The following is a 48,099-nucleotide window of genomic DNA, read 5'->3' as shown; positions in this document are numbered from 1 at the left end:
TCGATCCAGGTGATGCCCCGTCCGCGGCTGTCACACGCGTCGCGACCGCGCAGGTGGCGGCCGCCGCCCAGCATTGCGACGCCCTGTTCGCCAGCATCACGGCGGCCGTCCGGACCCGCTGGACCGCAGCCGAGAGCGCTCTCGCCCGCACCGAGGCGCGCCTTGCCGAAACCGATCTCGCGGCCGTGCTCGGGCGTGGCTTCGCCCTCGTGCTCGATGCCGACGGGCACCTCATCCGCTCACAGGCCGCCGCGCTCAACGCCGGCCGCGTGACCCTCCTGCTCGCGGACGGTCTGGTGACCGCCGTCCTCGAGACCTCTCCGGCCACCATTCTCAGAAAGCACGAGCGATGACCCAGACCACATGCATACCCGCCTCGACCCAGACCTATGCGGCCGCCTATCAGCGTCTCAACGAGATCGCCACACGGCTGCGCGCGCCGGGTTCGGCCGCCACCATCGACACCCTGGCGGCCGACGTTCGCGCCGCCCGGGACGCCTACCAGGCCTGCAAGGATCGGCTCGACGCTATCCGGCGCGAGATCGACCAGGAGATCGGGCCGGCCGACGCGGGCGCGGACGCCTGACTCCGACGCCACGCCGGGCGGCTGCGACGGACCCCACGTCCAGCCGCCTTGCGCCGGCACCTGCGAGCTGGGCCGCCACCCAGCCATTCCGATCCCGAGAGCCGAGACACTCCGGACCGAACTCTCCTCATTGCCCCCACTCATCCTCACCAGCGAGCCTAACCATGACATCAGACACCGACCCACACTTCACCTTCGACGAGGACGACTTCGACCCCGTCGATGGGCCTGACGGCAGAGCCATCCCGCATGTTCTCGACGATATGGAACTCGGCGTCGACGTCATCGACCGCAGGGCGCTGCGCGAGGCCATCCGGGGTCTCAGCACACAGGGCGAGGGCTCCGACGACGAGACCTCCCGCGAGGAGGCGAGCCGTGTGAAGCTGCTGCGGAGCTTGCTTCAGGGCAACGCTCTCTACAAGCAGTTCGTCGTCGGAACGCCCGAACTCATCGAGCGGCTCGCGACGCTTCGCAACGCCACGCCGAACTTCCGGGACGCCGCCGATGTGGTGCGCCGCGCCGCGCGCCTGTCGCTCGCCACCGCAACCCCGATGCGCATTCCACCCCTGCTGCTGCTCGGGCCGCCGGGCATCGGCAAGACGCACTTTGCGCAAGGCCTGTCGGTCGCGCTGGAGACCTCGGTCACGGTGATCGCAGGGTCGACGCTGGCCGATCGCGGCGTTCTGACCGGCACCAACACCAGCTGGCGTGGGGCACGCCCCGGCGCGCTTGCCAAGGCGTTGCTGGCCGCTCCCACGATCAGCCCGGTCATCGTGATCGACGAAGTCGACAAGATGACGGGCCTCAGCACCCACGACACGCCGCTCGACGCACTTCTGACCATGCTGGAACCGGAGACCTCCCGAGCCTATCGCGACGAGTATTACGACGTGCCGATGCGGGCCGACGCTGTCACCTGGATCATGACAGCGAACGATCTGGCGTCGATGTCGGAGCCGCTGCGCGACCGGCTGCTGGTGCTCGACATTCCGGATCTCACCGCGGGCCAGAGGGCAGAGGTTTACAGCCGCATCTTTGCGACCCTCAATGCCGCTCTCGGAGGCACTTTCGATCTCGCCCCCGAGGCCCTGGCGTCTCTCGCCAGTCTCAACACGCGACGCGCCAAGGCGGTGATCACCCAGGCTCTGGGCATCGCGGCCGACTATGAACGCCGGACCGTCACAGGTGCGGACATGATCCGAGCCGCGGCGCTGGTTCTCCCATCCGGGGGCTCACACGGGCGAGGGATCGGATTTGGCCTGATGGGCTCCGTTCCGCAGCGGGGTTGATGATGGGCAGGGGAGCCGCGTCCGGATTGAGAACCCTGGCCCCACCAAAACTCAGGCTCGGACGGCGTGCTGGGGATGCTGCAGGCGTGGGAGGCACAGCTTCCCTTGCAACAACCCCCCAAACCTTGCCAAGTGCGAGATGGCGCTGCCCCTATGCCTCTGCGACAGAGAGCGGGCGCATTGCCGAGGTCGCTCGAGACGTGGACCGCGTGAAGTGATCACGGATGCGAAAGGATCACAAACTTCCTGGACGACACCGGCCTGCAGCCGTCGGCGATCTTCCACGGCCTCCATGTCTGGCCTCACAGGCCGCGCCAGGGTCCAACGTTATATGGCTTCAGACAGTCGGATCCGACGACAATCCGGCTCCAAAAACCTCCGGAAACACTGTCTTCTAACTAAAGACAGTGTTTCCGGGTGAACTTTCTGCTTTTCTGGTTAAATCAGTCACTCAGACGACGGTCGAATCTTCATTCTCAACCGGTGCCAGCAACCAGATCCAGTCATCGTGCCTCTCGATCATCTTGATCTCCTCAAGGTCCCGCAAATGGCGGTTAAGGGTCGCATCTAAACTCTTCTTGCTGCTCGTGCCGAGGCCGATCGGTTCGAGGAACGGCCACAGCTTGGATTTGCTGATGACCGTCATGCCAACGGGGATCACCCTATTGCGAGAGGGTCTCCCCTCGATCGCGATGGCACGGCGCAGTGCGCTGAGGACGGCCTCCCGCTGGCCCGAAACGGTGGCAGCTGCGGGCACGCCACCGGAGGGCGGCGCATCGTCAGTCTCGAGATCCACGACACAGGTCGTGATCGGCTCCCCGTCGTCATCGACACCCAGCTCCCTCCGGACAAGTCCGAAGGGCAGGACCTCGCCATCCTGATCGTCTTTCGACTTCTCGATCGTGATGGTTTTGCGCGGCCCGTCGCGTTCGACGCGCCAGACCCCGTCCGCCGCACCATTCAAGGCTGACGACCCCCGCATGCCGGCCGCCGGATCCTTGCCGGCATGGTGGACGGGGACGATCACCGCGTCGAGCTGGCGTCCGATCTCCTCGACGGTCGCAATGAAGTGCCCCATGCCGGCGGCGTTCGACTCGTCCGACCCCGTCATGCTGCGCGCCAGCGTGTCGAGAACGACAAGGCCCGGTTTGACGCTGAAGCGGGCCGTCTGCTTCCGGATGGCTGCGACAAGGGCGTCAGCGTCCCCGGATGCAGTCCCGAGTTTGGGGGCAGCGGTGACCAGCGCGAAGGGCACGGTCCGATCGATCCCGTGATGCGCAATGGCGGCGACAATCCGCTTGCGCAGGCCAAAGCCGCCTTCCGCTGCCACATAGACGACCCAGGCCTGACGGACCAGGCGGTCGGCCCATCGTCGTCCAGCCGCGATATGCAGAGCCAGATCGAGACTGACGAAGTTTTTGCCGGTGCCTGGCGCCCGGTAGATCACCACCATGCCTTGGGGCGGCCCAAATCTTGTCCGACACGGCGTTGAGGCTGAGACCCGGCGGCAGCATCAGGCCCTTCTGCGAGCCGCCGACCGTGACGTCGACGCCCCACTCGTCGTGCCGGTAATCGATCGAGCCCATCGACGAGATCGTGTCGACGAGCAGAAGGGCCGGGTGCTGAGCGTCATCGATGGTCCGCCGCACCGCCGCGACATCGGACGCGACGCCCGTCGAGGTCTCGTTGTGAACCACGGCGACCGCCTTGATGCGATGGGCGCGGTCCTCGACGAGACGCACGCCGATCGCCCGCGCATCGACCGGATGGCGCCAGTCGCCCGAGATCACGATCGTCTCGATCCCAAGCCGCGCCGCCATCTTCTGCCACAGCGTCGACAACCACCCGGTCTCCGCCATCAGCACGGCGTCCCCCGGCGACAGCGTATTGACGAGCGCCGCCTCCCACGCGCCGGTGCCGGACGCGGGATAGATGATCACCGGCGCGGCCGTCTTGAAGATCGTCTTGATGCCGTGGAGCACGGTTCGCCCGAGCGCCTGGAACTCCGGCCCGCGGTGGTCGATGGTCGGGCGCGCGATCGCCTCGAGCACCGGCAGCGGCACGTTGGTCGGCCCCGGGATCTGAAGGAAGTGTCGTCCAGGCTGGCGTGACATGGAAGCAACCGGAGCTTGTCGAGACTTCTGATTTTTGTATTATAAATGCTGATGTCGCAAGGTGCACCTCGCCATCGCATGACCCGCATCGTCGCCGATCTCGCCCTTTACCGTCGCTATCTGCACGACCACGTGGCGGACCAGCTGCGGGCCTTGGTCATGTCGGGCGACCTACCGCCGCTGTCACGCGTCAACGAACTGGAGCTCTCCGAACGCTTCGGCATTTCGCGCACCCCCTTGCGCGAGGCGATCAAGATCCTCGCGACTCAGGGCCTTCTCCACTTGCTGCCGAACAGCGGCGCCCGTGTGACCCATCTTTCGGCTACCGAGATCGAGGACGTTCTGGCCGTAATCGCCGGCCTCGAAGCCACGGCGGTGGAACTGGCTTGCGCTCGCATCACAGACGATGAAATCGACGCGATCGCTGCGGACAATGCGGCTATGATGGCGGCGTGGCGCTGCGGTGATGAGGCCGTCTATTTCGTCCACAATCGGGCGATCCACGACGGCCTCATGCGTGCGGCACGTATCAGCACGCTGTCCGATGTCTACGCCAACCTGATGGGCCGCGTGGCGCGTGCGCGCTACATCGCGCACAAGACGCCCGCGTAGTGGCGCAAGGCTGTCGAAGAATATGAGCGCATGATTGTTCTGCTGCGGCGCCGGCGCAGCGCCCAACTGGCGCGGCTCATGCGCGCCCGTATTGACGGCAAGAAACCCGTGATTGAAGCAGCGTTCGGAACCGCCGGCGCGCAAGCCGCCATGCTGTCCGACGGCGCGCAGTAACGCGGCAATAACAGAGGAGCGAACATGGAAATCGGCGCCCACAAGGTGGCGATGAATGCGCCGAGCGGCGTGTCCGAGCTCGAGCGCTTGATCGAAGCCGGCACGTTCGATCCCGCGGCGATCGTGGCATCGATCGGTAAGACCGAGGGCAACGGCGGCGCCAACGATTTCACCCGCGGCTTCGCGACCCTGTCCTACCAGCTGCTGCTCGCCCGCTTCCTCGAGTGCTCGCCGGAAGAGGTCGGCCGGCGCATCGCATTCGTGTGGTCGGGCGGCTGCGAGGGCGTGCTGTCGCCGCACGCGACAATCTTTACCCGTAAGCCGAGCAGCGCCGGCGGCCTGCCGGGCGGCCGCCTCGCGCTCGCAATCGAGGTGACACGCGACATTCGCCCGGAGGAGGCGGGGACGATGGCGCAGGTGGAGGAGGTGGCGGCGGCCGTGAAACGCTGTCTCGCCGCGACGGGCATCACCGACCCGGCCGATGTCCACTACGTCCAGGTCAAGGGACCGCTACTCACGCCCGCCAGTATCGCCGATGCCGACAAGCGGGGCAAAACCCTGGTGACACGCGACCCCAATGGCTCGAAACCCTATGCCCGCGGCGCCACCGCGCTTGGCGTCGCTCTCGGGCTCGGAGAGGTGGAGGTGGCCGATCTATCCGACGCCATCATTGCGAAACGTTTCGATCTTTTCTCGCCGGTCGCCTCGACCTCGGCGGGCGGGGAGCTGAAGAACTGCGAAGTGCTGCTGTTCGGCAATTCTGCCTCTGCATCGGGTGCGTTCCGCATCGGCCACGCCGTGCTGGCGGATGCCATCGACGCCGACGGGGTCAGGGCTGCGCTGCGTGACGCGGACCTACCGTTCGACTGCAATCCGACGCGCGACGACGCGGACCGCATCGCGGCCATCTTCGCCAAGGCGGAAGCGAGCCCGACTGGAGCCATCCGCGGCCGTCGCAACACCATGCTGTCGGATGCGGACATCAACTACGAGCGGCACGCCCGCGCCGCACTCGGCGCCGTGATCGCCAGTGTCACCGGCGATCCCGCCATCTTCGTGTCGGGCGGCACCGAACACCAATGCGCGCCAAGCGAGGCGCCGATCGCCGCCGTGGTGCGGGTGTGACTTCCTTTGAAACACGGGTGTTCCGCCTGAGCATGGCGGGCCCAAGCGACGTTTCGCCCTTGAGCCAGCTGTTCGATGCGGGTCAGCTCGAGCCTGCTCATGTCGTGGCCGTGATTGGCAAAACGGAAGGCAACGGCGGCGTCAACGATTTTACGCGGGGCTACTTCACGCAGTCGCTCATGCTGCTGCTCGCCAGGCAGCTTGGCATCACGCCGGATGAAGCGATGCTCCGGGTGCCGTGCGTGCTTTCGGGCGGCACCGAGGGGGTGCTCAGTCCGCACATGACGATCTTCGCCCGTGTTCCCGCCGCGCAGCGTGCGAGTGCGCCGGCCCTCGCGATCGGCATCGCCTTTGCGGATCCGGTGCCGGCCGAAGCGGTGGGCCGCATGGCGCAGCTGGAAGTGACCGCGCGGGCCGTGGAGGTTGCGATCGGCGAGGCCGGCCTGGGTGTGGACGAAGTCGAGTTTGTCCAGGTCAAGGCACCCGGCCTCACCTCTGCGCGCATTCAAGAGGCGCGCGAGCGAGGCGCGGATGTCGTGACCGCCGATACCAACCGCGCCATGGCACTGTCCCGTTCCGCAGCCGCGCTTGGAGCGGCCTTGACGCTCGGTGACGTGTCGCGCGCGCGGCTGACGGACTCCGCGATCGGCGATGACATGACGCTCTTTTCGTCCCGCGTGAGCGTGTCCTCGGGCATCGAGATCACCCGCACGGAGATTATCGCATTCGGCAATTCGCTCCGCTGGAGCGGGCCGTTGCGGATCGCCCATCGCCCGATGGCTGACGCGCTCGACATCGGCGCCATACATGCCACGCTCGACGAGCTTGGCATTCCCTCATTCCCGGCCGTTGCGGAGGCCGATCGCGGGCGCATCAAAGCCGTCCTTGTCAAGGGCATGCCGGACCCGAAGGGCACGATCCGCGGCTTTCGCCACACCATGCTCGACGACACCGACATCAACGCGCAGCGCCACATCCGTGCGGCTCTGGGCGGGGTGGCGAGCGCCATCATGGGCGACGGCCGCATCTTCGTGTCCGGTGGTGCCGAACACCAGGGTCCCGATGGCGGTGGCTTGTTGGCAGTCATCGCGGAGGCACGATGACTCCGATCTGGTAAAAGGGTGTGGTTGAACTCCACGCCGACTATCGGGCAGGTCGCCTCGATCCGGTAGACGTGGTAAATGTCTGCTTCGACCGCATCGCGGAGCTCGACCCGGCGCTGAACAGTGTCGTCACGCTCGATGCGCAGAGTGCCAGGGCAGTAGCGACCGCGAGCGCCGCGCGTTGGAAGGCCGGCGCGCCGCGTTCCGCGCTGGATGGTATACCCATGACGATCAAGGACAACCTCCTGGTCGGCGGTCTCCGGGCGATCTGGGGTAGCGTTGCCTACGCGGATCACGTGCCCGAACAAGACGAGATCCCTGTCGACCGGCTGCGGCGTGCGGGTGTCGTCATCGTCGGCAAAACCAATTTTCCCGAACTGACCCTCGAAGGTTACACGTCGAACTGCCTGTTCGGCACGACGGGCAACCCCTGGAATCCAGCGCTCACCCCCGGGGGTTCGAGCGGCGGCGCCGTCGCTAGCGTCGCGGCCGGCTTTGTGCCGGCGGCGATCGGCACCGATGGCGGCGGCTCCATCCGCAGGGCCCGCGTCGCATACGGGGCTCGTGGGGTTTAAGCCGTCGATCGGCCACATAGCCCGAGGTGACGGGTTCCCGGAGACCGGGGCCGATTGCGAGGTCGTCGGGATCCTGACCCGGTCCGTCGCCGACACAATCGTGCTCGATTCGGTGCTCGGCGGCTCGGATCACCGCGATCCGCGCTCAGCGCTGATCGCGGTTCCGCTGACGCTTGAGCCGACACGACTGCGCATTCTCTACGTGCCGCGTTTCGACGACGCGCCGCTTGATCCCGAGATCGTTGCGCGGAGCCGGCGGCCCGTCGATTTAGGCCGTGGCCCAGGAAGGCGAGGGTTTGTCGGCGGCGGATTATGTCGAGGCGCTCGCAACCGTCGCAAGCTTCCGTCGCCGCGTCGCCGCCCTGTTCCAAGACTATGATCTGATCTTCACGCCGAGCGCCACCGCACTGCCCTGGCCGGCCGCCGAAGCCTTTCCGCCTGAAATTGACGGGCGTCCGGTCGGCCCGCGCGGCCATGCGGTCTACACAGGCTGGGTGAATGTCGTTGGCAACCCCGGCCTGGCTTTGCCGCTTGGGTTCTCCAAGGCAGGGCTCCCGCTCGGTGGACAGTTCATTGGCCGGTTCGGCAGCGATTCGAGCTTACTGGCATTTGGACGGTCGTTCGAGCACACCCACGGACCGGCCTGGAGATTTTCACAGATGACCTTGGCAGGCTGAGCAGCGCGGACTGACCCCTCAAGCCGGCGCGAGCACGTACATCGTGTGGACAAGGCCGGTCGCCAGGGCGGCGTACCACGCGACGACGGCCGCGATCGTTACGGTTCGAACAACCACGCCCGAGGCCGTCATGCGCGGCGGCTCGACGAAAGTACGCTTTGGAAACGCACCAAAGGCGCGCGCTTCCATGGACATCACCATCATTGAAGCTTTCCGGAGGCTGCCGACAAGCAACGGCATCGAATAGCGCTTCATCTCGCGGATACGGCCCGCGATGCCGCCCTGGCGGGCCACGCCGCGCACGGCTTGAGCGGCCCCGATGGTCTTGATCTCATCCTCGATGGTCGGAATGATCCGCAGCGCGATGAAGAACGCATAAGCGATGCGGTAGGGCACCTTCATCTGCGTGACGAGCGCGATGGCGAGCTCTCGCGGGTCTGTGGTTCGCACGAACACCAGCGACGACAGGATGATCGTGTAGATGCGCAGGGCGGAGGCGAGCGCGTAGTCGAAGCTTTCGGCGTAGATCGGATGGCCGGCGATGCGGAACGCCACATGCGTGCCGGGCAGCGTCAAGGTCTGAATGACGAGAAAGCTCGTGCAGGCGATGACGAAGAGCCAGGTGCCACGCCAGATCTCGACCGGAGAGAGGCGCGCCAGAACCAGCGCCGTGAACAGCACGATGCCGGTGATGACGATCTGCACCCACGCGATGTAGGCGCCGAAGGCCAGCAGCGATATGCCGACCAGCCAGGCGAATTTGCTGAGTGGATCGAGGCGGTGGAAGAACGAGGCTCCAGACCGGAACTGGAAGACCGCCGAACGCCTCATGCCGCCACCTTTCGGGATTTCACGATCGCATCGACCAGAGCCGGCACCGACAGGGTGGGCCTGACCGGCCCAGCGGGGAGGGCGGCCGCGATGCGACGGCTGATGTCGAAGACGGGCGGCGTCAGCAGACCGCCTGCCGCGAGAAGAGCCTCATCAGCGAACATGTTCTCTGGCGTGCCGTCGAACAACAAGCGCCCACGGCTCAGCACCAGGACCCGATCAGCCCATTCCGCCACGAGCCGGACGTCATGGGTGATCATTAGGACGGTAGTATTGTACCGCTCACGCAAGCGCACCATCAGACCCATGAGAAGTTGGGCTCTTTCGTGATCCTGGCCGATCGTCGGCTCATCAAGGATCAGGAGACGGGGCTCGAGCACCAGCATTGTGGCGACGCTCAAGCGCCGGCGCTCGCCGAGGCTGAGGCTGAACGGCGAGCGTTCCGCATAGCGGGCGAGGTCGACGATGCCGAGCACCTCATCGACCCGCATCCGGATAGCGTCGTCCGCATAGCCCCGCACGGTCAAACCGTAGGCGACTTCGTCCCAAACCCGGTCGGTGACGAACTGATGGTCCGGATTCTGGAACACATACCCGACCTCGGCCGAAATCTCCTTCGGCCCGAGAGCGCTCAGGTCTTTTCCGTTCAAGAAGATCGTTTTCCGTGGTGCGTCGTTGATCCCCATGACGAGACGCGCAAGCGTGGTCTTGCCCGAGCCGTTGCGTCCGCAGATTGCGACGAGGCGTCCGCGACCAAGGTCGAAGTTCACATCGTCGAGAATCGGCTCGACCCGGTCGTAGCCGAACGACAGATGCTGGACGCGCAGCAGCGGCGTCGTTTCGGGGCTCGACATTGAAGCGGCGGGTACGGATGGCATGACCGCGGCAACACCGATGAAACGCTCACCCAAGGTTACCGCCTCGGCCACGTTGAGTGGCATATCCTTTGCCTGTATCGGCACGCCGCACGCGGTGCCGAGCGCCAGGGCGAATTCGGCCGCCTGCGGAAACCAGGCGCTCACGGGCACCACATCACCCTCTTCCGATCGCGCCGCGCGCGGCTGGGAAAAGGCCTCGCGGGGAGGGCCGTCGAAAGTCATGCGGCCGCGATCCATCATGATCACCCGCGACACCCGGTCGGCCAGTTCGTCGACCCGATGTTCCACCATCACGATTGTGGTGCCGGCCTTGTGCAGGGCGTGCAACAGAACGAACACGTCCGCCATGCCAGCCGGATCGAGGTTGGCCGTCGGCTCGTCAAGAACAAGGAGGCGGGGGCGGACGGCGAGAACGGCCGCGATGCTGACGCGCTGCTTCTGGCCGCCCGACAGGTCAAACACGGACCGGTCGCCGAAGCCATCGAGGCCAACGAGCCGCAGCGCCTCGACCTGCTGCTCCATGATCTCGGCGGCTGGACGGCAAAGATTTTCGAGCCCGAAGCACACCTCGTCCCGAACCCGGGTGCAGATGATCTGGGCATCGGGATCCTGGAACACCATGCCGACGTCGGTCGCGAAGGTCGCGACCTTCGTTGTCGTCAGCGCGTGGCCGCAGATGGAGGCCTCCCCGGCAAGAGCGCCCTTAAGGGTATGCGGGATCGTGCCATTAAAGAGTTGCAGCAGGGTGCTCTTGCCGCACCCGCTCGGGCCGAGGATCAAGACGAACTCGCCGTCATCCACCTGGAACGAAATGTCGTTCAGAACGGGTTGGCCCTCTCCCTCGTAAGTATAAGATATCGATTGGAGATCGACGACGACCCGCGACACAGATTGTGAGACGGTCGCGGGTGTCGCCACATCAACCATCGTCATCCTCAGGCAAGCTTCTGCGTCGTTGTAGCGAGCGGGCGCTCGTCGGCCGCAAGCTGGGTGCCGCGCAGCACGCCGGCGCGCAGCAAGGCAAGGGCGATCGGCTTCACCAGGATGATGGCGTAAAGGGCGCCACTTCCCATCCGGATGATCAAGGCGAGCAGGTTGTAGCTGATGCCCATATCGCCGACGCCGAAGAAGTACACCTCCGGAATTTGCTGAAGGATGGGGGCGAGTGCGCCGGAGAGCGCCAGCACCGACAGCGTCCACTTGCGGTAGCCGTAGAACGCGAAGGCGACGTCCGACATGAACCCCTGCAGGAAGCCTGCCGCGAGCACCATGATTCCGTTCGGGTTGCCAGACAGCACCTGCGCGACGCCGTTCATGGTTTCGGCGAGGGTTGCGGCGCCCGGCTTGCGGATGATGTAGCCGCACAACGGACCGGCGACATAGAAGCCGCCGCAGATGGCGGCAAACGCCAGAAAGCCATAGCTGCCGGAAAATGTCATGAACAGCCGACCCAGCATGGCGTTAGGTGTGCCGAGGACGCCATTGATCACGCCGATCACGGCCATGATCACGATTTCCATGAGCGTGAAGCCCACCATGACGCGGCCGTTCCCGCGATTGATGAAAAACGCCACCACGGCGAGCGCGACAGCAATGATCGCGACAATCAAGTATAGGGTACCGATGCTCATGGGAATGCTCCGCGTTGCGACGCATGCTCGTCAGAAGAGGGAAGTAGGCTGCGCGATTTTGCGAATTCAGCCATTGCGTTCGTCGAAAAGATTCAGTCAGAGAGTTGCTGACGGTCGCCACGACCGACATCGATCGCTCATCTAGAATTGATCCAACAAAGAATGCGCAATCATCCTGGGTTTTCAAAGCCTGAAATTTGATCAGGATCGCGCATCGTATCCGCAAACTGCTCGGATTCGTCATGGTCGGCGTAATAATTAGACACCGCGCACGCGATCGTTTCTACGGAGCGCCGATCGAATGCTGCGTTCATCCAATCGCGGGCGATCAAAATTTGGGCAATGACTGCGAAGCTCTACGACGTTCATGCACGGCCATCTTGCGCGATGGACCATTTCATGTTCGTCTGTCGTCAGACGTCTTACAGCATCAGTTCTGCAGCAAGGACATGATTTGTCGACATCGGATCGCAAACCAAGGATTGTCATTGCAGGTGCCGGCATCGCTGGAAGCCTCATTGCGTCGGGCCTGCGGGACCGTACGGATTGCGAGCTGATATGCCTCGAACGTGTCGCACCGCAGGAGCAGGAAGAAGCCGGTACCGGGCTCAACATCGGCCCGAATGCGATCAAGGCGATGCGATGGTATCTGCCGAACGAGGCGGAGACGATCGTTTGCAATAGCCTCCCATGGAGCGTCTGGACGATCGCTTTGACGAATGGTCAGGCGCTGATGGACTTGCGGCTCGATGCCGTCGCCGACAATCCCGGCATCCGCATCCGCTGGGCGGAGCTCTACGCGTTGCTGCGCCAACCGCTGAGCGACACGCTGGTATACAATGCCGAGCTCACGGGCTGTGGTCAGGACGACAACGGTACGTTCGTGACATGGGTGAATCGCGCTACCAGTGACCTCCGTCGCCTCAACGGGATCGACCTGCTGATCGCCGGGGACGGCCGTTATTCAGCCGTGCGCCAATTCGTCCTGGGCGGTCCCGAGACGCCGAGTTTTCTCAATGTCTGCCTTTACCGCGTTCTGTTCCCGGCCGGGCCGGATTGTCCGATCGACGATTACGGCCAATGGTTCAACGGCCCCAACCGGCTTCTCGCCTACAAGGTGCCGGGCGATTTCGTCTATTGCGCCGGCTCCTTCCCGATTCCGGCCGGCGGCCAAATCCCGGAGGCGATGAAACAGCCGGCGGCCTTGCGGCAGGCCTATCTGCCGACAGAGGGTGAGCCCTCGCGCGAAGCGGCCTTTCTCATCGACTCCATCACGCGTTATGCGAGCCGTATCCATTGGGCGCGACTGCAGGAGGGCACCGTGACCTACGGCCACAAGGCCGGTATCCTGCTGGCGGGCGATGCCGCGCACCCGATGGTGCCGACGCTGGGTCAGGGCGCGACTCAGGCTTGCGAAGATGCCTGTGTGACTGTCGACGAGATCAGGCTGGCGCTCGATGCGGGCGAGCCGCTCGGCGTGGTGCCGGCGCGCGTCGAGGCGCGGCAGGCCGAGCGGGCGCGGTTCGTCGTCGATCTGTCGCGACGGGCGACCGACACGATGCTGGCCGGAGCAGATCCGGTTTCCGGCACGCGATGGAAAACCGAGCCGGCGTTCCAGCAGGAGTTGACCAAACTCTATCGCGACGTGTCGCCGCCTCGCGGCGGCGTGGCTGCCCCCCAACACTGGAGTTCCCTATGATCGACGAGACGACCCCGCCCGACTACCGCTTTAACGGCAAGGTGGCGATCGTCACCGGCGCCGGCGATGGGATCGGCTTCGCGAGTGTGGAAGGTTTGGCACGCGGTGCAGCGCGGTTGATCTGCCTCGACGTGAAGGGCGCCGACCGGGCGGCCGAGCGGGCCCGGGAACTCGGAGCCCAAGCTGAAGCCGTGACGATGGACGTCCGCGACACCGCCGGCTGGACGAAGCTCGTGGAGACCACCGTCGGCCGATGGGGCGCGATCGACATCCTGGTCAACAATGCCGGCATTGCGGTGCCCGGCGACACGGCTGCCGATGTGTCCGAAGAGGTGTGGGACCGCATCCTCGAAGTGAACGCCAAGGGCGTGTGGATCGGCATGAAGGCCGTTCTGCCCGGTATGCTGGCGCGGAAGAGCGGCAAGATCGTCAATGTGGCGTCCACCGCCGCCCATATCGGCCTGCGCGATGCGGCCGCCTATTGCGCTTCGAAAGGTGCGGTGCTGGCGCTGACGCGCCAAGCCGGCGTGCAATATGCCTCGCAGAATGTGCAGATCAATTCGGTGTCCCCCGGCACCACCATGACCGGCCTACAGAAGGACGTGACGGAGCAGCAGCGCGCCGCTTTTCTGCCGCTGACTCCCATCGGCCGCTTTGCCGCTTCGCCCGAGGTGGCCGCCGTGGTGTTGTTCCTCTGCTCGACAGGCTCGTCCTTCATGGCAGGCGCCGACATCGGGGTCGACGGCGGCATGGTGGCCTTGTGAGGGGCGTCTCAGCAGGAGAGGTCGCGCGATGAACGTCCTCCTCACCGGCGCAGCCGGTCTGATCGGCATGGCCGTGCGTCCCATCCTGCAAGGCCGTGGCCATCAGGTGATTGCCACCGACGTCACCAGCTTCGGCCATGATGTGCCGAGCCTGACCACCGTCAGCTTCGACGACATCGCCGGCTTCGAACGCCTTGTTGAACAGCATCGCATCGATGCGATCGTTCATTGCGGAGCGATTTCGGGTCCGATGATGGCGAAGGGCGAGCCGCTGAAGCTGGTGGCCGTCAACATCGACTCGACCGCGGCGTTGCTCGATCTCGCGCGCCGCCACGGCATGCGCCGCTTCGTCTTCTGTTCTTCGATCAGCGTCTATGGCGACGTTGGCGCGGCAACCATCACCGAGGAGACGCCGCTGCGTCCCACCTCAGTCTATGGCGCCAGCAAGGTGGCCTGCGAACAGCTCATCCAAGGGTTCGCGGTCGAGTACGGCCTCCAAGGCGTCAGCCTGCGCATCGCGCGCGTCTACGGCCCCTATCGTCGGGCGAACTGTCATCTAAAAACCCTGATCGAGAACACCGAAGCCGGTCGTCCGGTCGCGATCCCGTGCGACCCGGATTTTGTCTATCACTATGTCTATGTCGACGATGTCGCCGAGGCGATCGCCGCCGCCTTGGAGGCCGCTCGGCTGCCGCAGCGCATTTACAACGTCGGTTCGGGCGAGCCGCTCACGATGCCGGCACTGCTCGACGAGGCGCTGCACGCGCTTCCACGAATGCGGGCGAGCCTCGTGCCGGGCGTGGACGACGTGCCGGACGTGCAGACGCGCTTCGATGTGTCGGCGATCGGCCGTGATCTCGCCTGGTCGCCACGCTTCAGGATGAACGCCGGCATCGCGGCCTACCGATCTTCGATTCTGGCGGGGCAGGCCGCACCGTGACCGCGCTGGAGATCTCCGCTTTGAGCGCCCGTCTCGATGCCGGGGGACCTCGGCGGGAGGATCTAGTGGCGCGGGTATCGAGCGCGCTGCGCGGCGAAATCAACGCGCGAGGCCTTCCGCCCGGCACGCGGCTCCCCAGCGAGACCGAAATCGCAAAAGGCTTGGGCGTCAGCCGACCGACCTTGCGAGAGGCGTTTCGCGTGCTGGCGCAGGAAGGCATGCTAAAAATCCGGCATGGCGTGGGTACTTTCGTGGCCGCCGGGCCGCGTCACCTGTCGAGTCCGCTCGATTCCATGCTGTCGCTTTCGGCCTTGATCCGCGCCGCAGGCGGCGAGCCCAAGGACCGCGGCCTGGTCATCGATGAGATTGCGTCATCGCGCGACGTGGCTGCGGCTTTATCCATTGCTCCGAAATCTGGCGTCATTCGGATCAAGCGCGTCCGACTGATCGACGATCGTCCGCTTGGTCTTGCGCACGAATACGTGCCTGTCGGACCAACCGTGAGCTTTGAGGCGTTCAAGCGCTTTAAAGGCGGGTCCCTCTACGGCTTTCTCACGCAGACGCTTGGCCTCGCGCTTCTGCGCAGCGACATGGCTGTGACAGCGGTGAATGCCACGGCCCAGCAATCACGTCTCCTGGCGTTGAAGCCGGGAGCGCCTCTGCTCCTTATGCGCGAGATCCATTTTGGCGAGAACGACCGCCGGGTTCTCTACTCCGTCAATCACCACAACAGCGATGTCATCGATCTAACAGTTGTGCGGTCCGGGGTGCGCATGTGACCGCCCCGTTCGCCTCGTTCGGCAATCTGTCGATTGACGACCTCGTCTTCGTTGACGGGACGACGCAATGGGCTGTCCCAGGCGGCAACGCGGTCTATGCGGCGCTCGGCATGGCGGTGTGGGGCGAGCGGCCCAGCGTCGTCGCGCCCTTTGGCCCAGACTATCCCATCGCCAAACTCGAAGACCGGCTCGATCTGTCGCATTGCCCGCAGATCCCACTGACGCTGCGCGACTGGGGCCTTTACGAGGAGGACGGCAGCCGGCAGTTCATCTTTCGCAGCGCCACGCGGAACTGGGATGATTTCAGTCCTCGCGCCATGGACGTGAGAGTCGGGATCGGCGCCGCTCACCTCGCTCCCCTCCCATGGGAGCGGCATGTCGATCTGGTGGGCGCGCTGCGCGCCGCCGGCACGACGCTTTTGTCGATTGACCTCGATGACCGCAAGCTCGCGGGGGTCTCCCTCGATGCCGTGGCCCGCTTGATGGCCAGCGTCGATCTGTTCCTGCCGAGCCGGCAGGATGGCCGCGCCATCTTTCCGGACCTGTCGCCGGCCGACACCGTTCGGCGCCTGCGCGACCTCTCGCCCGACACGCCTCTGATCGCCTTGAAATGCGGCGCTGACGGGTGTGTTGCCCACGCCACCGGCAGCCGCGATCTCATCGAATTGCCGGCCTTTCCCATCGCCGCTGTGGACGCGACAGGGGCTGGCGACACGTTCTGCGGCGGCACGCTCATCGGCTATGCGCGCACCCGCGATCCCGTGCAGGCTCTTCTGCACGGCGCAGTGTCGGCCTCGTTCTGCGTCGAGAGCGTTGGCTGCACCGGACTGCTCGAAGGCACGCCCGCCATGGCCGAGGGTCGCCTGCTTCAGTTCCGCAACGATGTCGCCCACCTGGCGGCCTGACCAGACACAGAAAACCACAGGGAGCCAAGCCGGTGCAGAACGAAAAAGAAGTCATGCTGAAGGAGGTCGCTCTCCAGCCAGGCTTTGTGCGCGACAACATCGACCCGATGCTCGCCTACATGCGCGAGGTGGTCGCCGGCCGCGAACCGGGCACGTTGCGCCACGGATTCATGATTGGCTGCGGCGACAGCTTTTCCGCCGCGCTCGCGGCCCGCAGTTACATGATGAAGGCCACGGGCCGCTTCATCGAACCCGTCGAAGCGCTCGAATTCTCACGCTACCTCGTGACCGATCTGCCGCCCGACAGCTTCGTTTTCGGCATCTCGAACTCTGGCACGGTCTCCCGCACTATCGAAGGCGTCCGGCTCGCCCGCGACCGCGGCGCCTGGACCTTCGCGGTTACGGTCAGCGCCGACACCAACCTTGCTCGCGCGGCCGAAACGCTGATCAAGGTCAATGCGCCACCGAACATCAAGGAGCAGCCGGACGGTACCAAGGTTATCACTCCCGGCAGCGTCACCTACACGGCCAGCATGCTGGGTCTGTTCACCGCCTCGATCGCGGTTGGCGAATGCATCGGATATCTTGGCAAGGACAGGGTCGAGCAGTTGCTGAGCGAACTTCGCGCGGTGCCGGACGCCATGTCCGCCGCCGACGCGACCGTCAGCGACCTCGCGCCCAAGATCGCCGCTACCTTCACCAAGGACCGCAAGACGGTGATCCTCGGCGCAGGCCCCAACTATGGCACCGCCTATTTTGGCATGTGCAAATGGTTTGAGGGGCTGACGCGTCCGTGCCACTACGCGGAACTCGAGGAATGGGCACACGAGCAATATTTCTTCACTGACGAAATGACCGACACGATCATCCTGCTGCCGCCTGGAGCAAGCCGTGACCGCGGGCTTGAACAGGCACAGGCCTCGCGCGAAATGGGCTCGCGCATCATCATCATCGGCCGCGCCGGCGATGCAGAGGCAGAAGCCGCTTCCGACATCTACTTTGCCATGCCGGATCTGCCCGAGACGCTGACGCCCTTCGTCTACAAGCTGCCTTTCGAATATTTGTCCTGCCACATCGCCGATCAGCAGAACATCGCCTTCCTGGGCTTCGACAACAAACGGCGGCAGGAGGTGAACTTCCGCCAGATCTTCCATTCCGCCCAGGCCAAGGCCGCACCGGAGGTGGCGACCCGATGAGCGAACTGCTCCGGCTCCTGCGGGCGGGCAAGAAGCCGGTGGTCGGCATGGTGCAGCTCGCCGCCCTACCTGGCGGCAGCCGCTACCGCGACGCGACGATCGGCGACGTGCTAGAGCCGGCGCTGGCGGAAGCCGAGATCCTCGCCGCAAACGGCATCGACGCCATGATGGTGCAGAACCTCGGCGACATCCCCGTCGACACCCGGGTTGCCCTGGTCCAAGCGACCTGGATGACGCGCGTCGCCAGCGAAGTCCGGCAGCGGTTCGGCGTGCCGGTCGGGCTCAACATGCTGGAGAACGACGCCGAGGCGATGTTTGCGGTCGCCTCCGCGTCGGACGCGGATTTCGTCCGCATCAAGATCTATGTCGGCGCGATGGTGACGCCCTTCGGCGTCGAGACCGCCCAGGCCTTTGCCGCCATTCGTGCCCGGACCGAATGGCGAGCCGACGATGTCGCCATTCTGGCCGATGTGCACGACCGCACCGGCGTGCCGCTCGTGCCGGATAATTTCGAGGGCGATCTGGATGCTGCCGTCCGCCTCGGCGCCGCCGACGCCCTGGTCCTGACCGGCAAGACCTATGCGCAGACGCATGACTTCATCGCGGTCGCACGTCGGGTCGTGGGCGCCGTCCCGATCCTGGTCGGCGGAAGCGTTACGCAAGAGAATGTCGCGGACGTCAATGCCGTCGCGGACGGCACCATCGTCAGCTCTTCCCTGAAGGGATCGAACACGGCTTTCGGCCGCTTCGATCCCGCCAAGGTCCAGTCCTTCATGGCAGCCGCCCGCGTCCCGCGGACAGCCGCATGAAGCCAAGCCCCTCGTCAGCACAGGAGTCGGTCATGCGAAAGGTATTTTCTGCCCTCAGCGCCGCGGCGATCGTCGCCGGAGCCTTGGTCGCCTCCACGGCGGCCGAAGCCAAGATGAAGGTGGCGATGATCACCTCGGAATCAGGGCTCGGCGACAAGTCCTTCAACGACATGATGAACGAGGGCATGAAAAAGGCACAGGCCGACCTCGGCATCGAGTTCAACGTCATCCAGCCGCGCTCGATCTCCGAATTCCAGTCGACGCTGGCACGGGCGGCAGGCCAGGGCTTCGACTTCATCGTTGGTTCGTCCTTTGACATGATCAAGCCGATGCAGGCCGTGGCCAAGGCCTTCCCGAACCAGAAGTTCGGCCTGGTCGATGTCGGGCCCGACCCGATCGCGCCCAATGTCGTGAGCAGCGTGACCAAGGACTGGGAGGGCTCGTTCCTGGTCGGCGCCATCGCGGCCAAGACCACCAAGACCGGCACCATCGGTTTCGTCGGTGGCAAAGACATCCCGATCATCCACCGCTTCTACATCGGCTATTACTACGGGGCGAAGATGGCGGACCCGAAGGTCAACGTGCTCGAAAGCTATTCCGGCACTTTCACCGATCCCGCCGCCGGCAAGGAATACACGCTCGGGTTGATCAACCAGAAGTCGGACATCAACTTCGCAGTGGCGGGCGCCACGAGCGCCGGCGTCATCGATGCGGCCAAAAGCACCAAGACCTTCGCGATCGGCGTTGATTCGGACCAGAACTATCTGGCGCCCGGCTTCGTGCTGACATCGATGATGAAGCGCGTCGATACCCAGGCTTACGACATGATCAAGTCTGTGTCGGACGGCAGCTTCAAGGGCGGCACGGTTCTCTACTACGGCCTCAAGGAAGGGGGCGTCGCGGCCGCCATGGACGAATACAACAAGGGCCTGATCTCGGATGCCGTGCTGAAGCAGGTGGACGAGCTTAAGGCCAAGGTCATCTCGGGCGAGATCGTGGTGCCGAATTACTTCGACCTCGCGCCGGGCCAGAAGGAAATGGGCACCCCGCCCATGGCCACCCCTCCCTCCGTCGCCGACAAGAAGTGATCGGTCTCGCGAACACTGGGTCGGATGTTGTGTTTCCCTGCAAGGGACGACGAAGTTCGCAGGGCTTCAAGGTCCCTTCTCCCCTTGCGGGAGAAGGTGGCGCGAAGCGCCGGATGAGGGGTCGTACGACGACGGGAGAAACCCCTCATCCGTCTGTCTCATGCGGCGAAATCCATCTTCTCCCGCAAGGGGAGAAGGGGTCACCCCACGCGTTGCACCGTGTTCCTCCGGCAGCCAACCATTTTGGATCGCCATCATGACCGACGCCCTCGTCTCCCTGCGCGGCATCGTCAAGCACTTCGGCGAGCTGGTCGCGATCCATGATGCGACGCTCGACATCAAGCCGGGCGAGGTGCATGCGCTGGTCGGCGAGAACGGCGCCGGCAAGTCGACGCTGATGAACATCCTCTACGGGCTGTTGCCGCCCACATCCGGCGCGGTCGTGCTGCGCGGCAAGCCCGTTTCATTCGGTGGTCCCGCGGAGGCCATTGCGGCTGGCATCGGCATGGTGCACCAGCATTTCAAGCTCGCGCCGTCCTTCACGGTGGCGGAGAACATCATTCTCGGGGCAGAGCCGGCGCTCTCGGGCGGGCGCCTCGATCTCCGCACGGCGGAGCGCGACACGGGTGACCTCAGCCAAAGGTTCGGCCTCGATCTGGATCCGCGCGCCATCGTCAGCACGCTTCCGGTCGGTCTCCGGCAACGGGTCGAGATCCTGAAGGCGCTGTACCGTCAGGCCGAGATCCTCATCCTCGACGAACCCACGGCGGTCCTCACGCCGCAGGAAACAGCCGAACTCTTCATCACCATGCGGTCGCTCGCCAAAAGCGGACGCTCGGTGGTCTTCATCACCCACAAGCTCCGCGAGGTCCTCGCCGTCTCGGATCGCATTTCCGTCATGCGGCAGGGCCGTATCGTCTCGACCCTCGACAACAGCGAAGTGACGGCGGACCAGATCGCCAGCCTGATGGTAGGGCGCACGGTGCTGCTGCGCGTGGCCAAGACCGAGGCCAAGCCGCGTGGCGGTCCAACGCTTGAGATCAGCAATCTCAGCGTCAGCGGTGATCGCGGCACGCCGGCAGTGGAGGACCTGTCCCTGACGGTGCGTCCCGGCGAGATCGTCGGCCTCGCCGGGGTGCAAGGCAACGGTCAGGACGAGCTTGTCGAAAGTATCGCCGGTATCCGCCGTTCGACGGCCGGACGCATCGCGATCTGTGGCACGGTGCCAACCGTTGGTGACCCGGTCGCCTCGCGCCGCGCCGGTTTGGCTTACGTGCCGGCCGATCGTGCCCATGTCGGCCTGTCCTTGCAGAGCTCCATCTGGGAAAACATGGCGGTCGGGCATCTGTCCGCTTTCCGCAAGGGGCCGTTTCTCGCCGCCGCGGCGGCACGCCGCCGCTGCCGTGAGCTGATAAAGCGTTTCGATATTCGCGGCGCGGGCGAGATGACGCCGGCCGGCGCGCTCTCTGGGGGCAACCAGCAGAAGGTCCAGCTGGCGCGGGAGCTGACGCGCGACGCGCGGCTGATCATCGCCGAACAACCCTCTCAGGGTGTCGATATCGGCGCGATCGAGTCGATCCATCGTTTGCTCGTCGCCATGCGCGACGAGGGCCGCGCCGTTTTCGTCATCTCGGCGGACCTCGACGAACTGATGTCGCTGTGCGACCGCCTGCTCGTGATCTACCGCGGCCGCATCGTCGGTGACATCGCCGCCGCCGATGCGGATGTCGAGGAAATCGGCCGTCTCATGGGTGGGTCGAACACCGATGATCAGGCACCCACGCGGCAGGAGGCGCACGCATGACGGATCGCGCGGCTCCACGTCCCCACCCTGTGCTCCCGCGCCTGCTTCGGGCCGTTGGGCCGCCGCTGTTCGCGCTTGTCGTGTCGTTCGGTCTGGGCGGCCTGCTGATGGCGGTGCTCGGCAAGAATCCCTTCACGGTCTATGCGGTGCTGCTGGTCGGAAGCCTCAGCGGCTGGCCCAACCTGGCGGTGACGTTGCAGCTGACGACGCCGCTGATCTTCACCGGCCTGGCGGTCGCCATCGCGTTCCGCTCGGGCATCTGGAACATCGGCGTCGAGGGCCAGATGCTGATGGGGGCGCTGGCGGCGGGAATCGTCGGTTACGCAGCGCCGCTCCCCGATTGGGCGATGGTGCCGGCCTGCCTCCTCGCGGCATTGGCCGGAGGCGCAGCCTGGGCCGCCATCCCGGCCTTGCTGCGGGCCTATATCGGCGTCAATGAACTCGTGCTCTGCTTGATGTTGAATCCGATCGCGCTGCTGCTCACCGGCTATGTGTCGGCCCGCGTTCTCAAGGCGCCGGGCCCGACCAACAAGCTGCCGGACGTGGTCGACGCCGCGCGTCTCGCCAATTTTTCACTCTATTCGCAGCTGAACACCGGCATCTTCATTGCGCTTGCGTGCTGCGCCCTGATGGCGCTGTTCAATAACGGCACCGTACGAGGCTTCGAATGGAAGCTGATCGGCCTCAACGCGCGCTTCGCCAATTACGGCGGCATCCGGGTGCGCCGCAACGTCATCGGCGTGATGCTGGTGAGCGGCGCCATCGGCGGTCTCGCGGGTGCGGAGCAAGTGCTCGGCGTCTATGGCGCTTTCTACGATAATTTCTCGCCCGGCTATGGTTTCGACGGCATCGCGGTCGCCATGCTGGCCAATTCGAGCCCGATCGGCGTGCTGTTCTCCGCCTTTCTCTTCGGCGCGCTGAACAGCGGCAGCTCCGTACTGCAGATGGAGCTCGGCATCAGCAAGTACCTGGTCCAGGTGCTGCAGTTCATCGTGGTGCTGATTCTCGCGGCACGCTTCACCTTTTCCTGGCGCGGTTGGCGGCGTCCCCTCGTCGCCTCCGCGCCCGCCGTCACCCTGCCGATGACGCTGCCTGCCGAGCAGGGCACCACGGAGGCCTGAGCCATGCTGTCGGATATCGCGTTCTCCTCGATCCGCATCGCCACGCCGCTGGTCTTCGCGGCGCTTGGTGGTCTTTACACATTCCAAGCCGGCATCCTGAACATCGCGCTCGACGGCTTCATGATTGTCGCGGCCTTCGCGGCAGTCGGCGCCGCCTTCGCCACGGGAAGCTTGACGATGGGCGTGCTCGCCGGTGTCCTGGCCTCGATGGCCCTCGCCGCCGTGCTCGCCCTGTTCAACCTGCGGTTTCGCGCCCACATCTTCATCGCGGGCATCGCGGTCACCTTTCTGGCCTATGGGCTGACAGCCTTGCTGCTCAAGGCGATCTTTGATCAGGACGGTGTCTTCGCCTCAGCCGCCATTCCGGTCTTTCCGGCCTTGCGCATTCCGGGGCTGGCCGACCTGCCCGTGCTGGGCCCGCTCCTCAGCGGTCACACGCTGCTGGTCTATGTCGCCTATCTGGCCGTCCCGGTGGTCGCCTGGACGCTGTATCGCACGCGATGGGGCCTGCGGGTTCGGATGATCGGCGAAGCCGAGGACGCGGCTCTCGCGGCCGGCGTCAACGTCGACGCGATCAAGTTGCAGACCATGGTGATCAGCGGTTTCTTCTGCGGGCTTGGCGGCGCCTATCTGTCGCTCGGCTACGTCTCGCTCTTCGCCAAGCAGATGACCGACGAACGGGGTCTCATCGCGCTGGCCGCGATCTTCTTCGCCAAAGGCCGCCCGGTCGCCACCACCCTGGTGGCGCTGATGTTCGGCGTCGCCACGGCCCTCGCGGTGCGCCTGCCGCAGATCACCGGCACCGCGCCACAGCTGCTGCAGATCATCCCCTATGCGGCCACCATCCTGGCACTCGTCATCGTCGGCATTCGCGCCAACCGCAGCTCGACCCAGAACGGCTGGCGATTCGACACCTGACGACGACCACGCTTTTCAAACCTTTCGGAAGGAAACATCATGTCCAAACGCAAGCTCATTCTCGACGTCGACACTGGCACCGACGATGCCGTCGCCATTATGTGCGCGGCCCTGCATCCTCATCTCGACCTCATCGCCTGCACCTCGGTGAACGGCAATGTCGAGGTTCAATATTGCACTAACAACACCCTGCGGGCGCTGGAATTCGTCGGGCGCGGCGACATTCCGGTCTACGAGGGCTTGAGTTCGCCCCTGGCCCGACCGGACTTTCCCGTCCCGCGTGCTATCAAGTTCGACAACGGCGTGCATGGCCGCGAACTGCCGATCCCCAATACCACACTCCGCAAGCAGGAGACCGGTGCGGTCGACTTCCTGATCGAGACCTATCGCAACGCCACTGATGAGATCGTGCTGATGCCGGTCGGGCCGCTGTCGAACATCGCGGCCGCCGTCGCGGTCTTCCCGAAGCTGGTCGACTACGTGCCCGAAGTCATCATCATGGGGGGCGCCCATCACAAGGGCAACGTGACCCCACAGGCCGAATTCAACATCTGGGCCGACCCGGAAGGCGCCGCCAAGGTCTTCGCGGCCGGCTTCAAGAAGGTAACGCTGCTGCCGCTCGACGCGACCCATAAGGCGCTCGTCTCCAACGAGCGGTCACGCAAGCTCGAAGCGCTCGGTACGACGGCGGGGCTCGCGGCCTCGCGCTTCATCGACCAGCGCATCCGCGCCTATGACGACAACCAGCCGATGGAGGAGCGCAACGCCTGCCCGGTGCACGACGCGCTCTGCGTCAACTTCATGCTCGACCCGAGCGTGGTCACGACGCTGTTCCGCCATGTCGATGTCGAGTGCCACGGGACGCTGACGGTCGGCCGCACCGTGGTCGACACGCACTACCGCAACCTCAAGGATCCGAACTGCCACGTCGCCTTCGGGGCGGATCGGGAAAAGTTCTGCGAATTTCTCGAGAGCACGCTGGCCCTTGGGCCCAAGGTGTCCTGACCGGAGACAGCACCGCCATGAGCGTCGATCTCCTCGTCACCAATGCCACGCTGCCCGATGGGCGCACGGGCCAGGACATCGCGGTCGCGAGCGGCCGCATTACCGCCATCGCGCCGAGCATCGCGACCGAGGCGGGTGAGACGATCGACGCGGCGGGACAGCTCGTCTCGCCGCCCTTCGTCGACCCGCATTTCCACATGGACGCGACGCTCTCGCTCGGTCTGCCGCGGCTGAACGAGTCCGGGACATTGCTCGAAGGCATCGCGCTCTGGGGCGAGCTGAAGCCGCTCTTGACTCATGAGGCGCTCGTAGAGCGCGCGCTGCGCTATTGCGACCTCGCGGTGTCGCAGGGGCTGCTGGCCATCCGCAGCCACGTCGACGTCAGCGATCCGCGGCTGCTGACGGTCAAGGCCCTGCTCGACGTGCGCGAACGGGTGAAGCCATACATCGATCTGCAGCTCGTGGCCTTTCCGCAGGATGGCTACTACCGGGCGCCCGGCGCCGTGGCGGCCCTCGACCGGGCCCTCGATCTGGGCGTCGACGTCGTCGGCGGCATCCCGCATTTCGAGCGCACCATGGCGGACGGGGCTGCCTCGGTCGCGGCCCTATGCCGGATTGCTGCCGACCGAGGCTTGCCGATCGACCTCCATTGCGACGAATCCGACGATCCGCTGTCGCGCCACATCGAGACGCTGGCTGCCGAGACGGTGCGTCATGGGCTGCAGGGCAGGGCGGTGGGGTCACATTGCACCTCCATGCACTCGATGGACAATTACTATGTGTCGAAGCTCATTACTCTCATCGCGGAAGCGCGCGTCCACGTGGTGGCGAACCCTCTCATCAACATCACACTCCAAGGCCGTCACGACACCTATCCGCGACGTCGCGGCATGACGCGCGTGCCGGAGCTCAAGGCTGCCGGCGTTAACGTAGCTCTCGGCCACGACTGCGTGATGGACCCGTGGTATCCGCTTGGCTCAGGCGATATGCTCGAGGTGGCTCATATGGCAATCCACGCTGCCCCAATGACCTCGCGCGCGGCGATGAGCGGCGCCTTCGACATGGTAACGATCAACGCGGCCAAAGTCATGGAGCTCGATCGTTATGGGCTCGCGGTGGGCAACAGGGCTGATTTCGTTCTTCTCCAGGCTCGCGACCCGATCGAAGCGATCCGTCTCAAGGCCACCCGTCTCGCCGTCATCCGCTTCGGTCGCGTCATCGCCCGGTCGGTTCCGCGTTGCGCTGAACTGCGACTGGATGGGCGGCCCGTCTCAGTGGATGCTTCGCACTACAGTCCAACCAACTGACGGATTGGAGCACCGCGGCATGCGTGACACCCGCGAAAGCTGCCCGCAAGCGACCTCGATCGCGCCGCTCTCATGGCCCGTGATCGTGATCCGCTCAATCCTGCCGCGCACCATCTCGCCGAGCCTCACCGCGTCCGGACGGGACAGCCGCTTTCGGTGATCCGCATTCCGATCGCCGTCGTGCTCTCAGCTAACGAAGCATCGAGACGCAGCGCCGGTCCGCCGCGTGCTTTAAACACGATCCCGCGTTCCGCTTTGAAGATGCGTGATCTCGGGGTGAAATCGCCGCGACGCGAGACGTCATTGGAGGCTGTTGGTACAGTCGTCGGCATGGCCCGCTTTGCCCCAATAGGCATTGAGACAGCCACCTGCATTGCAGTCACCTCGCAAGTTTGGCATCGTGATCTTGTCACGGCCATGGGTCGTCGGCCGCCAGGAGACATGGACATTGAACGTGCCTCTGACTACGCTTCCTCCGCCCCAAGGTTGCCTGAGACACCTCGTAAGATGGTGTATCGCGGCGGCTGCGGCGCGATCTGAGATCGAGCCTCGACCATGTTCCGGTCCTTTCGGTTGGCCGCCGCGTTTCGCGCAGCTGGTAAAGGGGTTCCAGTCGGCTGCGGTGGCCGGACCTGCATGGACGGGACGCGCGTAACGCGCGGTGGGCCGTCGGGCAACCCGGTAGGGGCTCGCCCGCGTTGCGGCCTCTTACGCGCCGCCGACGCCATCGCCGAACATGGACCCCCGGTCCATGACCCGGTCGAACGTCGCCTCGTCCACATGGCCCGACTTTATGGCCCGCCTGGCGCAGAGTGCCCCCCAGGGCATCGGCCGCTTCAGAGATGTGGGCGGCTATCTGGTGCCGATCACGGGCGAGAGCGCCGTGACCAGCACCAGGCTGTTCTTGACGTAGCTCGCGAGCCGGAGCTCCCGCGCTGACCATCACGCGAGAAGCTTGTCCATGACGATGGGAAGGTCGCAGATGCGCTTGCCGGTCGCATGGTGGACGGCGTTGGCGACCGCCGCGGCGGTACCGACGATGCCGAGCTCGCCGATGCCCTTCACCCCCAAGGGATTGACCTCGGGATCCTCTTCAGGGACCATGATCACGTCCACCTGGGGGACATCAGCATTGACGGCCATGAGGTATTCCCCCGAGGCTGTCGTTGACGTAGCGACCCCGCTTCTCGTCGATCTTCGTCGCCTCGAGCAACGCGGACGACATTCCCCAAATCATCCCGCCCATAAGCTGGCTCCGGGCCGTTCGCGGGTTCACGATGCGGCCCGCCGCAAAGGCACCGGTCATGCGCGGGACCCGGATCTCGCGCGTCAGCCTGTGGATGCGCACCTCGACGAACTCGGCGCCGAAAGCGAACATCAGGGGCTTGCCGTTCCTGGACTCGTCGCCGCGCGCCTGGTTCGCGAACGGCACCTGGCCTTTGCGGAGCATGCCGAGGACTTCGGGCTTCGTGCCGGGAGGCAGGAACTCGCCGAGTTCGCTGATCTCGCTCACGCCCAACCGAGCGAAGGCTGACGCCGGTGGTTTGCGGCCTTGCAAGACCGACCGCCGGTCAGATGGCCGGTTGAAGTCGAATGTTTGGGTTTGGGTTAAGTGGTCAGGGCTTTGCCGCATCAGTGTATCGAGCACTTGGCCGCAGGCAGAGTTGCATTTGCGCAGCCGTGCTGACGGCTTCTTGGCTGTAGAGCATTGGCACGTACTCGCCTTTAGACCATTTCCCGGCGAGATCCCCATAGTGTGGCGAGCGTGGGTCGCCGGACTGGCCGGGCGCATTGATGCAGACGCTTTCGTCCCAGGCGCCAACGTCGACGACCATCCGGACCGAGGCGCCCAGGATGACGCGGAAGTCGTTGAAGCGGTACATGGCGTTCATCGGCGTCGAGTCGCTGCCGCCCATGGGAAGAGGGCCGACGTTGAGGTCCGGGCTGCGTGTGAGCCCCGTCAGAACGTGCTCAAAATAGCCCTGGTGGAGGCGGCCCCAGGCCCAGGCGGACGGGTCCAAACCCATGTGCTCGGCGCATTCGCTATAGGCACGGCTGAGAGTGCCGAGCAGCAGCGCGTCGCGCGCGGCTTCCGCGGGGGCCGCGAACCACGGCCCGGGCTGCTCCAGGCGCGGCAGCACGCCATCCGGGTCGCCGGCGCCGAGCAGCGCGCGCGTCGCCGGATCTGCGACCGCCATGGCGAGAACGCCGGGCCGTAGGTGCTTCGACCACCAGACCTCGAACAGGGCAGCGGCGGCGCTGTCCGCTGCGAGAACGGCATCCCAATCCCTCAGCAAGTCTAGGGCAGTCGAGATCGCCGCGTCCTCACTGCCGAGGTCTGCCAGCAGGCGCACCACGCGCCGGGCCGGCAGCGACAAGAGATCCGTCTGCAGCGCACAGGATGTCCGGACCGAGTGGACCGGCGTCGCCGCGAAGACCTCGGCGATGCGGTTGGCGCGCGCGCCCTCGATCCATTCATGGCCGATCTTCTCAGCTGGCAGAGACCAGTCGACCGGTACGTTCTGCTCGTTTGCGGTGGCGAAAAAGCCGGTCTCGGGGTTGAGCACATGCGGCAGGTCGCCGGCGCGGTAGAAGCCCTGCCACTCATAGCGGCCGTCGCCCGGCACCGGCAGCAGCCCCTCCCAATTCGTACGAATCGGGCTGGTGCCGGCGGCGATCCAGGCGATGGTGCCGCCCGTATCGGCATAGACCTGGTTCACGGCCGGCACCGCCCAGCGCTTCATGTCTTCCGCGAAGTCCGCGTGCGTCTTGGCGCGCATCGAGGAGAGGCTGACGAAATAGGGCGCGGCGCCCGGCTCGAACCAGACCGAGCGCACCGCATAGGCGCGGCGCTTGGTCGGGTCTTCGAATATCACTGGGCCGTGCCGGGTGAATTTGAGCGCCAGGGTCTGGCCGGGCGCCCCTCGAACCGTCGCGGGTTCTTCGATGCGCGTCATACGTTCCCAGCCGTCGTCATATCGGTAAAGTTCGGGGTCGTCAGGCGCCGTTTCGTAAACGTAGACGTCCTCTTCGTCCGGCCCGAAGAACAGCGTGAGCCCGAACGCGATGGTGCCGTTGTGGCCCATCATAATGCCGGGGAGGATCGGCTCGCCTGCACCAATCCCGTCGAACTCCGGGCAGGTGAGGTGGACGAGATAGCGCAGTGAGGGAGCGGCATGGGCCCGATGGGGATCGTTCGCGAGGATCGGGCGGCCGGTCTCGGTGTTTGTCCCGGCGATCACCCAGTTGTTCGAGCCCTGGCCGTTGGCCTCCCGCACCACCTCGCCCAACGGCGTCACCTTGCGCCAGGCCTCGGCCTTGTCGAGATCCGTATCAAGACGTTCGCGGCCGAAGGTGACGGGGACGAGGGCCAGCTTGAAAATGTCGAGCACCGCCGTGGGGATCGAACCGAGATCGAGCCCTTCGGGGATCGTGGGCGTGATTGGCGGGTTGAGCGTCTGCCGCAGGAGATCGGCCTCAGCACCAGCCTGGGCCATGACATTGGCGCGGATCACCTCCGAAAGGGCGTTGCGCATCCACGAATGGCTGCGGATGCGGACGACGTCGTCTGCGGCCCATTTGGCCGGCCTTGTGCCGAGCTCCACGAATTCGGGCGGCAGTCGCTTCGGTTCGGCGTCGACGAGATCGACGTAGGCGTTGATGCCGTTCACGAACGCGTCACAGATGACCTTCGCGTCGGAGCAGTAGCAGGCCCATTCGGCCTCCATGTCACCGCGGTAGAGGAATAACCGCGCCGCGCGGTCCTGTTCGAGATAGCCGGGCCCGAAATCGGCCGCGAGCAGGCCGAGCCCGCGCTTGCGCCACAGGTCGATCTGCCAGAGCCGGTCGCGCGCCGCATTGAACCCCTGCGCGAAGAACAGGTCGAGCAGGTTGCCGGCCCGGATGTGCGGAATGCCCCAGGTGTCGACCGTGATGGCGACGGGCTCGGAGAGGCCCAGGACGGCGATGTCTTCGTGGTGCATGGCAAAATTCCGTGGACGGACCGTGGCTCGTCAGCGCCGGGCTGTCGTGCGAGGGGCTCAGGATCCCCTTCTCCCCTTGCAGGAGAAGGGGCGTTGCAGGGGTGGCGAAGAAGCACGCCGGTTCGGCTTCGCCGACCCGGAATGAGGCGTCTCAGCCCTGCCCGATTTCCGCCGAGAGGGACGGTGTCTTGCCTTCCTTCCATTTGCGGCAATAGTCGATCATGGTGGTAAAGTGCACGCCCGGCTTGTCCTTCACGTGCTCGATGATGCCTTCGAGCAGCAGCAGGCGGTGGGCGCGGCCGATCACCTGCGGGTGCATGGTAATGCTGAACAGACCGGTGCCGATGCGCTCGTAGAGATAGTCGAACTCGTCCTTCCAGATCTGCAGCAGCGAGCGCGGCGTCTGCACGCCCTGGATGATGCCACCCTTGCTGACGACATATTCGAACTGTGGAAAATCATCGAGATGCCAGGCGACCGGTAATTCGACAAGGTTGACGGGTTTTCCGAACACATAGGGGTCGTCCATGGTGAAACTGTCGCCCACCCGGCACCAGTAGGGCTCGAAATCCGTCGCCATCTGGCTGCTCTCGTACTCGAAGCCATATTCGAGCAGCAGCGGGATGGATTCGGGGCTGTTGTCCCAGGCGGGCGAGCGGTAGCCGACGGGTCGGACGCCTGCGACCTCGTCGAGCGCCTTGAACCCCTTCTCCAGAATCCAGCGCTCGCGCTCGGGCGAGACGGTGACGGGGTTCTCATGGATCCAACCGTGATGGCCGATCTCGTGCCCCGCAGCCGCGATGTCCTGCACCGACTTCGGGAAGGCGTAGGCAGTGTGGCCGGGAATGTAGAAGGTGCCCGGAATCCTGTAGTGATCCAACGTCTGCAGGATACGGCGGACGCCGATGACGCCGAACTCGCCGCGCGACGTCATACTGGGGGATTTCGCCCCGAAGGTGCCGATCCAGAGCGACATCGCGTCGTAGTCGAAGGTGAGGGCGACGCCCACATTCTTGGTCATGGTTTCTCTCCTGAATTACCGCGGCGGTTCCGCTCGGTTTGTCGCCCCTCATTCCGGGGCGGCGGAGCCGAACCCGGAACCGGTGTGCCTCTGTCGGCGGGATGAGGAGCGCACCGGTTCCGGATCCTCGCTGCGCTTCGTCCGGAATGAGGAAGGTTCAGTTCCGCATCCGCCGCGCGTAGATGTCGAGCGCCACCGCGCCGATGACGATCACGCCCTTGGCCACGAGCTGATAGTTGTTGTTGATCGCGAGCGAGTCGAAGACGTTGGTCAGCGTCGCGATGATCAGGAGGCCGATGGCAGTGCGCCACATGGCGCCTTCGCCGCCAAGCAGCGAGGTGCCGCCGATCACCACGATGGCGATCGAGTCGAGCGCGATGCTGCCGCCCATGTCGGCCTGCCCGACCCCCAGGCGCGACGACAGGATCACGCCGCCGATCCCGGAGCAGATCGCTGTCATCACGTAGGTGCTGGCGCGCAGAACGTCCGTCGGGATCCCGGACAGGCGGGCCGCCTCCGTGTTGCCGCCGGTCGCGTAGATCGACCGGCCGTAGACGCTGCGGGCCAGGACGAAGGCGCCCGCCAGGAACACTGCGATCAGGATGTAGATCGAGATCGGCCAGCCGAGCCAGGATTCGGTGCCGAGATACTGGAAGTTGAAGTCGTTTGGCACCTGGGGGGCGGCATTGGAATAGATGAAGGCGTAGCCCCCGAAGGCCGAGCCGGTGCCGAGCGTCGCCACGAACGGGTTGACCCGCAGCTTGGTCACGATCAGCCCGTTGATGATGCCACAGATCGTGCTCGCCACGAGCACCGCCCCCGCCGCACCCCAGAGGCCGAGCGGATCGGCGAGATGGCCGAAGACGACGGCGCCGAGTGCGAAGATCGAGCCGACCGAAAGATCAAAGCCGCCGCCGATCATCACGAAGGTCATGCCGACGGCCACGATACCGACCGGCGCCGACTGGCTGAGGATGTTTTTCACATTGGTCGGGTCGAAGACGCGCGGGTAGAGGATCGTGCTGCCGATCAGCAAGATCACAAACGCCCAGACCACGCCGAATTGGAGGAAGATGTCGCGGCTCAAGGCCAGTTTGCCGGGAGGTTTGGCAGCGGCGGGCGGGGTCATGGGCAGGCTACTCATGCGTCATCACCTTGAAGGCGGCAGTCAGGATGTCCTGCACGTTGACCGGGCCGACAGTCTGGTCGAGCTCGGCCACCTTGTGCCCTTCGGACATCACGATGATCCGGTCGCTCGCGGCGATGACCTCTTCGAGATCGGACGACACGACGATGATCCCGAGCCCCTCGTCGGCGAGGCGGCGCAGGGTGGACATGATCTCGTCTTTGGCCCCGATATCGATGCCGCGGGTCGGCTCGTCGACGAGGAGGATTTTCGGGCCGCGGAACCGCGCCTTGCCGAGCAGCACCTTCTGCTGGTTGCCACCCGACAGGTTGCGCACAATGGTGCCGACGCGGTTCTCGGCGAAGCCGAATTCCCGCGCCACGCTACGCGCCTTGGCGGCAATCGCGGTGTTCGAAATGATTCCGAAGCGCGACACCGCACCGAACCGAGCAATCGCGATATTGTCCATAGCGCTCATGCCAAGCACCAGGCCCTGCGCCTTGCGGTCCTCCGGCACGAGCACGATGCCGTTTTTGAGGGCTGCGCGTGGCGTCGTCGGCCACTCGACCGGCTCGCCGTCGACGGTGAGCTCCCCCGTGCTGCGCGGTTCTAATCCGGCGAGGGCGCGCAGCAGCGAGGTGCGGCCGGAGCCCACGAGACCGCCGACACCGAGAATCTCACCAGGACTGAGACTGATGTCGATGGCCTCGATCGCACCTGGAACGTTGACACCTTTGGCGGCGAGCAGCGGCGCGGCACCGGCCGGCCGTGGCTTCCGCTCGACCCGGCGGTTCTCGACGACATCGTGGCCGACCATGGCGCGGATCAGCGCGGGCTTGGACCAATCCGAGCGAGGTGCGGACCCTGACAGGTTGCCATCGCGAAATACGGTCACAACGTCCGAAATGTCGAGAACCTCCTCGAGGTTGTGGCTGACAAACATCATGGTGGTGCCTTCGGCGCGCAGCTGGCGCATGAGGCGAAACAGGGCTTCGCGTTCGGGCGGGGCGAGCGAGGTCGTGGGCTCGTCGAAGAGGATCAGCTTGGCGCCGGACTGCACGCCACGCATGATCTCCAGCATCTGCTGATCGGCGACCGACAGGCGTCCCGCGATCGCGTCCGGCCGGATGGTCACGGACATCTCGGCCGCCAGTTCTTCGAAGCGCCGTCGCATGCGCCGCTCGTCGAGCAGACCGGCCTGCGCAAGGGGCTGGCCGAGAAAGACATTGGCCTGGGCCGACAATGCCGGCACGATCGTCAGCTCCTGGTAGATGGTGGCGATGCCGAGACGCCGTGCCTGGCGGGGCGCGCCGAAGACATGCGGCTGTCCGAAGATGCGAACCGTGCCGCGCGTCGGCACCACGCGCCCCGCTATGATGCCGAGAAAGGTTGATTTGCCCGCCCCGTTCTCGCCCACGAGCGCGTGGATTGTGCCAGTCTTTGCCTGCACGTCGACGCCCCTGAGCGCAAGGGTGCCGCTGTAGCGCATCTCGACCCCCGTCGCGCGGAGGGCGAGGCCGGTGTCGGTCGCTGGGACCGTGGCGGCAGCTTGCATCGCTTGGTCTCCGTTCGAAGATCTCATCGCCAGGGCGTTCCTTTGCCCCACTTGCGGGGAGAAGGTGGCAGACCCCGGCGCTTCTCCCCTCATCCGGCCCCCTTCAAGGCACCTCCTCCCCGCTCCGTGGGGCGAAGGGCAGCGGCGGAGCGCTCGGAACGCGGCTCAATACTGCGGCTGGAACTTGTCGATCGTGTCCTTGGTGATCTCGTGCACTTCGAGCGGCGTCGTGCGCGGCACGGGCTTGCCGACCCAGGCGTCGCCGAGCTGAATCACCGATTCGTACATTTCCGTATAGGGCAGCAGGGTCCGCGTGTACTCGATCTGTCCGGCCTTCACGGCCTGGAACGCCCAGATATTGCCCCCCGAGTCGTAGATCTTCAGCTTGCCGTTGCCGAGCGCGCCGGCCTGCTTGGCGGCCTGGACGGCGCCACGCGTCATGTCGGAATAATTGGAGATCAGGATCGTCAGGTCGGGATGCGCCTGGAACAGCGGCAGCGTCTTCGAATTGCCTTGCACGACAGTGTAGTCCGTGCGGACGACCGCGACCACGTCGAAATCGGGATATTTGGCTTTGACGTCTTTCAACGCGAGGTCGGTGTTGATCGTGTTGGCGTTCAGATCCGGCCCGGTCACGACCGCGACCTTCTGTGGGCCGGGGTTGTTCTTGGCGATGTCCATGATCCAGTCACGGAACGGCCCGCGCCCCTGTGATCCGCCGACAAAATTTAGCGTGCCAGGCGCCCAGAGCTTTTCGCCTTCTTCCGCGGCCCGGTCGCAGATCGGCTCGTTCGCGACGGCCACCAGCACGCCCTTTTCCCGCGCCGTCTCGGTGAGGATCTTGCACGCTTGGTTGCCGTCGTTCATCTCGCCAACGATGGCGTTGTACTTGCCGCTCGAAATGACGTTCTGGGCTTGGTTGTACTGAACGCTCGCGCTCCAGTTCGGGTCGAAGACGTCGAGCGTGGCACCGATCTTGGCTGCCGCTTCCTTGGCGCCCTTGATGGCAGACTGCAAATGCGTGTTGTTGGTCGCGGCCATCAGCAGCGCGATATGGAGCGGGCCACAGCCGCCCATCATGGATTTGCCTTCGCCGAGATCGATCGTATGCGGCTTGCAGGCACCGTCGGCCCACGCTGTCGTGGAAGCGAGGGAGCTTGTCATTAGCGCCGTGCCGAGCGCTAGGCCGACCGCTGAGAAGCAGCGCAAGCGACGTTTGTCGAGCATCGTCATTGGTCCTTCCGTTCCTCGGCGGCGTCCACGGCGTGAGCGCAACCTGATTGAGTTGTAGTTAAGACCAAGCGATGCGAAATGACTTGACGATTGAACACAAAGATTCAGAGGCGATCTTTGAGGCTCACCAGGCCCGGATTTGGCTTTCGCCGTCTTGGAATGAGGTGCGGTGTTGCTCGCCATCTCAACGGCGAGGACCGCACCCTTCGCCGGCTACTCCCGCTCCAGCCACGGCGGCGGCTGGAACGCGCACTCGCCATAGGGGGAGGGCGACAGGATGCGTTGCTGCCCGCCCTGGATCTGGAAGATCAGATGCGCCTGGCTGATCGACGGGTCCTGGGAGGTGTCCGGATAGGCCTGGGCGACTTGGCCGGGATTGTCGAGCGAATATGCGCCGTTCACGCCGCGATGGATCACGGCCCGGATCTCCGGCACGACCCTGTCGAAAGCCCGGGGATTGTCGGTCCGGGTCCAGGCCGTCGCCAGGATGTTCACCCGGTCATAGGCGAGCCCCGCATGCGAATGGCCAGGCTTCTGGCCATGCATGCGCTCGTAACGCTCCGCAAAGCCGCGGGCGAGGTGGTCCTGGTAAAGACCGGTCGTGGTGGCCCAGATAACCCCATCCGCATCGCGCCCCAGCTGTTCGCGATAGGCCGGCACTGAGGGACCGTAGAGCGTGTAGACGAGCGCCCGCGCCGGATTGTTGAGGAACTCGCGCAGAAAGGCGATATTCTCCTCCGGAAAGTAATAAGCCAGGAAGATCGCGGCCGGCGCCTGACGGTGCACTTGCTCCATCACCTTCGCCCAATCGATATTCCGCAGCGGCAGGTCATCGAGCAGGTCGATCTTCCATCCGCCTCGGGCAGCAGTGCGTTCCAGATTGCGGAAGCCAATGTCCATGCGGGACCAGCGCGGCTGGATCACCAGCACGCGCCGGGTCGATGCCGTCCAGCGGCGAGTCCGTTCGAGTTCGCTCAAGAACCGAATGAAGCGTGGGCCATAATGGATATCGCTCGGGCAGACCTGGAACACGTTACGCAGCCGCCACTGATCCTCCCGGACCCGGTTGACCATGGCTTCCATCGTGGCGCAGTGCAGGTAGGGCGCGCCGTAATCGGCCACCATGTCCTGAACCTGCTCCTCCGAGCATGTGTAGCCCGAGGTGATGGCGTCGACCTCGCTCTCGATCAAAGAATGGACCGCCCGGGTTACGGCTTCCGTGTTGCTGACGTCGCAATCGACGATCCGCAGTTCCAGCTTTCGCCCTGCGACGCCGCCGCGGCGGTTGATCTCGTCGACCGCGAGGCGCGTGCCGTTGAGCATCTCGGTCGCGTCCGACGCCGCAAGGCCGTTCAAGGACAGCGGCGTCCCGATGAGGATTGGACGGCGCTGGAGCGAGGCGGCCGACACCCGGCCCCGGTCCTTCATCTGAGCCGCCTTGAGGTCCACAAGGCCGGCGGTGAGGGGCACCAGGTTGCGGCCGCCCCCTGGGGTTGGCAGACGCAAAACACCGAGATCGGTCGCAAGCGTCGCGGCGCCCGTCCGGCTCATCTGCCCAAGTTTGGCGAGGATGCGCTCGACATGCGTCGTGATCGTCCGCAAGCTCGTTTCGAGGCAGGCCGCAATGTCGTGGTTGCCCAGTCCACCCGAAATCAGGGTCAGGACATCCAGCTCCCGGGCTGTAAGGCCAAAGGGCGGCGCGACTGCTGTGGCCGTAAGCACAGCCCGGACCGTGTCGTCCGGACGGGTCTCCGCCTCGATCCGCACGCCGTACCAGGTCTTGTCGGCATCGATCCAGAGAAAGCGGACAAGATCGCGACCGCTCTTCAAGAGAGCACTGGCGAAGTCAGAGAACTCCGGCCGGGCGCCAAAGAACCAGACCGCATGCCGACTTTCGATCTGCTCGACGGCCCCAGCGTCGGATAAGGCGATGCGATGCGTGGCCGGCTTGGCTGCGCCTTCGAGACCTACGCTGCCCGGATCTTTGAGACCCGACCATCCAGGCCGATCGAGAATGACCGAAGGGGCCTTATTCATGACCGCCACACGTTAATCTGCTTACGCACCGCCGTCTGAGGCTCTTGTAGCAATACGCATGCCGCATCGCCTATCCCCCGGCCTGCATCGGTCGGAATACGTATATCCAACGCGAACCACCTCCCTATCGTCATGTGACTGCCATCCGAACCTGCCACCGGGCCTGCTGTCCGATGCGTCGGCCGGCTTCTCGCGGAGATCGCCATCATGCGGCAAATCTGCTCGACCACACGTGAAGACCGGCTTTCGCGCATTCCGGAGGTCAGCGATGCGCATATCTTAATTGCAGCGGTCGAAGGGCTACCCGAGGCGCTTTACGCCGGCGGGGTTGATCCGCACCGGATGCTCCGCGCCGCTGGGTTCGACAGCAAGGTTGTGCGCCTCGACCTGAAGCGGTACTGCGCGCTCTTCGAACTGGCAGCCGACCAGACCGGGAACGATACCTTTGGCCTGCAATTTGGACGGGACTGCGCCCCGGAGCGTCTGGGCCTCATCGGCGAGATCGTACTCGCGTCGCCGACGCTCGGGGCCGCGCTCGACAATCTGGCCCGCCTGTTTGCCTATCACCAGCAGAATACCGACGCCGTATTTAAGCGCGCCGGCGACGTCTGGCGCCTGGAATACCGAATCCTGGACGGCCGCATCCTGCAGCGACGGCAGAACGCGGAGCTGACCCTCGGTGCGCTGCTCAACCTGCTGCGCCGCTGCCTCGGACCAAGCTGGATCCCGGACGAGGTCCATTTCGAACATCCGCAGCCCGACGACATCCGTATGCACCGGCGCGTCTTCGGGGCTCCGGTTTATTTCAGCATGGAAACCAATGCCCTGGTGTTCCCCGACCCTGGGCTGTCAAGGCCCATGCCGGGTGCCGATCCGGCACGTATGATATGGCTGCGCGACCGCCTGATCCGTCTGGCCGGCAGCACCGGAACGCTGAGCCTCACGGATCAGGTGGCCGGCGAAATTCGGTCGCGTCTCCCCTCCGGATATCCCCATATCGAAGACGTTGCAGACGCGCTCCGCATGACCAGGTGGACGCTGCAGCGGCGGCTGATGGAGCAAGGCCAGGTCTTCTCGGACCTCGTCGAGACGACACGTCGGCGCCTCGCCGAGCTGCATCTCGGGGCCGCTCATATGCCCATCCGCGACATTGCCGACGTGCTGGGCTATTCGGAGCTCAGCGCTTTCACCCGCGCCTGCGTGCGCTGGTTCGACGAGCCGCCTTCGCGGGTCCGAGAGCGCATCCGGAGTGCGGGCTGAGCCTTCGGAAAGTGCCGAGATGTCAACTGCGGTTGCCTGCACGAGTCTAGATTGCTCACCATCGAGGAATGGGTGGGAACGGCAATGCGGGTTGAAGGCAAGGTTGCAGTTGTCACGGGCGCTCATCGCGGCATCGGCCGCGCGTGCGCCGAGATCTTGGCTCGCGAAGGGGCTCAGGTGATCGCCTGCGACATCCTGGCCGACGATCCTGGTTACGATAGCGCCGCTATCAGGTTTCGCCGGCTCGACGTCGGCTCGGAATCCGATTGGCAGGCGCTGGCGGGTGCGATCGAAGCGGGGCCCGGCCGGGTCGATATCCTGGTCAATGCTGCTGGCATCGCACCCACCAAAGCCGGCGCGCACGATGTGACGCTGACCGACTGGGATCACATCGTCCGCGTGAACCAGACCGGCGTGCTGCTCGGCATGCGCATGGCCTCGGCCATAATGCTCGGGAAGGGATCGCTTTCGATCGTCAATATCTCCTCGATCTGGGGCCAGGTCGGCGGCACGGGGCAGATCGCCTATCATGCGAGCAAGGGTGCGGTTATCAACATGACCCGCAACGCGGCCGTCACCTATGCCAAGCAGGGCATCCGGGTGAACGCCATTCTGCCCGGGCTGATCGACACCGAGATGGTCCGGATACAACCGCCAGCAATGAACGCCGCCACCCTGTCCCTGACGCCGATGGGTCGGATCGGGCTGCCGGAGGAAATCGCCGCCGGCGTGTTATTCCTCGCCAGCGACGAGGCCTCGTTCGTGACCGGCGCGACCCTCGCCATCGACGGCGGCTTCACGGCTCAATAGCGGATTTTCCTGATGAACGACTACAACAACAAGCCGCTCGCCGGCCGCACCGCCCTGGTCACGGGCGCCGCCCGCGGCATCGGCGCCGCCGTTGCGGCCCGCCTGGTCGACGATGGCGCCCGGGTCTATGCGGGCGATCTTCTGGAGGAGGAAGGTCGCGCGCTTGCCGATGCGCTCGACGGGGCCTGCACCTTCCAGCGACTCGACGTGACCGACGAGGCCGAATGGGCCGCCGCCATGGAGCGGATAGCCCGGGAAGCCGGGCGGCTCGACATCCTGGTCAACAATGCCGGCATTTATGGCCCCGCCTCGCTGCAGGACGAGACGGCCGCGGGATTCCGCCGCCTGTTCGAAATCAACCAGTTTGCGATCTTCTGGGGCATGAAGTGTGCCGTTCCGCTGATGACCCTCGGCGGCTCGATCATCAACCTATCTTCGATTGGCGGAATGGTGGGATACAAGGGAACCTTCGGCTATGCCGGCACCAAATGGGCCGTGCGCGGGCTTACCCGGTCCGCCGCCCGCGAGTTGGCGCCGCTGAAAATCCGAGTGAATACCGTGTGCCCTGGCGTGATCGACACGTCGATGTTCTACGAGAACGACCCGGCCCTGCTGAACCAGTTCCTCGACGCGATTCCCCTCGGCGCGCTCGGCAAACCAACGGATGTCGCCTCCGCGGTCGCGTTTCTCGCCTCGGACCAGGCGGCCTATGTGACGGGCTCCGATATTTTGGTGGATGGCGGAATGCTGGCCTGATGTCCAGTGGTCGAACTGGCGCTGTGTCATGGCCTTGGGATCAGACACGGGCTCGCATTCGGAGTGGCCTGTCACCAAAACGGTGTCGCCAGCCGTGAGCCCGTAAAAAGGGCGCCCTAGCGTTGCCATTGCCTATTGGAAACGAGAGTCGCCGCTGTCGTTTGCCTCTAGTCGCGCGGCGTTGGGTTCGCGGTTTTGTCTCGCCTAATGTTGATTCTGGCGCACCCGAAGAGATTCGAACTTCAAGACTACCAGATTGCGCTCAGAGTCACCCAGAGGTTCCGCGACGTCGTCTGCCAGCTTCCGGCCTGAAATAAGCGGACAGAAAACTGGTAAGAATGATGGTAGGAATTTTCTAGGAATGAACCACTAAATACCTGTTGGCATTACATTTGGAGCGGATTCCCTTCGCCCGCTCAGGATCTGGCTTTCCGGCTTAAATCCACTCGTCGTCGATCCATTTGAAGGCGCAGAAACGATCAACCGATTCACTTTGAACGCGCTCTACCAAAAGCCTCGAAAAACATTCAGGGTCGCATCAAGGCTCAGTTGTCGAAGCCCTTCGAGCGGCAGGCTTGCGTCCCGAGTAAGGCATCTTGTTTTTCTCCGCCACCCACGGAATCAACTTGATGGGGAACGTCCGCAGATGCGCCGTCGCGATCGGCAACTTCAGCATCTCGGCAAGCTTCATTTCGAGATCCGCTGCATCCACGTAGATCTCGTCTGTGGCGGTCTTGCCACCATGTCCAAGAAGATCGGCTCGGGTCTCAATATCAACGTCCTGCTTCTTGAGCGCGGCGCCAAATGTTTTTCGAAGCGAGTGAATGACCTTCTTTCGCTGCCCTTCCTCTGGGATCGCGATCAACAAGCCGCCGATCAGCTCGTCATACAGTTTGTCACCCGAGGGACTGTCAGTGGTACCGGAATGCAGATCCGGGAAGACGCGGTTGTACCCGAGTGCCCTTATCGCCTCGACATAATCGAAGATGCCGAGCCGGATGATTTCCGGATGGAGCGGGATAAAGCGCTCCGATTGATCATTCTTGATATCGCGGTGGGCGTTGTCTCTGATGTGAACGTAACCGATGCCATTGATGACACCGACATCATCGAGATCCAGACCGCAGATCTCCTCCCGTCTTGCGCCCATGTAGTGAAGCATGAAAAGGGCGAAATACAGCGCGCGGTGGTAAACCACATCACCTGGCAGAAACGCATCCTGCTTCTTCCAGCCCTTGCATCCGATAAAGAACGCGAAGTTGAAGATGAGCGCGAGATCATCGGTGGAGAACGTGGCCCGCTTCGTTCGTCCGCGACCGCCTTTTGGCGGTTTGAGGAGGCGCGGCGCCAAATCTTTGTCGATTGCCTCGCCGTTCGCTCGCGCCCAATCCACGAGCTCCTGCAGGAAGGTGAGATGGCGCCGAACAGTAGCTGCTTCTAGCCCACGCTTGTCGGCCGGCTTTTGCTTTCCAATTGTTTCCAGCTCTGCGATGGAGCGCTCTTCGTCGGCCGGGGACTTTCCGTAGCTTTTGGCGAAGTTCTTGAAGGCGGCTTTCAGATCTGAGAAATGCCGCTGCTTGACGTCCCGAAGCGTGGCGATGCCCTTTTCCGAGAGCAATTTCGCGAACAGGCCATAGGTTTGTAGCGCCTGCTTTTGCGACTTTTGATCCCAGGCGCGGTCGTCGGCCTTCTCGTCGGCAAATCGACGTCCCAAAGCCGACAAGGCTCGATCCGCAGACAGGGAGACAACCGGCTTAGGTGCCGACTTCGCAGGCTGCTGGACACTATCTGCGGCTCCGGGATCAATGATGATAGGGCCGCTCGCATCCTGTGCTGTCCGTTCGGCAGTTCCCTCGCGCTGAACGGCAGGCGGGCGATCGGGGTTCGCCTTCGCTCCACCATGTTCCGCTGTGACCGGCGGCGCAGGGCTTCGCAACAACTCCTGAACGAGGTGGTCATCTTCGATATAGATGCCGTCCCATCGACGGTCGGTTTGCCGCAGTGCTGCGGCGTATCCGCGGAAGATCGCGGTTTGTGCGATCCGGGCGTTGCCTCCGTGGGGACAAGCGCCGACGGCATCAAGGGCGGCGCGGATGCGCGCAGGGTAATGGGGGATGAGACGCTGAGCCCTGAGGCAGTTGAGCATGTGATCAACCTCGACACAGTCGGCCTCGGTCAAGCCCGCCGCAATCATCTGGCGTCTGGCGCTTTCGTCGACCTTTGCACTCTCCCCGCGGCCCGCGAGCAGCTGATAGCACCAGCTCATGATGACGTCCGACCGACGGCTGTCGTCGGCATCAAAGTCTGGGCTACTTCGCTCCATCGCGGAAATCCGGTCGAGGCGCTGAAGGTGCCGATCGGCGGCTTGGCGAACGATAGCAGTTGCCTGCTGCTTGGAGATCAGGAAGCCGTCTTGAGTGGGGTCGTCGAAGAGCATGGCCGCGAACGCGTTGAGGTGATCGGCGAGCGCCCGCGCTTTCGGTTGCTCCCTGATTCTCAGGCTAATCGCGATATGCGAGATGGCGAGTCTTTTCGCGAGTGTCGCCGGCAAGCGACGGCGCCACTGATAGACAGCCCCGCGACGTATGACGTTTGCAACCCTTGGCAAGAGCAATCCCCTGTGCACAGTCATGTGCAACAGAAACCGAGCCCAAGCCCCAGAAGCCTTTCGGCGCTGAGATAAATCAAGAACTTAGCGAATTATGGCTGGGGGACCTGGATTCGAACCAAGATTAACGGAGTCAGAGTCCGCTGTTCTACCGTTGAACTATCCCCCAACTAAGTTGTTGCTTTGTTTAAACCTTCGAGGCTGTACTTACAACCGTTCCGAAAGTTTTACAAAACAGCGCTTAGTCGGTGGCCGCGATATAGAGGGACGGTTCCGAACGCGCAAGGGAATTCTGATTTGAGACTAGCTCTTCGCGGCTCGTCATACCAGTCGTTCTTCATCACAACGCGGCGGCGGTGGGATGCTAAGCGGGATGGAGTCTCGGCCGGCCCGCATGCCTGTGAGAAGCTGAACGATACCGCCGATCGTGCCGACTTCAGGGCTCGGCTGCCTGCCTGGCCTCAGCTGTTGCGACCGCAAGGGTCATCGCGAGCGCGAAGGTTGCGGCGAGGGACCGGAACGCGCCGAAGTCGGCCTCGGCCACTTCCAGGTACACGTCAGCCAGCGGGCAGAGCGGCGAAAATGCACTGTCGGTGAGGGCCACCAAAGGGACACCACGCGCGACGGCCAAGCGGGCCGCTTCGATGCTGGCGGGCGCATAGGGTGTGAAGCTGATCGCCAGAATGGCGTCGACAGGAGAGGCGTGGCTCGCCTGTTCGGGTCCTAAACCTCCCACCTGATCGATCAGGAACGCTTTGAGACCGAGATTGCCGCACGCATAGGCGAAATAGGCCGCGACAGGAAACATCCTTCGGGCGCCCATGATGTAGAGACAGTCGGCCTTGGCGAGCGTCGCCACGGCCTGCTCCAGCTTGCCGACATCGAGGGCTTGCTGCGCACGCTCCAATGAAATGGTCGCGGCATGAACGAATCCGTCGAAGAGGCTGGCTGGACCCGGCGCAGCGCCGTTGCGGTCGCTCAGCTTGGTCAGGCGGTCTCGGTAATCCGGGAAGCTTTTCTTGAGATGGTCGCGAAACACGGTCTGCAGATCGGAAAAGCCGGCGTAGCCGAGCGTCTGAGCAAAACGCACCAATGTGGAGGCTTGCACCTGCGCGACCTCGGCCAAATGAGCAGCCGTGCCGAAGGCGAATTCGTCAGGCCGATCGAGCGCAAAGACGGCGACCTGACGGAGGCGCTTCGGCAATGCGCTCCCCTGAACCTGCAACAGGGACTTCAAGGCGTCGAAGTCTCGCGGCGGCTCGTGAAGTCGCGTCAGACGCTGGGGGGCGGTTTCCTCATCGGCCGTCCCGATCGAGGCCACCTGCGGCAGCGGATGCGAACCCCCTCCCGCGACGGTCGTGACGGCTGGCAGGTCTTGTTTGTCCAACTTGACCATCACCCCTCGATGCCACTTCGCTTCCATTTTGGAATATAAATTCCAGAGCTGCAATGGATTGCTTCATCATATCCGTGAATGCTCCTATCTCTTCGCTCCAATCTTGCGAGAGCCGGTCGCCCGTCCTATTGAACAAGCTGGCCGTGCGGCTTCTTTCGTCGCGAGCCGTCGAGCGATCATGCGTGTTTGGGTCTGATGCATGCCGAAGAGATCCGAAAGCGCCCGATGGGCCAGAAAGCCAATGCGTTGATCCTCGGTGGTCCGATCAAGCCCATGCCGGGAGATCGTCTCCCGCACGCACGTGTCCTCATGTACAGCCACGACACGTTCGGGCTCGGTCATTTGCGGCGCTGCCGGGCGATCGCTCATGCCCTGGTGGAGCGCTTCAAGGGAGTGCAGGTCCTGATCGTCTCGGGTTCGTCGATCGCTGGGGCGTTCGACTTCCGGACTCGGGTCGACTTCCTGAAGGTCCCGAGCGTGATCAAGTTGATGAACGGCGAGTATACGCCCCTTGCCGACCACACGGATCTGCAGGAAACGCTCGACCTGCGCCGGTCGTTGATTCTCAACACGGCTGAATCGTTCCAGCCCGACATCTTCATCGTGGACAAGGAGCCACTGGGGCTGCGCGGCGAACTCGAGCCGACTCTCCGGGCCCTGCAGGCGGCCGGAACGACGCTGGTTCTAGGGCTCCGCGACGTCATGGATTCTCCGGCGCTGCTGGCCGCCGAATGGGCGGGGCCGGAAGTGCTGCGCAAGATGCAGGAGTTTTATCACCAGCTTTGGGTCTACGGTCCGCGCGATTTCTATGATCCGCTTCAGGGTCTGGAGGCGCCTCGGAATCTGCATGAAAGGCTTGTCTGGACGGGTTTTCTGCGCCGCGAGATCCCCGTCGTCGTGCCCCACCACATCAACCTGCCCGAGGATGCCCTGCTGGTCACGACCGGCGGCGGCGGAGATGGCGCGGGACTGGTGCGGCAGGTCATCGAAGCCTACGCGTTCGACCCAAGCCTTACGGCACCCGTGGTTCTGGTCCTCGGGCCGTTCATGCGGGCCGAGGATCGGGACGAAATCCGCCGTCGTGCCGTCGATCTTCCGGCCTTCACCCTGGTGGATTTCGACAATCGGCTCGAAGCCATCATGCAGGCCGCCAGCGGCGTTGTCAGCATGGGCGGATACAACACGTTCTGCGAGATCCTGTCATTCGACAAGCGCGCGTTGATCGTCCCACGCACGCGCCCACGCCAGGAGCAGCTCATTCGCGCCCGGCGAGCGGCCGAGCTCGGGCTGATCGACATGCTGTTGCCTGAGCAAGCCGCCGATCCCGCCCTGATGGCGGCAGCCTTGCGGCGTCTGCAGGGTCGGCCAAGGCCATCGGAGACGTTCTACGGCCGCCCGCTCGACGGGTTGCTCGCCATCGGCGATCTGGTCCATGACATTATGGTGTCGCGGCTCGCACAAAGGGCGTCGATCACCGGCGATCTCAGGCACTGATCAGAGCATCCCATGATCGCTCCGGTTGTCTTTCTCCTCAAGGGCTATCCGCGCCTGAGCGAAACATTCATCGCCGAGGAGATCGCCGGGCTGGAAGCCGCCGGGATGCCGATCAGGATCGTGTCGATGCGCCAGCCGACCGACAAGAAGATCCATCCGGTCCATCGCCGCATCAAGGCGCCGGTCTCCTATCTCCCTGAATATCTGCACCGGGAACCCTTGCGGGTGCTGCGGTGTGTGTGGAGTCTGCGCCGAGCCCCTGGCGTCGCACTGGTGTTCCAGGCTTTCGTGGCGGACCTTCGCCGCGATTTCACGCGCAACCGGGTCCGTCGTTTCGGGCAGGCCTTCGTGCTCGCGGCCGAGTTGCCGGAAGGGACGGCGCATGTCCATGCCCATTTCATTCACACGCCCGCGAGTGTCGCCCGTTATGCCGCTGGTCTTCTGCGGATCGCTTGGTCGTGCTCGGCACATGCCAAGGACATCTGGACCTCGCCGGCCTGGGATTTGAGGCAGAAGCTTGCCGAGGCGACGTTCACTGTCACATGCACCGCGGCGGGCCGCTCGCGTCTGCAATCGCTGACCTCGGAGGCGAGGCAGGTCAGCCTCGTGTATCACGGCCTCCGGCTCGATCGCTTCGTGCGGCTGGCGTTGCCTGAGTCTCGGCGCGATGGCCGCGATCCTGACATGCCGGTGCGTCTCCTGAGCGTGGGACGGGCGGTCGAAAAGAAGGGCTTCGACCTCCTGCTCGAAGCCCTCGCGCGGATTCCAGCCGATCAAGCCTGGTCGTGGATCCACATCGGGGGTGGGGCGCTCCTGCCAGGGCTGAAGATGCAGGCAAAGCGGCTTGGGCTTGAGCCGCGTCTCACCTGGTGCGGCTCGCAGGATCAGGATGCCGTGCTCGATGCCTATCGGGCGGCCGATCTCTTCGTTCTCCCTTGCCGGGTTGCGTCGGACGGAGATCGCGACGGACTTCCCAATGTTCTCGTCGAAGCTCAAAGCCAGGGTTTGGCCTGTGTGTCGACAAGAGTGGCGGGGGTGACAGAATTGATCGACGACGGCCACAACGGCATTCTCGTCCCTCCCGACGATCCTGCCGCGCTTGCCGCCGCCTTGACGGCTCTGATCGCTGATCCAAGTGCGCGACATCGGCTCGGACGTGCGGGTGCTCTTCGAGTCGAGGCCAGCTTTGATGCGACCAGGGCCACAGCCGCGCTCATGACGTTGTTTGCCGATCATGCCGGGGCACGTCATGCTTGAGCCTCACCGAGAAACGCCGCGCGTGGTCTTTTATGTGCAGCATCTGCTGGGCGTGGGTCATCTCGCCCGTGCCTTTCGGATTGCGGCCGCGCTGGACGAGGATGGATGGTCGGTGGATGTCCTCGCCGGCGGAGTCGTGCCCGCGGGGTTGGATGCCGGGCGCGCCACGATCGTTCAACTGCCCCCCGTCAGCGCGGGAGCTGCCGGGATGTCGGCTCTCGTTCATCCGGACGGTCGCCCGTTCGACGCCGATGCCCAGCATGCGCGGCGCGACCTGCTGCTCGCTCACGTCGCTCGGTGTCGCCCCGACGTTCTCCTGATCGAGGCTTTCCCGTTCGGTCGACGGCAGATGCGATTCGAATTGTTGCCGTTGCTTGAAGCCGCAAAGGCCCAGGACACCCCGCCGCTGATCGCGAGCTCAGTGCGTGACATCGTGCAGGAAAACCGCCGTCCCGAGCGCATCGACGAGACGTTGGATCTTATCGAGAGCTACTTCGACCTCGTCCTGGTGCATGGTGATCCATCCTTCGTGCGGCTCGATCGGAGTTTCCCCGCGGCCGGGACCTTTGCGGCAAAGATGGCCTATACCGGGCTCGTCGCGCCCAAGCCGCCGAACGTCGCGCTCGGAGCGCACGGCCGGTTCGACGTTGTGGTTTCGGTGGGTGGGGGAGCGGTCGGCGAGTCGCTCCTTCGTGCCGGGCTTGGGGCTCGCCCTTTGACACGGTTGGCGGGACGGCCTTGGCTGTTTCTCACCGGCCCTAATCTGCCTGCTGCGCGGCGCCACGAGGTCGAACGTGCCGCCGGAGCGGGTGTGACGGTCGCGCCCTTTGCTTCCGATCTCGCAGCCGTGCTGAGCACGGCTGCAGTCTCCGTGTCTCAGGCGGGATATAATACGGTCGCAGACATCCTTGTGGCGGGATGCCGCGCCGTGTTGGTCCCTTATGGCGCGAATGGGGAAACCGAACAGACGGTTCGAGCCGAACTTCTGGTCCAACGAAAACGCGCCGTGATCGTGGAAGAGAGCGCCCTTTCACCCGTCAGGCTCGCCCAAGCGATCGATCAGGCGCTTGAGACTTCGGTCGACCGCCCGATCTTGGATGTGGAAGGGGCTCGTCACACATCCGATATCCTCAGGCGGGCCATCCGGGCCCGCTGACAGGCATCGCTGCCCGATCGGGCGCCGTTTTGCATTGAATCGGACCCGCTGTATTATCGAGAGGCCGGCATTGCTCATGCCGGCAGGAGCTTGAATCGGCAATGGAAGCCAGTCTGTTTCGCTATATCTGGCAGCAAACACGACGCGAGCAGCTATGGATTTTGTTCGTCATCCTGGCGTCGATGCCGTTCAACTATGTCATGCTGGATCTGCCCAAATATATCGTCAATGGGCCGATTCAGGCCAAGGGCTTTGAGCGCGCGACCGATACGCAGCATTATTTCCAGGTCAAGATCCCGGTGCCCTCGTCGATCAGCGAGCAAGGCTTCCTTGAGGTTTTACATGGCTGGGATCTGAACCGGATCTGGTCGCTCAGCGTCTTGAGCGCCGCCTTCCTGGCGCTCGTCATCATCAACGGCCTCTTCAAGTTCTACATCAACACCTACAAGGGCCGGCTCGGCGAGCGGATGCTGCAGC

Annotated in this window: 45 protein-coding genes, 1 tRNA gene and 2 pseudogenes (1 of these 48 cut by a window edge); 31 read left to right on the top strand and 17 right to left on the bottom strand. The window is 64.4% G+C overall.

Going from position 1 to position 48,099, the window contains the following annotated elements; genetic code table 11:
• From M8523_RS21705 to M8523_RS21695, 3 genes are all read left to right on the top strand, one after another.
• A partial coding sequence (locus M8523_RS21705; RefSeq protein WP_345894276.1) for an exodeoxyribonuclease VII large subunit occupies positions 1 to 353 on the top strand: 353 nt, incomplete at its 5' end.
• Positions 350 to 586 carry an exodeoxyribonuclease VII small subunit gene (xseB, locus tag M8523_RS21700; RefSeq protein WP_282586995.1) on the top strand — a complete coding sequence of 79 codons (237 nt, stop codon included), beginning with the start codon at positions 350 to 352 and terminating at the stop codon, positions 584 to 586. The genes M8523_RS21705 and xseB, both read left to right, overlap by 4 nt.
• A 164-nt stretch (positions 587 to 750) precedes the next feature.
• Positions 751 to 1,875 carry an AAA family ATPase gene (locus M8523_RS21695; protein ID WP_282586994.1) on the top strand — a complete coding sequence of 375 codons (1,125 nt, stop codon included), beginning with the start codon at positions 751 to 753 and terminating at the stop codon, positions 1,873 to 1,875.
• Positions 1,876 to 2,326: 451 nt separating this feature from the next.
• Here M8523_RS21695 and M8523_RS21690 read toward each other — a convergent pair whose 3' ends face one another.
• Entirely contained in the window at positions 2,327 to 3,328 is a 1,002-nt protein-coding gene (locus M8523_RS21690) for an AAA family ATPase (RefSeq protein ID WP_282586993.1), read from the bottom strand.
• Between the two features lies 1 nt (position 3,329).
• Positions 3,330 to 3,989: pseudogene (locus M8523_RS21685) on the bottom strand (pyridoxal-phosphate-dependent aminotransferase family protein); the annotation flags it as partial.
• Positions 3,990 to 4,067: 78 nt separating this feature from the next.
• Here M8523_RS21685 and M8523_RS21680 point away from each other — a divergent pair.
• From M8523_RS21680 to M8523_RS21660, 6 genes and pseudogenes are all read left to right on the top strand, one after another.
• Positions 4,068 to 4,775, top strand: a pseudogene (locus tag M8523_RS21680) (GntR family transcriptional regulator).
• Between the two features lie 24 nt (positions 4,776 to 4,799).
• The gene (gene atzD, locus M8523_RS21675; RefSeq protein ID WP_282586992.1) at positions 4,800 to 5,900 is read left to right on the top strand and encodes a cyanuric acid amidohydrolase; all 1,101 of its coding nucleotides are present in this window, start codon (positions 4,800 to 4,802) and stop codon (positions 5,898 to 5,900) included.
• Positions 5,897 to 7,003, top strand: coding sequence for a cyanuric acid amidohydrolase (atzD, locus tag M8523_RS21670; RefSeq protein ID WP_282586991.1), 1,107 nt, complete (start codon positions 5,897 to 5,899; stop codon positions 7,001 to 7,003). Before atzD (M8523_RS21675) ends, atzD (M8523_RS21670) begins: the two co-directional genes overlap by 4 nt.
• A 20-nt stretch (positions 7,004 to 7,023) precedes the next feature.
• The gene (locus M8523_RS21665) at positions 7,024 to 7,578 is read left to right on the top strand and encodes an amidase (RefSeq protein WP_282586990.1); all 555 of its coding nucleotides are present in this window, start codon (positions 7,024 to 7,026) and stop codon (positions 7,576 to 7,578) included.
• Entirely contained in the window at positions 7,523 to 7,957 is a 435-nt protein-coding gene (locus M8523_RS36805; protein WP_428350997.1) for an amidase family protein, read from the top strand. Before M8523_RS21665 ends, M8523_RS36805 begins: the two co-directional genes overlap by 56 nt.
• Complete coding sequence (locus M8523_RS21660; protein ID WP_282586989.1) at positions 7,854 to 8,255, top strand: amidase family protein; 402 nt, start codon at positions 7,854 to 7,856, stop codon at positions 8,253 to 8,255. The genes M8523_RS36805 and M8523_RS21660 overlap by 104 nt, the downstream gene beginning before the upstream one ends.
• 18 nt (positions 8,256 to 8,273) lie before the next feature.
• Here M8523_RS21660 and M8523_RS21655 read toward each other — a convergent pair whose 3' ends face one another.
• The 4 genes from M8523_RS21655 to M8523_RS21640 all read right to left on the bottom strand — a co-directional run bounded on the left by M8523_RS21655 (position 8,274) and on the right by M8523_RS21640 (position 11,909).
• Positions 8,274 to 9,086: an energy-coupling factor transporter transmembrane component T family protein gene (locus M8523_RS21655; protein ID WP_282586988.1), complete on the bottom strand. Its 813-nt coding sequence runs from the start codon at positions 9,084 to 9,086 to the stop codon at positions 8,274 to 8,276.
• Positions 9,083 to 10,897 (bottom strand): ABC transporter ATP-binding protein, encoded by a 1,815-nt coding sequence (locus M8523_RS21650; RefSeq protein ID WP_282586987.1) that lies wholly within the window; start codon positions 10,895 to 10,897, stop codon positions 9,083 to 9,085. Before M8523_RS21650 ends, M8523_RS21655 begins: the two co-directional genes overlap by 4 nt.
• Before the next feature lie 2 nt (positions 10,898 to 10,899).
• Positions 10,900 to 11,595 carry an ECF transporter S component gene (locus tag M8523_RS21645; RefSeq protein ID WP_282586986.1) on the bottom strand — a complete coding sequence of 232 codons (696 nt, stop codon included), beginning with the start codon at positions 11,593 to 11,595 and terminating at the stop codon, positions 10,900 to 10,902.
• 170 nt (positions 11,596 to 11,765) lie between these two features.
• A complete protein-coding gene (locus M8523_RS21640) occupies positions 11,766 to 11,909 on the bottom strand; it encodes a hypothetical protein (RefSeq protein ID WP_282586985.1) in 144 nt (47 codons plus the stop codon).
• A gap of 140 nt (positions 11,910 to 12,049) precedes the next feature.
• On the opposite strand from M8523_RS21640, the gene M8523_RS21635 reads away from it, so the two are divergent.
• The 15 genes from M8523_RS21635 to M8523_RS21565 all read left to right on the top strand — a co-directional run bounded on the left by M8523_RS21635 (position 12,050) and on the right by M8523_RS21565 (position 26,843).
• Positions 12,050 to 13,294: an FAD-dependent oxidoreductase gene (locus M8523_RS21635; RefSeq protein WP_282586984.1), complete on the top strand. Its 1,245-nt coding sequence runs from the start codon at positions 12,050 to 12,052 to the stop codon at positions 13,292 to 13,294.
• A complete protein-coding gene (locus M8523_RS21630; protein ID WP_282586983.1) occupies positions 13,291 to 14,058 on the top strand; it encodes an SDR family NAD(P)-dependent oxidoreductase in 768 nt (255 codons plus the stop codon). Before M8523_RS21635 ends, M8523_RS21630 begins: the two co-directional genes overlap by 4 nt.
• A gap of 28 nt (positions 14,059 to 14,086) precedes the next feature.
• The gene (locus tag M8523_RS21625; RefSeq protein WP_282586982.1) at positions 14,087 to 14,998 is read left to right on the top strand and encodes an NAD-dependent epimerase/dehydratase family protein; all 912 of its coding nucleotides are present in this window, start codon (positions 14,087 to 14,089) and stop codon (positions 14,996 to 14,998) included.
• The gene (locus M8523_RS21620) at positions 14,995 to 15,777 is read left to right on the top strand and encodes a GntR family transcriptional regulator (protein ID WP_282586981.1); all 783 of its coding nucleotides are present in this window, start codon (positions 14,995 to 14,997) and stop codon (positions 15,775 to 15,777) included. Before M8523_RS21625 ends, M8523_RS21620 begins: the two co-directional genes overlap by 4 nt.
• Positions 15,774 to 16,682, top strand: a complete 909-nt coding sequence (locus M8523_RS21615) for a carbohydrate kinase family protein (protein ID WP_282586980.1) — start codon at positions 15,774 to 15,776, stop codon at positions 16,680 to 16,682. Before M8523_RS21620 ends, M8523_RS21615 begins: the two co-directional genes overlap by 4 nt.
• Positions 16,683 to 16,714: 32 nt before the next feature.
• Positions 16,715 to 17,878, top strand: coding sequence for an SIS domain-containing protein (locus M8523_RS21610; RefSeq protein ID WP_282586979.1), 1,164 nt, complete (start codon positions 16,715 to 16,717; stop codon positions 17,876 to 17,878).
• Entirely contained in the window at positions 17,875 to 18,687 is an 813-nt protein-coding gene (locus M8523_RS21605; RefSeq protein WP_282586978.1) for a BtpA/SgcQ family protein, read from the top strand. Before M8523_RS21610 ends, M8523_RS21605 begins: the two co-directional genes overlap by 4 nt.
• Positions 18,688 to 18,719: 32 nt before the next feature.
• Positions 18,720 to 19,775 (top strand): BMP family lipoprotein, encoded by a 1,056-nt coding sequence (locus M8523_RS21600; protein WP_282586977.1) that lies wholly within the window; start codon positions 18,720 to 18,722, stop codon positions 19,773 to 19,775.
• 256 nt (positions 19,776 to 20,031) lie between these two features.
• Positions 20,032 to 21,579, top strand: a complete 1,548-nt coding sequence (locus M8523_RS21595) for an ABC transporter ATP-binding protein (RefSeq protein ID WP_282586976.1) — start codon at positions 20,032 to 20,034, stop codon at positions 21,577 to 21,579.
• Positions 21,576 to 22,700 carry an ABC transporter permease gene (locus M8523_RS21590; protein WP_282586975.1) on the top strand — a complete coding sequence of 375 codons (1,125 nt, stop codon included), beginning with the start codon at positions 21,576 to 21,578 and terminating at the stop codon, positions 22,698 to 22,700. Before M8523_RS21595 ends, M8523_RS21590 begins: the two co-directional genes overlap by 4 nt.
• A 3-nt stretch (positions 22,701 to 22,703) precedes the next feature.
• Positions 22,704 to 23,618, top strand: coding sequence for an ABC transporter permease (locus M8523_RS21585; protein ID WP_282586974.1), 915 nt, complete (start codon positions 22,704 to 22,706; stop codon positions 23,616 to 23,618).
• 39 nt (positions 23,619 to 23,657) lie between these two features.
• Entirely contained in the window at positions 23,658 to 24,623 is a 966-nt protein-coding gene (locus M8523_RS21580; protein ID WP_282586973.1) for a nucleoside hydrolase, read from the top strand.
• 17 nt (positions 24,624 to 24,640) lie between these two features.
• Positions 24,641 to 25,930, top strand: a complete 1,290-nt coding sequence (locus M8523_RS21575; protein ID WP_282586972.1) for an amidohydrolase family protein — start codon at positions 24,641 to 24,643, stop codon at positions 25,928 to 25,930.
• A gap of 19 nt (positions 25,931 to 25,949) precedes the next feature.
• Positions 25,950 to 26,090: a hypothetical protein gene (locus M8523_RS21570; protein WP_282586971.1), complete on the top strand. Its 141-nt coding sequence runs from the start codon at positions 25,950 to 25,952 to the stop codon at positions 26,088 to 26,090.
• Between the two features lie 591 nt (positions 26,091 to 26,681).
• Positions 26,682 to 26,843 carry a hypothetical protein gene (locus M8523_RS21565; protein WP_282586970.1) on the top strand — a complete coding sequence of 54 codons (162 nt, stop codon included), beginning with the start codon at positions 26,682 to 26,684 and terminating at the stop codon, positions 26,841 to 26,843.
• A 29-nt stretch (positions 26,844 to 26,872) separates the two neighbouring features.
• Here M8523_RS21565 and M8523_RS36800 read toward each other — a convergent pair whose 3' ends face one another.
• The 8 genes from M8523_RS36800 to M8523_RS21530 form a co-directional block, all read right to left on the bottom strand.
• Positions 26,873 to 27,073 (bottom strand): hypothetical protein, encoded by a 201-nt coding sequence (locus M8523_RS36800; protein ID WP_428350990.1) that lies wholly within the window; start codon positions 27,071 to 27,073, stop codon positions 26,873 to 26,875.
• Positions 27,057 to 27,443 carry a molybdopterin cofactor-binding domain-containing protein gene (locus M8523_RS36795; RefSeq protein ID WP_428350989.1) on the bottom strand — a complete coding sequence of 129 codons (387 nt, stop codon included), beginning with the start codon at positions 27,441 to 27,443 and terminating at the stop codon, positions 27,057 to 27,059. Before M8523_RS36795 ends, M8523_RS36800 begins: the two co-directional genes overlap by 17 nt.
• A gap of 103 nt (positions 27,444 to 27,546) precedes the next feature.
• The gene (locus tag M8523_RS21555; RefSeq protein ID WP_282586969.1) at positions 27,547 to 29,913 is read right to left on the bottom strand and encodes a penicillin acylase family protein; all 2,367 of its coding nucleotides are present in this window, start codon (positions 29,911 to 29,913) and stop codon (positions 27,547 to 27,549) included.
• Between the two features lie 151 nt (positions 29,914 to 30,064).
• Entirely contained in the window at positions 30,065 to 30,934 is an 870-nt protein-coding gene (locus M8523_RS21550; protein WP_282586968.1) for a polysaccharide deacetylase family protein, read from the bottom strand.
• Between the two features lie 157 nt (positions 30,935 to 31,091).
• Complete coding sequence (locus M8523_RS21545) at positions 31,092 to 32,078, bottom strand: ABC transporter permease (RefSeq protein WP_282586967.1); 987 nt, start codon at positions 32,076 to 32,078, stop codon at positions 31,092 to 31,094.
• Entirely contained in the window at positions 32,071 to 33,615 is a 1,545-nt protein-coding gene (locus M8523_RS21540) for a sugar ABC transporter ATP-binding protein (protein WP_282586966.1), read from the bottom strand. The genes M8523_RS21545 and M8523_RS21540 overlap by 8 nt, the downstream gene beginning before the upstream one ends.
• A 165-nt stretch (positions 33,616 to 33,780) precedes the next feature.
• The gene (locus tag M8523_RS21535; RefSeq protein ID WP_282586965.1) at positions 33,781 to 34,842 is read right to left on the bottom strand and encodes a sugar ABC transporter substrate-binding protein; all 1,062 of its coding nucleotides are present in this window, start codon (positions 34,840 to 34,842) and stop codon (positions 33,781 to 33,783) included.
• A 219-nt stretch (positions 34,843 to 35,061) separates the two neighbouring features.
• Positions 35,062 to 36,885 carry an ABC transporter substrate-binding protein gene (locus tag M8523_RS21530; protein WP_282586964.1) on the bottom strand — a complete coding sequence of 608 codons (1,824 nt, stop codon included), beginning with the start codon at positions 36,883 to 36,885 and terminating at the stop codon, positions 35,062 to 35,064.
• A gap of 207 nt (positions 36,886 to 37,092) precedes the next feature.
• On the opposite strand from M8523_RS21530, the gene qhpR reads away from it, so the two are divergent.
• Genes qhpR through M8523_RS21515 form a run of 3 tightly spaced genes read left to right on the top strand, consistent with a single transcriptional unit; the run spans position 37,093 to position 39,711 of the window.
• Positions 37,093 to 38,145, top strand: a complete 1,053-nt coding sequence (gene qhpR, locus M8523_RS21525; protein ID WP_282586963.1) for an AraC-like transcriptional regulator QhpR — start codon at positions 37,093 to 37,095, stop codon at positions 38,143 to 38,145.
• Positions 38,146 to 38,196: 51 nt separating this feature from the next.
• On the top strand, positions 38,197 to 38,955 hold the full coding sequence (locus M8523_RS21520; RefSeq protein ID WP_282586962.1) for an SDR family NAD(P)-dependent oxidoreductase: 759 nt from the start codon (positions 38,197 to 38,199) through the stop codon (positions 38,953 to 38,955).
• A gap of 12 nt (positions 38,956 to 38,967) precedes the next feature.
• Positions 38,968 to 39,711, top strand: coding sequence for an SDR family NAD(P)-dependent oxidoreductase (locus M8523_RS21515; protein WP_282586961.1), 744 nt, complete (start codon positions 38,968 to 38,970; stop codon positions 39,709 to 39,711).
• Positions 39,712 to 40,249: 538 nt separating this feature from the next.
• Here M8523_RS21515 and M8523_RS21510 read toward each other — a convergent pair.
• The 3 genes from M8523_RS21510 to M8523_RS21500 form a co-directional block, all read right to left on the bottom strand.
• Positions 40,250 to 42,343 carry a DUF6538 domain-containing protein gene (locus M8523_RS21510; protein ID WP_345894275.1) on the bottom strand — a complete coding sequence of 698 codons (2,094 nt, stop codon included), beginning with the start codon at positions 42,341 to 42,343 and terminating at the stop codon, positions 40,250 to 40,252.
• A 71-nt stretch (positions 42,344 to 42,414) separates the two neighbouring features.
• Positions 42,415 to 42,488: transfer RNA gene (locus M8523_RS21505), tRNA-Gln, on the bottom strand.
• Positions 42,489 to 42,755: 267 nt separating this feature from the next.
• Positions 42,756 to 43,715, bottom strand: coding sequence for a MurR/RpiR family transcriptional regulator (locus M8523_RS21500; protein ID WP_282586959.1), 960 nt, complete (start codon positions 43,713 to 43,715; stop codon positions 42,756 to 42,758).
• 225 nt (positions 43,716 to 43,940) lie between these two features.
• Between M8523_RS21500 and M8523_RS21495 the strand changes: the two genes are divergently transcribed.
• From M8523_RS21495 to M8523_RS21480, 4 genes are all read left to right on the top strand, one after another.
• Complete coding sequence (locus M8523_RS21495) at positions 43,941 to 45,209, top strand: glycosyltransferase family protein (RefSeq protein ID WP_428350986.1); 1,269 nt, start codon at positions 43,941 to 43,943, stop codon at positions 45,207 to 45,209.
• 12 nt (positions 45,210 to 45,221) lie between these two features.
• The gene (locus M8523_RS21490) at positions 45,222 to 46,466 is read left to right on the top strand and encodes a glycosyltransferase family 4 protein (RefSeq protein WP_282586958.1); all 1,245 of its coding nucleotides are present in this window, start codon (positions 45,222 to 45,224) and stop codon (positions 46,464 to 46,466) included.
• Positions 46,459 to 47,622, top strand: a complete 1,164-nt coding sequence (locus tag M8523_RS21485) for a glycosyltransferase family protein (RefSeq protein ID WP_282586957.1) — start codon at positions 46,459 to 46,461, stop codon at positions 47,620 to 47,622. The genes M8523_RS21490 and M8523_RS21485 overlap by 8 nt, the downstream gene beginning before the upstream one ends.
• 101 nt (positions 47,623 to 47,723) lie before the next feature.
• A protein-coding gene (locus tag M8523_RS21480) for an ABC transporter transmembrane domain-containing protein (protein WP_282586956.1) crosses the window boundary here: on the top strand, positions 47,724 to 48,099 show its 5' portion. It continues 2,336 nt past the right edge of the window; the window shows 376 of its 2,712 coding nt (coding positions 1-376); the start codon lies at positions 47,724 to 47,726; its stop codon lies off the right edge, out of view.

This window comes from Lichenifustis flavocetrariae, assembly GCF_026130545.1.
Taxonomy (GTDB): domain Bacteria; phylum Pseudomonadota; class Alphaproteobacteria; order Rhizobiales; family Beijerinckiaceae; genus Lichenihabitans; species Lichenihabitans flavocetrariae.
The sequence above is the reverse complement of the archived record's forward strand: the minus strand, read 5'-3'. Positions and strand labels throughout refer to the sequence as shown.

Excerpts from the sequence above, each read along its gene's own strand:
- M8523_RS21570 (WP_282586971.1), top strand. The coding sequence starts at position 25,950 with ATGCGTGACACCCGCGAAAGCTGCCCGCAAGCGACCTCGATCGCGCCG.
- M8523_RS21580 (WP_282586973.1), top strand. The coding sequence starts at position 23,658 with ATGTCCAAACGCAAGCTCATTCTCGACGTCGACACTGGCACCGACGAT.
- M8523_RS21695 (WP_282586994.1), top strand. The coding sequence starts at position 751 with ATGACATCAGACACCGACCCACACTTCACCTTCGACGAGGACGACTTC.
- M8523_RS21510 (WP_345894275.1), bottom strand. The coding sequence starts at position 42,343 with ATGACTGTGCACAGGGGATTGCTCTTGCCAAGGGTTGCAAACGTCATA.
- M8523_RS21555 (WP_282586969.1), bottom strand. The coding sequence starts at position 29,913 with ATGCACCACGAAGACATCGCCGTCCTGGGCCTCTCCGAGCCCGTCGCC.
- M8523_RS21490 (WP_282586958.1), top strand. The coding sequence starts at position 45,222 with ATGATCGCTCCGGTTGTCTTTCTCCTCAAGGGCTATCCGCGCCTGAGC.
- M8523_RS21540 (WP_282586966.1), bottom strand. The coding sequence starts at position 33,615 with ATGCAAGCTGCCGCCACGGTCCCAGCGACCGACACCGGCCTCGCCCTC.
- M8523_RS21690 (WP_282586993.1), bottom strand. The coding sequence starts at position 3,328 with ATGGTGGTGATCTACCGGGCGCCAGGCACCGGCAAAAACTTCGTCAGT.
- M8523_RS21515 (WP_282586961.1), top strand. The coding sequence starts at position 38,968 with ATGAACGACTACAACAACAAGCCGCTCGCCGGCCGCACCGCCCTGGTC.
- M8523_RS21625 (WP_282586982.1), top strand. The coding sequence starts at position 14,087 with ATGAACGTCCTCCTCACCGGCGCAGCCGGTCTGATCGGCATGGCCGTG.
- M8523_RS21550 (WP_282586968.1), bottom strand. The coding sequence starts at position 30,934 with ATGACCAAGAATGTGGGCGTCGCCCTCACCTTCGACTACGACGCGATG.
- M8523_RS21500 (WP_282586959.1), bottom strand. The coding sequence starts at position 43,715 with ATGGTCAAGTTGGACAAACAAGACCTGCCAGCCGTCACGACCGTCGCG.
- M8523_RS21640 (WP_282586985.1), bottom strand. The coding sequence starts at position 11,909 with ATGAACGCAGCATTCGATCGGCGCTCCGTAGAAACGATCGCGTGCGCG.
- M8523_RS36800 (WP_428350990.1), bottom strand. The coding sequence starts at position 27,073 with ATGGCCGTCAATGCTGATGTCCCCCAGGTGGACGTGATCATGGTCCCT.
- M8523_RS21565 (WP_282586970.1), top strand. The coding sequence starts at position 26,682 with ATGACCCGGTCGAACGTCGCCTCGTCCACATGGCCCGACTTTATGGCC.
- M8523_RS21535 (WP_282586965.1), bottom strand. The coding sequence starts at position 34,842 with ATGCTCGACAAACGTCGCTTGCGCTGCTTCTCAGCGGTCGGCCTAGCG.
- M8523_RS21545 (WP_282586967.1), bottom strand. The coding sequence starts at position 32,078 with ATGAGTAGCCTGCCCATGACCCCGCCCGCCGCTGCCAAACCTCCCGGC.
- M8523_RS21645 (WP_282586986.1), bottom strand. The coding sequence starts at position 11,595 with ATGAGCATCGGTACCCTATACTTGATTGTCGCGATCATTGCTGTCGCG.
- M8523_RS21495 (WP_428350986.1), top strand. The coding sequence starts at position 43,941 with ATGGGCCAGAAAGCCAATGCGTTGATCCTCGGTGGTCCGATCAAGCCC.
- M8523_RS21590 (WP_282586975.1), top strand. The coding sequence starts at position 21,576 with ATGACGGATCGCGCGGCTCCACGTCCCCACCCTGTGCTCCCGCGCCTG.
- M8523_RS21650 (WP_282586987.1), bottom strand. The coding sequence starts at position 10,897 with ATGACGATGGTTGATGTGGCGACACCCGCGACCGTCTCACAATCTGTG.
- M8523_RS21530 (WP_282586964.1), bottom strand. The coding sequence starts at position 36,885 with ATGAATAAGGCCCCTTCGGTCATTCTCGATCGGCCTGGATGGTCGGGT.
- M8523_RS21600 (WP_282586977.1), top strand. The coding sequence starts at position 18,720 with ATGCGAAAGGTATTTTCTGCCCTCAGCGCCGCGGCGATCGTCGCCGGA.
- qhpR (WP_282586963.1), top strand. The coding sequence starts at position 37,093 with ATGCGGCAAATCTGCTCGACCACACGTGAAGACCGGCTTTCGCGCATT.
- M8523_RS21485 (WP_282586957.1), top strand. The coding sequence starts at position 46,459 with ATGCTTGAGCCTCACCGAGAAACGCCGCGCGTGGTCTTTTATGTGCAG.
- xseB (WP_282586995.1), top strand. The coding sequence starts at position 350 with ATGACCCAGACCACATGCATACCCGCCTCGACCCAGACCTATGCGGCC.
- M8523_RS21585 (WP_282586974.1), top strand. The coding sequence starts at position 22,704 with ATGCTGTCGGATATCGCGTTCTCCTCGATCCGCATCGCCACGCCGCTG.
- M8523_RS21630 (WP_282586983.1), top strand. The coding sequence starts at position 13,291 with ATGATCGACGAGACGACCCCGCCCGACTACCGCTTTAACGGCAAGGTG.
- M8523_RS21595 (WP_282586976.1), top strand. The coding sequence starts at position 20,032 with ATGACCGACGCCCTCGTCTCCCTGCGCGGCATCGTCAAGCACTTCGGC.
- atzD (WP_282586992.1), top strand. The coding sequence starts at position 4,800 with ATGGAAATCGGCGCCCACAAGGTGGCGATGAATGCGCCGAGCGGCGTG.
- M8523_RS36805 (WP_428350997.1), top strand. The coding sequence starts at position 7,523 with ATGGCGGCGGCTCCATCCGCAGGGCCCGCGTCGCATACGGGGCTCGTG.
- M8523_RS21655 (WP_282586988.1), bottom strand. The coding sequence starts at position 9,086 with ATGAGGCGTTCGGCGGTCTTCCAGTTCCGGTCTGGAGCCTCGTTCTTC.
- M8523_RS21575 (WP_282586972.1), top strand. The coding sequence starts at position 24,641 with ATGAGCGTCGATCTCCTCGTCACCAATGCCACGCTGCCCGATGGGCGC.
- M8523_RS21605 (WP_282586978.1), top strand. The coding sequence starts at position 17,875 with ATGAGCGAACTGCTCCGGCTCCTGCGGGCGGGCAAGAAGCCGGTGGTC.